Origin of the sequence: Citrobacter sp. Igbk 17, from assembly GCF_028069775.1 — a bacterium.
GTDB lineage: Bacteria > Pseudomonadota > Gammaproteobacteria > Enterobacterales > Enterobacteriaceae > Citrobacter.
The window spans coordinates 1-57,671 of record NZ_JANEWI010000015.1 but is presented as its reverse complement, the minus strand read 5'-3'; the positions used below and the strand labels follow the sequence as shown (position 1 = coordinate 57,671).

The window sequence follows — 57,671 nt, the reverse complement described above, 5'->3', positions numbered from 1 at the left end:
CCGTTTTCAGGCATCGTGGCGTGGAAAAATGCTCGACCTGACGCCCGCTGAATTTCGCTTACTCAAAACGCTGTCGCATGAACCGGGAAAAGTGTTCTCCCGCGAGCAATTGCTCAACCATCTCTACGATGACTACCGCGTCGTTACCGACCGCACCATCGACAGCCATATCAAGAACCTGCGCCGCAAACTGGAATCGCTGGATGCAGAGCAGTCGTTTATCCGCGCGGTCTATGGCGTAGGATATCGCTGGGAAGCCGATGCCTGTCGGATTGCTTAATCTGCCAGACGTCAATCAAGGCCGGGTAAGGCAAAACGCCCACCCGGCACAATAACTTTACCTGCCCGTCACGCAGCGATACAATGCCCGCCCTTAATATGGGGGCACTCCCCCAACCGCTTCATTCAGTGAAGCGAGTCTGACCTGTCATCAGAACGAGAAAATTATGTTTAAACCGGAACTCCTTTCCCCGGCGGGAACGCTGAAAAATATGCGTTACGCTTTCGCCTATGGCGCAGATGCTGTGTATGCGGGTCAACCGCGTTACTCTCTGCGTGTGCGCAACAACGAATTCAATCACGAAAACCTGCAGCTCGGCATTAATGAGGCCCATGAACTGGGTAAAAAATTCTATGTGGTGGTTAACATTGCCCCGCATAACGCCAAGCTCAAAACCTTCATTCGTGACCTGAAACCCGTTGTGGAAATGGGGCCGGATGCACTGATTATGTCCGATCCAGGCCTGATCATGCTGGTACGTGAACACTTCCCTAATATGGATATTCATCTGTCCGTACAGGCTAACGCGGTAAACTGGGCAACGGTGAAGTTCTGGAAACAAATGGGCCTGACCCGCGTTATCCTGTCCCGCGAACTGTCGCTGGAAGAAATTGAAGAGATCCGCACCCAGGTTCCGGATATGGAGATTGAAATCTTCGTTCACGGTGCGCTGTGCATGGCCTACTCCGGCCGCTGCCTGCTCTCCGGCTACATCAACAAGCGCGACCCAAACCAGGGTACCTGTACCAACGCCTGCCGCTGGGAATACAACGTGCAGGAAGGCAAAGAAGACGTGGTGGGCAATATCGTGCACAAATACGAACCCATCCCGGTACAAAACGTGGAACCGACGCTTGGGATCGGCGCGCCTACGGACAAAGTGTTTATGATTGAAGAAGCCCAGCGTCCGGGTGAATACATGACCGCGTTCGAAGACGAACACGGCACTTACATCATGAACTCAAAAGATTTACGTGCAATTGCCCACGTTGAACGCCTGACCCAGATGGGCGTACATTCGCTGAAAATCGAAGGCCGCACCAAGTCTTACTATTACTGCGCCCGTACCGCACAGGTCTATCGTAAAGCCATTGACGATGCTGCCGCCGGTAAACCGTTCGATCCGCAACTGCTGGAAACACTGGAAGGCCTGGCGCACCGTGGTTATACCGAAGGATTCCTGCGCCGCCACACGCATGACGACTATCAGAACTATGAATACGGTTTTTCGGTTTCCGAACGTCAGCAGTTTGTCGGTGAATTCACCGGCGAACGCAAAGGCGATCTGGCCGCTGTGCTGGTGAAAAACAAATTCACCGTCGGTGACAGTCTGGAGTTGATGACGCCGCAGGGTAACGTCAATTTCACCCTTGAGCAGATGGAAAACGCCAAAGGCGAAGCTATGCCAGTTGCGCCTGGTGATGGTTATACCGTATGGATGCCCGTACCGCAGGATATCGATCTGAATTATGCATTACTGATGCGTAATTTTGCCGGTGAGTCCACGCGCAATCCACATGCTAAGTAGTTAATTACGGTTATTTTTCAGCGTTCGGAAGATTCTTAGAAATCGATCACATACCGTTTCGTTCATTAAGGGTATTATCCCACCCGCTGAAAAACATAACCCATAAATGCTAGCTGTACCAGGAACCACCTCCTTAGCCTGCGTAATCTCCCTTACGCAGGCTTATTTTTTGCCTGCCGTTTAAACTCTTTGAGCTCCCCCCATTCAAATCACGACTTTCAGGCAAAAAAAACCGGGCATTACGCCCGGTTTATCATGTAATTAGAAATTAATGTGCAGCTTCTGGCTTGTGCTTTTGCGCACTCTGGAAACCATAGGTCAGCTCATTTTTTTCTTTATCCAGCGCGACGGTAACCTGACCGCCATCCACCAGCGAACCAAACAACAATTCGTTGGCCAATGGTTTTTTCAGGTTGTCCTGAACCACTCGCGTCATCGGGCGTGCGCCCATTGCGCGGTCGTAACCTTTTTCCGCCAGCCAGTTACGTGCTTCCTGACTCACTTCCAGAGAGACACCTTTCTGATCCAGCTGAACCTGCAGCTCGACAATAAATTTATCCACCACCTGATGAATCACCTCAGTAGAGAGATGATCGAACCAGATAATGTTGTCGAGGCGGTTACGGAATTCCGGCGTAAACACTTTTTTGATTTCGCCCATCGCATCAGTACTGTTGTCCTGATGAATAAGCCCAATCGATTTACGCTCAGTTTCACGTACCCCGGCGTTGGTCGTCATCACCAGCACTACGTTGCGGAAATCTGCTTTGCGCCCGTTATTGTCAGTCAGCGTACCGTTATCCATAACCTGCAGCAGCAGGTTAAAGACATCCGGGTGCGCTTTTTCAATTTCATCCAGCAGCAGTACAGCATGCGGATGTTTAATCACCGCATCGGTCAGTAAACCGCCCTGGTCGAAACCGACATATCCTGGAGGCGCACCAATCAAGCGGCTGACAGTATGACGTTCCATATATTCGGACATATCAAAACGCAGCAGTTCGATGCCCAGCGCTTTAGACAACTGCACCGTGACTTCGGTCTTACCAACGCCAGTCGGTCCGGCGAACAGGAACGAACCGACAGGTTTATGCTCATGACCCAGACCGGCACGGCTCATTTTGATCGCTTCGGTCAGTGCTTCAATGGCTTTATCCTGCCCAAATACCAGCATTTTCAGGCGGTTGCCCAGATTTTTCAGCGTATCACGATCGCTCTGCGAAACGCTCTTCTCTGGGATCCGTGCAATGCGGGCCACGACGGACTCGATATCTGCCACGTTGACGGTTTTCTTGCGCTTGCTGACCGGCATCAGGCGCGCACGTGCGCCCGCTTCATCAATCACGTCAATCGCTTTATCCGGCAGATGACGATCGTTAATGTATTTCACCGCCAGTTCGACCGCTGCACGTACCGCTTTGGCGGTGTAGCGAACGTCATGGTGAGCTTCGTACTTCGGTTTCAGACCGTTGATGATCTGCACGGTCTCTTCCACTGACGGCTCAGTGATATCGATCTTCTGGAAGCGACGCGCTAACGCACGGTCTTTCTCAAAGATATTGCTGAACTCCTGATAGGTGGTTGAACCTATCACACGAATTTTCCCGCTGGAGAGCAGCGGCTTGATCAGGTTAGCGGCATCCACCTGGCCGCCCGATGCCGCACCCGCACCGATAATAGTGTGGATCTCATCGATAAACAGGATGCTGTTAGTATCCTGCTCCAGTTGCTTCAGCAGCGCCTTAAAGCGTTTCTCAAAATCACCGCGGTATTTGGTACCCGCCAGCAATGAACCGATATCCAGAGAGTACAGCGTACAATCAGCCATCACTTCCGGCACATCCCCCTGGACAATACGCCAGGCGAGACCTTCGGCAATCGCCGTTTTCCCCACGCCGGATTCCCCCACCAGCAGTGGGTTATTTTTACGGCGACGACACAGTACCTGAATGGCGCGCTCCAGCTCTTTTTCGCGGCCAATAAGCGGATCAATCCCGCCCACGCGAGCCAGCTGGTTAAGGTTAGTCGTGAAGTTCTCCATACGGTCCTCCCCGCCAGCTTGCTCTTCGTTATTTGGCTGATTCCCGGAGTCAGAAGACTGACTCGGTTCGTCTTTACGCGTGCCATGAGAAATGAAATTCACCACGTCCAGGCGACTGACTTCATGCTTACGCAGCAGATAGGCCGCCTGTGATTCCTGCTCGCTGAAGATAGCAACCAGCACATTAGCGCCAGTCACTTCATTGCGCCCGGAGGACTGAACATGAAAGACAGCACGTTGCAAAACACGCTGAAAACTCAGCGTCGGCTGCGTGTCGCGCTCTTCTTCGCTGGCAGGCAATACGGGTGTGGTTTGTTCAATGAAGGCTTCGAGTTCCTGACGGAGCGCCACCAGATCCACAGAACACGCTTCCAGCGCTTCGCGGGCCGATGGGTTACTGAGCAACGCCAGTAACAAGTGCTCGACGGTCATAAACTCATGTCGGTGCTCGCGCGCTCTGGCGAAAGCCATGTTTAAACTGAGTTCCAGTTCTTGATTGAGCATAGGCACCTCCCCCAATATTTATGCCTGCATTCAGGCTTTTTCCAGCGTACACAGCAACGGATGCTCGTTTTCCCTCGCATATTTGTTCACCATCGCCACTTTGGTTTCAGCAACCTCGGCGGTAAATACGCCGCAGATGGCTTTACCTTGATAGTGAACGGCAAGCATCAGTTGCGTTGCACGTTCTACATCATAAGAAAAGAATTTTTGTAACACGTCAATAACAAACTCCATCGGAGTGTAATCATCATTGACTAATATCACTTTATACATAGATGGCGGTTTTAGCGCGTCGCGCAATTTGTCTTCCGCCAGCTGTTCGAAATCCAGCCAGTCGTTCGTCTTACTCATTGTCAGTCGTCATCTTCAGTTACGGTTACCGGCAGAATAACTTGCCGCTGACAAGAGCCTATGCGCACAATCAATCTACCTCAAGTATTAGATAACTATCATCTATCAGTGTCATCCGCGACATCTGTCACATATCCGACAATAGCGTTAACTGCTTCAAATTTTGATGCATTTTTACCCTATTCCACCTGCCTGGCGCTTGACGCCTCGCCTGATTTCTCTAAATTGTAGTTTCGAGAGTTGGCGAGGTTTTGAACAGCCCCCACTCCGCCACCGGTTCATTCCATCTTACTTATATAAGATTTACGAAGGATGTCGAAGTATGGAAACGGGTACTGTTAAGTGGTTCAATAATGCCAAAGGGTTTGGTTTCATCTGCCCCGAAGGCGGCGGTGAAGATATCTTCGCCCATTACTCCACCATTCAGATGGATGGTTACAGAACGCTAAAAGCCGGACAGTCTGTCCAGTTTGATGTCCACCAGGGGCCAAAAGGCAATCATGCCAGTCTTATCGTGCCCGTCATTGAAGCAGAAGCTGTCGCATAGCTCTTCTGTCTCATTGTGTACATCCCGCAGACAAAATGCCAGCCCCTGAGGCTGGCATTTTTATTTCTTATGCAATACAACGCGTTATTCTCGCGCCAAAGCATCCACGGGATCCAGACGCGCTGCATTACGGGCCGGAAGCCAGCCAAACAAAATTCCGGTGGCGGTTGAACACAAGAAAGCCGTTAACAGCGCGACAGGAGAGAAACCAATTTCCCACCCGGGCAGGAACAGTTGTAGCGTAAAGGCAATTAACATCGACAAACTGATACCGAGCGCGCCTCCCACCAGGCACACCAGCACAGCCTCAATTAAGAATTGCTGTAACACATCGCTGGCCCGCGCCCCCACGGCCATCCGAATACCGATTTCACGCGTACGCTCTGTCACCGATACCAGCATAATGTTCATCACGCCGATCCCGCCCACCACCAGTGAAATCACCGCCACCAGCGTCAGAAAGAGCTGTAATGTACGTGTGGTTTTTTCGGCGGTTTTCAAGATGCCATCCATGTTCCAGGTGAAGAAATCTTTTTTGCCATGACGCAGCGATAACAGACGGGTAAGTTGCTGCTCGGCCTGGGCGCTATCAAACCCCTCTTTTACCCGCACGGTAATAGAGTTTAACCACGATTGCCCCATGATCCGTCCTGACATAGTGCTGTAGGGCAGCCAGACGCGCAGGATCTTACTGCTGCCAAACATCGATTGTTTTTCTTCCGCAACGCCAATGACGGTGGCTGGCATATTTCCCACCAGAATAACTTCACCCACCACTTTCGCTTTGCTGGGGAACAACTGACGTCGGGTATTGCTGTCGAGCACCACCACCTGTGCCCGCCCCGCCAGTTGCTCTGCATTAAAGGTGGCGCCTTCACTGAACGTCATGCCATAGACGTTGAAGTAATCACCGCTAACGCCATTCGCGCTGGCGGCGACATCAATATTGCCATAGCGCAGGCGTAGGTTCTTTGATACCGCAGGCGTAACGGAACTGACCCAGGGTTGCTTCTGAATCGCCACTAAATCGTCATACTTCAGCGCCTGCTGATATTGTGGATCGTCATCACCGAAATCCTTGCCTGGATAGATATCGATAGTATTCGTACCAATCGCTCGGATGTCTGCCAGCACCAGTTGTTTTGCCGCATCGCCCACCACCACAATCGATACCACCGACGCGATGCCGATGATAATACCCAGCATGGTGAGCAGTGTACGCATCTTGTTGGCGGCCATGGCCAGCCAGGCCATGGTCAATGCTTCACGAAAACCGCTGACAAACTGGCTCCAGCCAGAAGCCGTCGTCACCGTTGGTTCAGCAATATCACGTCCGGTAGCGGGCTTTTGTGATGGTGGATTACGCACAATCTCGCCATCACGAATTTCAATGACGCGTTCTGCCTGGGCGGCAACCTGGCTGTCGTGCGTGACGATAATGACCGTATGCCCGCGATCGCGTAGCTGATGCAGAATAGCCATCACCTCTTCGCCGGAGCGGCTGTCCAACGCGCCAGTGGGTTCATCGGCCAGAATAACCTGACCACCGTTCATCAACGCACGTGCAATACTGACACGTTGCTGCTGGCCTCCGGAAAGCTGGGAAGGCTGATAATCAACCCGGTCACCCAATCCCAGGCGCTGAAGTAATTCCTGAGCACGAGCCAGACGCTGCTTACGTTCAGTCCCGGCATACACCGCCGGGACTTCAACGTTTTGTGCCGCCGTTAAATGTGACAGCAAATGATAACGCTGGAAGATAAAGCCAAAATGCTCACGCCGCAGTTGTGCTAACGCATCGCTATCCAGTGTAGAAACATCCCGCCCCGCAACCCGATAGGTTCCACTGGTTGGCTTGTCCAGACATCCCAGAATGTTCATCAGCGTCGATTTACCCGAGCCAGACGCCCCGACAATCGCCACCATTTCCCCGGCCTGAATACGCAAGGAAACGTCCTTTAAAACCTCGACCTGTCCCTCGCCTGACGGGTAACTGCGGCGGATATTGCTCAACTCAAGCAACGCCGTCATTGTGCTACTCCCGCTTTACCCTCACCGGTGATCACTTCATCCCCCTCTTCCAACCCTTTCACAATTTCTACGTCGGTATCATTACGGGCACCGATGACCACTTCGCGCTCGCGAGTTTCACCATTGCGCAGCAGCCTGACGTTATAGCGGTTGTTGCCAATAGGATCGCCCAACGCCGACAACGGGATCGTCAGCACATTTTTAACGTCGGTGAGCTGGATGTGCACCTGTGCGGTCATATCAAGGCGCAGGATCCCTTTCGGGTTAGGCACTTCGAAGCGCGCATAGTAGAAAATGGCGTCATTCACCTTCTCAGGCGTCGGAAGGACATCTTTGAGCACGCCTTCGTACCGTGTCTGCGGATCGCCCAGCACAGTGAACCAGGCTTTTTGGCCCGGCTGCAGGTGAATAACATCGGCCTCGGAGACCTGCGCTTTTACCAGCATGGTGCTCATATCTGCCAACGTCAAAATGTTGGGTGCCTGTTGGGCGGCAATCACGGTTTGTCCCTGGAGGGTGGTGATTTGCGTCACTTCACCCGCCATTGGCGCGACGATTCGCGTGTAATCGAGGTTCGTTTTTGCCGTATCAAGGGAAGCCTGATTACGCTTAATTTGCGCATCAATAGTGCCAATCTGTGCCTGCTTGACCGCCATTTCGGTCGCTGCTGTGTCGAGATCCTGCTGCGAAACCGCCTGCGTTTTCGCCAGTTGTTGCTGCCGAGAAAGCGTTACGCGCGCCAGTTTCCACTCAGCTTCAGCCTGCAAACGCTGAGCCCGCAGCTCCATGAGTGTCGCTTCAACTTCTTTGATTTGGTTTTGTGCCTGCTCAGGATCGATAACACCGAGCAACTGATCTTTTTTAACTTTATCGCCAATGGCTACTGACAGCGTTTTTAACTGCCCACTCACCTGTGCACCAACATCAACTTTGCGTAACGCATCCAGTTTCCCGGTGGCCAGCACACTTTGCTGGAGATCGCCTGGACGTACAATTAGCGTTTGATACTGAGGTAGTGGCGCATTAAGCGTTCGCCAAAGTGAAATCATCGCCACAATAATGATGATGGCGAGGAGAAAATAACGTTTTTTAATTTTTCCCTTGAGCTTCATAAAATGTCCCAGTGTCCCCAATACGCCCACCAGAGTGGAGTGATAAACATCAACGATAAATTAACAGGCGTTGAAAAGTGCAAAGAATAACAGAGTTATTGATGAACCGTTAAGGTCCGCTGTGCTGAAATTAGTATCAGAGTATCTATTGGATTGTTATTATGAGCCAGCTAACAGAAAGCACTTTTCATTCTTCCAGACCCGCCACAAGTTTTAGTCTTTTTTGTCGTCTGACAACCGGACAATGGCGGCCAGGTAAATTTTGGCATCAACGAAGCTTTCGCCGTAAGTTTGTATGGCGCTCATTGCTGATGCCACGATTGACACGTGAGTGGATGGCTGAGCTGGCGCAATGGCCGGATCTTGAAGAAATTCTCGCGGTCCAACCCCGTATACCGGTTCGCCTGCATCGCGCGTATCTCGCAGTAAACCTTGACCGTAAAACAAAACTCGATGCCGTGCGTTTTCATTACAATACTTTCCGAAACGCTTTTTCATCGAAAGAGTTTAATGATTATTTAAGTGCAGATGGGTTGCAACTGGCACAAATTGAAGGCAAAGATAACGCAATATACACCATTATAATGTCCTCATTTATCGCCCTGGATAAAGAAGGTGAAAGTACCATTCTTGTCCGTAATAGTGAGGGCGAGACATTAGCAGAAATGACCTTCACCCTGTGCAACTATGAAGGGCGCAGCGCGCTTTTTATTGGCGGCTTGCAGGGGGGTAACCGATTAATGCCGCACGAAGAAATTCAAAAAGCGACAAAATCATGCCATGGTTTGTTCCCTAAACGTATTGTAATGGAAGCTATTTGTCGTTTTGCAGAACAATTGAATATTGAACAAGTACTGGCCGTCAGCAATGACCAGCATATTTTTCGCAGCCAGCGCTACCATGATAAAAACAAGGTTATTCATTCTGACTACAATTCATTTTGGGAGTCAGTGGGCGGCGAATGTGACAGCAATGGCTACTATCATATTCCGCGTACGCTAGCGCGTAAAAGCGAAGCAGATATTGCCAGTAAGAAGCGCGCGGAATATCGCCGCCGCTATCAGTTACTCGACAGTATCCACTCGCAGTTATCAGTCATGTTCCGCCGCTAATCCGCTCGCCCGCGTGCTAACCACAGCACGCGGGAAAACATTTTCCGCAGCAACGTTGGCACCGCTTCAACACCGCGTCGCCCCGCTTCCATTGCCACTTCAATCGCCAAATCCGGTTTTGACGAGCGATGGATCGCCTTCGCTATAATTTTCCGCATATTCATCGGCACATTTTCCGGTATTTGCGCCACCCGATGAAAAACATCCGAGAACCCCTGGCGGTACATAAAGTGTTCCATGTCCAACGCAGGTAACATGGTCAAATGCTCGCGCTCTTCCTCTTTGTCATCGTTCAATAGACTGCGTACCGTGGCCGCATACTTTTTTCCCGCCTCATCGCCATCGACCAGCACATGCCACTCAATTCCCATCCGGCGGGCAAACTTCACCAGGGGTTTAAGCCCAGACTGGGCAAATTCAATGACTTTAATCCCTTCGGCATCAAAGTGATGCCCACACTGACGAGCCAGCTCGTTGATGACCCATGTTTCTGTTTCTCCCTCCACCAACAGCCAGCAACGGGCAAACAGTGAAGACGCCCGATTAAAACGGATATGGAAGGCAATGCGCCGCCCGTCTTCCGCATTGAGTCCTCCCGGTCCCAGTCGCCAGGCGGCGACGCGGGAAGATTCTCGTACCAGTCGGACAACATGTTCTACGGGCGTGAGCGACAACAATTCACCAGAGTTGGTCGTCGTCACGCGCTGGAGGGGAAGCAGGTTCAACAATTGCCAGGCAACGGACAACATAATGGGGTGTAACCGCGTTTCAGGATCTTCTACCAGTAGCAACGGACGAGCGTCTTTATCCAGTCTTAGTGACCCTTTGGCCTGTAATAGCGTGGAAAACAGCCCCAGCAGAATCACACGGTGCGTGCGCCCCCCAGGTTTATCAATCATACGGTTGATAATATCCAGATAACGCCAGCTGCGTTGCTCGTTGTTGGAGCGTCGGCGCATCAGACGATAGCGCGACTGACCTGAACCTTGTTCCGAAAAGTAGTGCTCCAGCAGTTGAACCATCGCTGACAGCCCCTGGCGAATCTGCCCATCCGTCAGATTCTGCGGTCGGGTGGCCAACTCACGCGCCATAAAATCCAGTTGACGCGCAGTCACCTCAACATCCGCGGAATCCGGCACCGTTCCATTACGGATCCGCCGCATAAAACGCGCATCACGTAAACGCAGTACTGGCATCAAACGCACCAGATGACGCGCCTGTTCGTTAATATTGTCGATGGGTAACGGGTGGCCTTCGCCATCAAGAAAACTGCGTAATGTCAGGACGCTGCCGTCATCAGCACACTCGCCTTCCAGACGATAGAAAATACGGTGATAGTTATCGGAGCACGGCGACCAGCACGCTTCTAACGGGCGATATCGGCGCACACGATGGCGACCCGGTTGAGATTCACGAAACGTCAGGACAATATGCAGATGATGTTCCCGGCCCTGGATGTCACCCGGCGGGAACCAGAAATCTTCGCGGTCAAAGTGGTACAAATCCGACTCTGGCGACAACAGCAAGGTTAACGCATCCAGCAGGCTGGACTTACCCCACGCGTTCTCCCCAATCAGCACGTTGTTTTGCTCCAGCATCAACGACAGCCGATTAATACCACGAAACCCAACAATCTCAACGCGTTCGAGAATCATATAGCCTCCGGAAATGCTCACTTTTTCCTTCAAGTTATCAGGAGTATAACGGTAAGCGGGCGCTCAGAACACCCGATCTCATCCGCAGATAAATCGAAAGAGTTAAGAATATTCTCTTTAAAAATTACTTTTGAATATAATTTCAGACGCAATCATCAGATTTCTGATAACTGAACTATGCTTTATTCACCTGAACTCCAAAAAGGATTCGCATCACATTGCCTTAAATCAAATTTTTTTATTAATTTAAGTGGCGAAGGGATGAGATTTTTTTCTAGAATAAGCGCGCTTTAATCATCGTCCCTTTTAGCGATGAAATACCGGGATAGAAAAACTAACCCGGAACTTTTAATTGAGGTGGTTATGTTCAGGAAATTAGCAGCCGAGTTCTTCGGCACGTTTTGGCTTGTTTTTGGCGGGTGTGGTAGTGCCGTTCTGGCCGCGGCTTTCCCAGAGTTAGGTATTGGGTTTGCCGGTGTCGCCCTGGCGTTTGGTCTGACAGTATTAACCATGGCATTCGCTGTGGGTCATATTTCAGGTGGCCATTTTAACCCTGCAGTGACATTCGGTTTATGGGCTGGTGGTCGCTTCCCGGCGAAAGACGTTATTGGTTATGTTATTGCTCAGGTTGTGGGTGGTATTGTAGCAGCAGCGGTACTTTATCTTATTGCCAGCGGCAAAGCCGGTTTTGATGCAGCAGCCAGTGGCTTCGCCTCAAACGGTTACGGTGAGCATTCACCTGGCGGATATTCCATGCTTTCTGCCATCGTAATTGAAATCGTTCTGACCGCAGGTTTCTTATTAGTGATCCACGGTGCGACCGATAAACATGCTCCGGCAGGTTTTGCGCCAATTGCCATCGGTCTTGCATTAACGTTGATTCACCTGATCAGTATCCCGGTCACCAATACATCCGTAAACCCAGCACGTAGTACTGCGGTTGCTATCTTCCAGGGTGGTTGGGCATTACAACAGCTTTGGTTATTCTGGGTTATGCCGATTATCGGCGGGATCGTCGGCGGTCTTATTTACCGTACCCTGCTGGAAAAACGCGATTAATCGCTAACAACAAGGCCTGATGAACTGTCAGGCCTTTTTTTTCCTCGCTATATTTCCTTTTATTTGCAACTTTACTCCCCTCTTTGCTTTCAGTAGTGTGTGCAGGCGCATTTCGTCTTACTTCTCAGCAAGGATCGGGGTTTCATGTTTTCAGGGCTGTTAATCATTCTGGTACCCCTTATTGTGGGTTACCTCATTCCGCTTCGACACAGAGCCGCATTAAAACTTATCAATCGGCTGTTGAGTTGGATCGTCTACCTTATTCTCTTTTTTATGGGGATCAGTCTGGCGTTTCTGGATAATCTCGCCAGTAATCTGTTATCCATTCTTTATTATTCTGCCGTCAGTGTGACGGTCATTCTGCTGTGTAATATCGCAGCGCTGCTGTGGCTTGAGCGCTCACTCCCCTGGCGACACAGCCACCAGCAAGAGAAGCTCCCCTCCCGAATCGCGATGGCGCTTGAGTCGCTACAGCTTTGCGGCGTCGTGGTGCTGGGTTTTCTGTTGGGTCTTACCGGATTGTCGATACTGCAGCACGCGACCGAAGCCAGCGAATATACGCTGATCTTTTTATTATTCCTGGTTGGGATCCAACTGCGAAACAGTGGTATGACATTAAAGCAGATCGTACTGAACCGTCGGGGCATGATTGTTGCCGTCGTCGTCGTGGCCAGTTCTCTGCTGGGCGGCGTCATTAATGCGCTGATCCTCGGCCTGCCGTTGAAAACAGCACTGGCGATGGCATCGGGTTTTGGCTGGTATTCCCTGTCAGGCATTTTGTTGACTGAATCATTCGGTCCAGTAATTGGCAGCGCCGCCTTCTTTAACGACCTGGCACGTGAGTTGATTGCCATTATGCTGATCCCTGGACTGGTGGTCCGCAGCCGTTCAACCGCATTGGGTCTTTGCGGGGCGACATCTATGGATTTCACGCTGCCCGTCTTGCAACGCAGTGGCGGTCTGGAGATGGTGCCCGCAGCCATTGTGCACGGCTTTATTCTTAGCCTGTTAGTACCCCTGTTAATGGCCTTTTTCTCCGCCTGATACACAGACAAATACCTCTCTGGCGGTAGTCAGCTACCGCCAAAATTGCGCTAAATCAATCTCCCTGCAAGTTGTAGCAGAAATCCCTTTAATCCCTTCGCGCGCAGGCATAACCTTAAACATGTATATCAAATATAACTTTAAAAGGTGTGACCATGTTTTGTGTGCAATGTGAACAAACCATCCGTACTCCGGCAGGAAACGGCTGCTCTTACGCGCAGGGTATGTGCGGTAAAACTGCTGAAACCTCCGATCTGCAGGATCTGCTGATTGCTTCCCTACAAGGTCTGTCTGCATGGGCTGTTAAAGCGCGTGAATACAGCATCATCGACCATGAAGTTGATAACTTCGCGCCGCGTGCATTCTTCTCCACGCTGACCAACGTTAACTTCGACTCCCCGCGTATTGTTGGCTATGCTCGTGAAGCTATCGCCATGCGCGATGCACTGAAAGCGCAATGCCTGAACATTGATGCTAACGCAACTGTTGAAAACCCGATGGCCGACCTGCAACTGGTCAGCGACGATCTGGGCGACCTGCAACGTCAGGCCGCTGAATTCACCCCGAATAAAGACAAAGCGACCATCGGCGAGAATATCCTCGGTCTGCGTCTGCTGTGTCTGTACGGTCTGAAAGGTGCGGCAGCTTACATGGAGCACGCACACGTTCTTGGCCAGTACGACAACGATATCTACGCGCAATACCACAAAATCATGGCATGGCTGGGTACCTGGCCTTCCGATATGAACGCTCTGCTGGAGTGTTCAATGGAAATCGGCCAGATGAACTTTAAAGTGATGAGCATTCTGGATGCCGGTGAAACCACAAAATACGGTCACCCAACCCCAACCCAGGTCAACGTGAAAGCAACCGAAGGGAAGTGCATTCTGATCTCCGGTCACGACCTGAAAGATTTGTACAACCTGCTTGAGCAGACTGAAGGCACCGGCGTTAACGTTTATACCCACGGTGAAATGCTGCCAGCACATGGCTACCCGGAACTGCGTAAGTTCAAACACCTGATCGGTAACTACGGCAGCGGCTGGCAGAACCAGCAGGTTGAATTTGCTCGTTTCCCTGGCCCAATCGTCATGACCTCTAACTGCATCATCGACCCAACCGTTGGCGCCTACGACGACCGTATCTGGACCCGTAGCATCGTCGGCTGGCCGGGCGTGAGCCACCTCGAAGGCGACAACTTCGGTCCGGTTATCGCACAGGCGCAGCAGATGGCGGGCTTCCCGTACAGCGAAATTCCGCACCTGATCACCGTCGGTTTCGGTCGTCAGACCCTGCTGGGCGCTGCTGATACCCTGATTGACCTGGTGAGCCGCGAAAAACTACGTCACATCTTCCTGGTTGGCGGTTGTGACGGCGCACGCGGTGAACGTAACTACTTCACCGATTTCGCCACCAGCGTACCAGACGACTGCCTGATCCTGACTCTGGCCTGTGGTAAATACCGTTTCAACAAACTGGAATTCGGCGATATCGAAGGTCTGCCGCGTCTGGTCGATGCCGGTCAGTGTAACGATGCCTACTCTGCCATTATCCTGGCCGTCACTCTGGCTGAGAAACTGGGTTGTGGCGTGAACGATCTGCCACTGTCTCTGGTGCTCTCCTGGTTCGAACAGAAAGCGATTGTCATCCTGCTGACCCTGCTGTCACTGGGTGTGAAAAACATCGTGACTGGCCCAACTGCACCTGGCTTCTTCACACCCGATCTGCTGGCTGTACTCAACGAGAAATTTGGTCTGCGATCCGTGACCACCGTTGAAGAAGACATGAAGCAGCTGCTGAGCGCGTAAGGAGTAAAGAATGACAATGCCAACCCATCAGTGCCCGTGGCGGATGCAGGTTCATCACATCCATCAGGAAACGCCGGATGTGTGGACAATTTCGTTGCTATGCCACGACTATTATCCCTATCGTGCCGGGCAGTATGCACTGGTCAGCGTACGTAACTCAGCGGATACGCTGCGTGCTTACACTATCTCTTCAACGCCGGGTGTTAGCGAGTACATCACGCTGACCATCCGCCGCATTGACGACGGTGCAGGTTCTCAGTGGTTAACCCGCGACGTGAAGCGCGGCGACTACATCTGGCTGTCCGATGCCATGGGTGAATTTACCTGTGAAGATAAAGCAGAAGACAAGTTCCTGATGCTGGCTGCCGGCTGTGGCGTAACGCCAATCATGTCGATGCGTCGCTGGTTGGCGAAGTACCGTCCACAAGCCGACGTGCAGGTGATTTTCAACGTTCGCTCGCCAGAAGATGTCATCTTTGCCGATGAATGGCGTGAGTATCCGGTGACATTAGTCGCTGAAAACAATGCCACTCAGGGTTTTGTTTCCGGCCGACTGACCACCGAACTGCTGAAGAGCGTCCCGGATCTGACCTCACGAACCGTGATGACCTGTGGCCCGGCCCCGTATATGGATCTGGTCGAGAAAGAAGTGAAAGCGCTTGGCGTAACACGCTTCTTTAAAGAGCAGTTCTTCACTCCGGTGGCCGAAGCGGCAACCAGTGGCCTGAAGTTCACCAAGCTGCAACCTGCACAAGAGTTCTATGCGCCGGTTGGCACGACGCTACTGGAAGCACTGGAAAGCAATAAGGTTCCGGTCGTTGCCGCCTGTCGCGCAGGCGTGTGCGGTTGCTGCAAAACCAAAGTGGTTGATGGTAACTACACGGTCAGCAGCACCATGACGCTGACCGATGCGGAAATTGCGGAAGGTTACGTTCTGGCGTGTTCCTGTCATCCGCAGGGCGATCTGGTACTTGCGTAAATAGTCATTGCCGGATGGCATACTTATCCGGCCTACAAGAACCGTTGTAGGCCGGACAAAGTACTAATACCGTCATCCGGTCATTTATCACCGCCAGGCTGAATTGCCACCCAGGGCATATTTACCTGCGCCCAGAAACGCCACCGCCATCGCGCCAACAAAAAAGTACACCAAGCTCTCAATCGCCCAGGCGCCGGTTTTGTCCAGAGACCAGGTTTCTCCCATCCCGACCATCAGCCACGCCACAATCATTGTAAACGCCAGCCCTAATGCCGCCGGGCGTGTCAGGATCCCAAGAATAATCAGGCAAGGCGCAACAACCTCTCCCAGCAAGACACCGTAAGCAATAAAGCCGGGAAACCCTTTGGCTATCAGCATGCCACTGATGCCATCAATACCAGCAAACAGTTTATGCAGCCCATGGAAAAGCATCAGCCCCCCAACAGCGAGGCGTAACAAAAACTTGCCAAAATCTTCGTGCGTCAGCGTCCGGTTAACTGCATTTAATAGTTTTGTAACCATTTGAATTCATTCCTTGTTTTACCATGTCTTCTGCCAAGCTACGCTTTATCTTCGTGAAATGTAAGCTGCCGAAAATAAGGGGGTAATGAGAAGCATAACTATTATCTTCATCTAAACTTGTAACCGGTATCACATTAAAGGAGATGGAAAACCATGAAACAAACGGTTGCCGCTTTTATTGCTAAAACCCTTGAACAAGCTGGCGTTAAACGTATTTGGGGTGTGACGGGCGACTCACTGAATGGCCTCAGTGATAGTCTGAATCGTATGGGAACGATTGACTGGATGCCAACCCGCCATGAAGAGGTTGCCGCTTTTGCCGCAGGCGCAGAAGCCCAACTGACCGGTGAGCTGGCTGTCTGTGCCGGTTCATGCGGACCGGGAAACCTGCACCTGATTAACGGCCTGTTTGATTGCCACCGCAACCATGTCCCGGTGCTGGCAATTGCTGCACATATTCCTTCCAGTGAGATAGGCAGTGGTTATTTTCAGGAGACCCACCCGCAGGAGTTGTTCCGCGAATGTAGCCATTATTGCGAGCTGGTTTCCAGTCCTGAGCAGATCCCCCAGGTACTGGCGATTGCGATGCGAAAAGCCGTATTAAACCGCGGTGTCTCAGTTGTCGTCTTACCTGGCGACGTCGCGCTGAAACCCGCGCCGGAAAGCGCCAGTACGCACTGGTATCACGCACCGCTGCCGATAGTTACGCCAGCAGAAGAAGAAATTAAAAAGCTGGCGCAACTGCTGCGTTATTCCCGCAATATTGCCCTGATGTGCGGCAGCGGTTGTGCCGGGGCACATAAAGAGTTAGTCGAATTTGCCGCTAAAATCAAAGCCCCGATTGTTCACGCCCTGCGTGGTAAAGAGTACGTTGAATACGACAACCCTTACGACGTCGGCATGACCGGATTAATCGGCTTTTCTTCCGGGTTCCATACCATGATGAATGCCGACACGCTGATCTTACTCGGCACTCAGTTCCCTTATCGTCCGTTCTACCCTACCGATGCCAAAATTATCCAGATTGATATCAACCCCGCGAGCATTGGCGCACACAGCAAAGTGGATATGGCGCTGGTGGGCGATATTAAATCCACACTTCTCGCCCTGCTTCCACAGCTAGAAGAAAAAAACGATCGGCAGTTTTTGGACAAAGCGCTGGAGCACTATCGCGATGCACGCAAAGGGCTGGATGATTTAGCCAAGCCCAGCGATAAAGCCATTCATCCACAATATCTGGCACAACAAATCAGCCATTTCGCCGCGGACGACGCAATCTTTACCTGTGATGTAGGCACACCAACAGTGTGGGCCGCACGCTATCTGAAAATGAACGGTAAACGCCGCCTGCTAGGATCGTTTAACCACGGTTCAATGGCAAACGCCATGCCACAAGCGCTGGGTGCGCAGGCGACTGAACCAGGTCGTCAGGTCGTCGCGATGTGCGGCGATGGTGGCTTCAGCATGTTAATGGGCGATTTTCTCTCGGTTGTACAAATGAAGCTCCCGGTGAAGATAATCGTGTTCAACAACAGCGTACTGGGTTTTGTGGCGATGGAGATGAAGGCAGGCGGTTATCTGACAGACGGGACGGAACTACACGATACCAACTTCGCACGTATTGCCGAAGCCTGTGGCATTACCGGCATCCGCGTAGAGAAATCCTCTGAGGTCGATGAGGCCTTGCAACGCGCCATGTCAATCGATGGTCCGGTGCTGGTCGATGTCGTTGTGGCGAAAGAAGAGCTCGCCATTCCACCACAAATAAAACTCGAACAAGCGAAGGGATTTAGCCTGTATATGCTGCGCGCGATCATCAGTGGACGCGGTGATGAAGTGATCGAACTGGCGAAAACGAACTGGCTCAGGTAAAACATCCTTATTAAATCACACACAATATCATTCATGATGCATCAAGGCGGCTCGCCCGAAAATCCCCAGGAGCATAGGTATACTATGTGACTGGGGTTTAAGGGTGCGGCCAACGCCGAGGCAGCTTGAAGGATGAAGTGTAATAAGGAGATACCATGATTGATTTACGCAGTGATACCGTCACCCGACCCAGTCGCGCCATGCTGGAAGAGATGATGGCAGCCCCGGTCGGGGACGACGTTTACGGAGATGACCCTACCGTTAACGCCCTTCAGCAATACGCCGCTGAACTTTCTGGTAAAGAAGCGGCTATTTTCCTGCCTACCGGCACTCAGGCTAATCTGGTTGCGTTACTCAGCCATTGCCAGCGCGGCGAGGAATATATCGCCGGTCAGGGGGCTCATAACTACTTGTATGAAGCTGGCGGCGCTGCAGTGCTCGGGAGTATCCAACCCCAACCTATTGATGCTGCGCCAGATGGTTCTCTGCCACTGGATAAAGTGGCGGCAAAAATCAAAGCGGATGATATCCATTTTGCTCGCACACGCCTGCTCAGTCTGGAAAACACCCACAACGGTAAAGTGTTGCCACGTGAGTACCTGAAGGATGCCTGGGAATTTACCCGTGAGCGAAACCTTGCCCTGCACGTTGATGGCGCACGTATTTTTAACGCCATCGTCGCCTACGGCTGTGCGTTAAAAGACGTTACCCAATACTGCGACTCGTTCACAATTTGTCTCTCCAAAGGTCTGGGAACGCCGGTGGGTTCACTGTTGGTTGGCAGCCATGACTACATCAAACGCGCGATTCGCTGGCGCAAAATGACCGGCGGCGGGATGCGCCAGGCCGGGATTCTGGCGGCAGCCGGACTGTATGCGCTGAAAAATAACGTCGCGCGTTTACAAGACGACCACGACAACGCGGCCTGGATGGCAGAACAGCTGCGTGAAGCGGGAGCGGACGTCATGCGTCACGACACCAACATGCTGTTTATCCGCGTTGGTGAAGAACATGCTGCAGCACTGGGCGAATATATGAAGGCACATGATGTGCTGATTAACGCCTCCCCGATTGTACGTCTGGTGATGCATCTGGACGTGTCACGTGCACAGCTTGCTGAAGTCGTCGCCCACTGGCGCGCTTTTTTAACCCGCTAAGGAGTCAGGCGTGCCGCAACGGATTTTAGTTCTTGGCGCCAGTGGCTACATTGGTCAGCATCTGGTTCAGGCGCTCAGCCAGCAAGGGCATCAGGTGCTGGCTGCGGCACGTCGCATTGAACGGCTGGAAAAGCAGCAACTGGCCAACATTAACTGTCATAAGATCGATTTAAATGTACCGGATACTTTGCCGCCGCTGCTGGCGGGTATTGATACCGTTTACTATCTGGTTCATGGCATGGGTGAAGGGGGCGACTTTATTGCCCATGAGCGCCTGGTCGCAGAAAACGTGCGCGATGCGCTACGTACGACCCCGGTCAAACAACTGATCTTCCTGAGCTCATTGCAGGCTCCCAGACATGAGCAGTCCGATCACCTGCGTGCGCGCCAGATTACCGCAGATACGCTGCGCGAATCCGGTGTACCGGTGACTGAGCTACGTGCAGGCATTATCGTTGGCGCCGGTTCCGCTGCGTTTGAAGTCATGCGCGACATGGTCTATAACCTACCCGTGTTAACCCCGCCACGCTGGGTACGTTCTCGCACCACGCCTATCGCGCTGGAAAACCTGATGTATTACCTGGTGGCGTTGTTGGACCATCCGGCAAGCACACACCGCGTACTCGAAGCAGCAGGCCCGCAGGTATTAAGCTACCAGGAGCAGTTTGAGCACTTTATGACAGTCAGCGGTAAGCATCGGCTGTTGGTCCCTATCCCCTTTCCGACCCGCTGGATCTCCGTCTGGTTTTTAAATGTCATCACTTCGGTTCCGCCGACTACGGCTAAAGCGCTAATCCAGGGGCTTAAGCACGATCTGTTGGCTGATGACACAGAACTACGGACGCTGATCCCACAACCGCTGATTGCCTTCGACGACGCGGTTCGCAGTACGCTGAAAGAAGAGGAAAAGCTGGTTAACTCCAGCGACTGGGGTTATGACGCTCAGGCTTTTGCACGCTGGCGTCCTGAATATGGGTATTTTGCCAAACAAGCCGGCTTTAGTGTGGAGACCTCCGCCAGCCGGAAAGCGTTGTGGCAGGTCGTGAACCGCCTCGGGGGCAAAGAAGGTTATTTCTTTGGCAACATTTTGTGGAAGACTCGTGCAGCGTTGGACCTGTTGGTAGGTCACAAGCTGGCAAAAGGTCGGCCCCAACACCCATTATTGCAGGTTGGTGATACCGTTGATAGCTGGAAAGTCATCATCGTTGAACCGGAAAAACAGCTCACTCTGCTGTTTGGCATGAAGGCCCCTGGTCTCGGTCGCCTGAGCTTTACGCTGGAAGAAAAAGGCGATCACCGACGTATTGATGTCCGGGCATGGTGGCACCCGCACGGGATGCCCGGTCTCTTCTATTGGTTGTTGATGATCCCAGCGCACTTGTTCATTTTCAGAGGGATGGCGAAGCGTATTGCCAAACTTGCAGAACAAATCACAGACTAATGATAAAAAGAGACTGTATTCTTTCATGTTTCCCATTGCATACGAGCGTATTTCACGGAAGAATGCGCACGACGTTTTTTAAACACAGTGGATTGATATGAAGGTACTGGTTACCGGAGCCACCAGCGGCTTGGGCCGAAACGCGGTTGAGTTTTTGTGCAGAAAAGGCATCAGCGTCAGAGCCACCGGTCGCAACGAAGCGATGGGTAAGCTGCTGGAAAAAATGGGGGCAGAATTTGTCCATGCGGATCTGACCGAGCTGGTCTCTTCGCAGGCAAAAGTGATGCTCGCAGGTATCGACACACTATGGCACTGCTCCAGTTTCACCTCACCGTGGGGCACGCAGGAAGCCTTCGATCTGGCCAACGTTCGTGCTACCCGTCGTCTGGGCGAGTGGGCCGTTGCCTGGGGCGTGCGTAACTTTATTCATATCTCCTCTCCCTCACTGTATTTTGACTATCACCACCATCGTGATATCAAAGAGGACTTCCGCCCACATCGCTTTGCCAACGAATTCGCCCGCAGCAAAGCCGCTGGTGAAGAGGTTATTGCACTGTTAGCTCAGGCCAACCCGCAGACCCGTTTTACGGTCTTGCGTCCGCAAAGTCTGTTCGGCCCTCATGATAAAGTGTTTATCCCGCGTCTGGCGCATATGATGCATCACTACGGCAGCATTCTGTTGCCGCACGGCGGAAGTGCGCTGGTAGATATGACCTACTACGAGAACGCGGTGCATGCGATGTGGCTGGCAAGCCAGACAACCTGCGATAAACTGCCGTCAGGTCGTGCCTATAACATTACCAACGGCGAGCATCGCACCCTGCGCAGCATCGTGCAGAAGCTCATTGATGAGCTGAATATTGATTGCCGTATTCGTTCGGTTCCTTATCCGATGCTGGACATGATCGCCCGCAGCATGGAACGTCTTGGTAATAAATCGGCTAAAGAACCCAAGCTCACGCATTACGGTGTGTCGAAGCTTAATTTTGATTTTACGCTGGATACAACGCGCGCTCAGGAAGAGTTAGGCTATCAGCCCGTAGTCACACTGGACGAAGGGATTGAACGTACCGCGGCCTGGTTACGCGACCACGGCAAACTGCCACGTTAAGCGGGTTGCCATTGCCGGATAGCGGCGCAAGCGCCTTATCCGGCCTACATTCCTGCCCGAAATATCCGTTGGCCTGATAAGCGAAGCGCCATCAGGCATCGGTGATCTGCGTTAGCCCTGCCCGTATTTCTCCAGTAACGCCTCGGCAATCGCCAGGGTTTCAGCATCCGCCACGCCGTTCCACAACGCAGGACGGAAGTGCATCTGGAACGCCATAATCACCCGTTGTTGTTCACGTGGCGTCATTTCAGGTTTAACGTCATAGCCATAGCGCGACAACACATCAAGCAACGAGGCGGTATCTACCGGCGTATGAGGCGCACGCCCGGCGAGATAAAACGTGACGCGCTGCGCATCCGGCCACGCGCCAATACCTTGTGCCGCCAGCTCACGCCATGGAAACAGGGGGCCGGGATCGTCTTTACGCTGTGGCGCGATATCCGCATGAGCCACGACGTTTTGTGGCTTGATGTCGTAACGGGCAATAATATCCTTTACCAGCGGGATCAACGCCTGAATCTGTGTTGCTTCAAACGGGGTGAAATATTTCGTTCCCGCCGACTTTTGCCAGCCGCGATTTTCCAGCTCAATACCAATCGATGTGTCATTGATGCGCGTGGCGCCACGCCAGAAGCTAATCCCCGCATGCCAGGCCAAATCTTTTTCCGGGACCAGTTGCCAGATACGCGGCTTACCGTGATACAACGGCGGCACCGCCGGGATCAAATAATGCGAACTGACGTTTTTATCCGTCAGCGTAGCCAGTGATGAATCAAAATCATCTGCGGTGTAATGAATAACCAACACCTTAATGCGGGGATAGGCAGCCTGAGCCTGACGGCGGGTATCTAACTGATACCCGTCTTTATCGATAATCCCTTTCTCGCCGGCACACCCGGCCAACAGCAGCGTGAACACCAGCAACCACAGCAGACGCTTCATCGGCGAGTTTTTACCGCGGTACCGCTGACGCTGACCATCAGCATACTGCTATCTTTCCCGACGGTCTCGTAATCAATATCGATACCGACAACCGCATCAGCGCCCAATGCTTTGGCTTGTTCGCCGAGTTCCTGGAAGGCAATTTCACGCGCTTTACGTAATTCTTTTTCATACGCGCCGGAGCGCCCACCGACGATATCACGGATACCCGCAAAGAAATCGCGGAAGATATTTGCGCCTAAAATAGCTTCGCCGGTTACCACACCGCAGTATTCCACGATGGTCTGCCCTTCAAGCGTAGGGGTAGTCGAAAACTGCATGGTTAATCTCCTTGTTGCGCTAAGAGCACGATCTCAAAAGCATTATCGAACCGATCCACTATCATTGAAAGGATATATTCTATCAACGTAGAACACTAATCGTAGAAAGCTAATAAGGAAATCATTATGCGCTACTCGAAACTCTCTCTGCTGGTTCCCTGTGCACTTCTTCTCAGCGCCTGTACTACCGTGACGCCGGTCTATAAAGATAACGGCACGCGTAGCGGTTCATGCGTAGAAGGCGGGCCAGACAGCGTGGCCCAGCAATTCTATGATTACCGCATTCAGCATCGTAATAATGACATCACCGCCCTGCGCCCGTACTTAAGCGACAACCTGGCGAAACTGCTGAATGATGCCAGCCGAGATAACGCGCATCGCGAACTGTTTAACAGCGATCCGTTCTCCAGTCGCGCCACGTTACCGGACAGCGCCAGCGTCGCCAGCGCATCGACTATTCCGAATAGTGATGCACGCAATATTCCGCTGCGTGTAGAGCTTAAACAGGGCGACCAAAGCTGGCGTGATGAAGTGCTGATGATCCGCGAAGGCCAGTGCTGGGTAGTTGACGATGTGCGTTATCTGGGCGGCAGCGTACACGCGCCAGCCGGGACACTGCGCCAGTCTGTCGAAAACCGCTAATCTCCCCATTCATCTCATCAAATCATAACCCCCATAAATTGTCTGGCATTCTGCATAGAATGCCGACAATTATTCTTGCCCACTGGTGGCCCCGCTATTTTGTGCTATGTTTAGATAAGAATGCGGTTTGCATTTAACTTTTAACGCATAAATATTGCATAACTATTCTGCCAAAGGTAGTATCTGCGGCTTCAATATACACAAAATCATTCATGATGCGTCGAGGCGGCAAGTGAATGAATCTCCAGGAGCGTACGAATAGTACGTGACTGGAGTGAATGAACGCAGCCAACAAAGAGGCAGCTTGAAGGATGAAGTGTATAGCTATCAGACTGCCAGCATACGAGAATCAATGAGTATTCAATTAAACGGCATTAACTGCTTCTACGGCGCACATCAGGCGCTGTTCGATATCACGCTGGATTGCCCTCAGGGTGAAACACTGGTGTTACTTGGCCCAAGTGGAGCCGGGAAAAGCTCGCTACTGCGTGTACTCAATCTGCTTGAGATGCCACGCTCGGGCACGCTTTCTATTGCAGGTAACCGTTTCGACTTCACGAAAACCCCATCAGATAAAGCCATTCGTGAGCTGCGTCAAAACGTGGGCATGGTCTTCCAGCAATACAATCTTTGGCCGCACCTGACGGTACAGCAAAACCTGATTGAAGCGCCCTGCCGCGTACTTGGTCTGACGAAAGAACAAGCACTGGCGCGTGCTGAAAAACTGCTTGAGCGTCTGCGCCTGAAGCCTTACAGCGATCGCTACCCACTGCATTTGTCCGGCGGTCAACAGCAGCGTGTGGCGATTGCCCGTGCGTTGATGATGGAACCGCAGGTACTGCTGTTTGACGAACCTACCGCAGCGCTTGACCCGGAAATCACGGCCCAAATCGTCAGCATCATTCGTGAGCTGGCGGAAACTAAAATTACTCAGGTGATCGTCACCCACGAAGTGGAAGTTGCACGTAAAACAGCCAGTCGTGTGGTGTATATGGAAAACGGTCATATCGTCGAGTTTGGGGATGCGAGCTGCTTTGCCAACCCGCAAACCGAAGCGTTTAAAAACTATCTTTCTCACTAAGATTCGGGACAATACAATGAAAAAAGTTCTGATTGCCGCGCTAATCGCAGGTTTTAGTCTTTCCGCTACCGCAGCCCAAACCATTCGTTTCGCTACCGAAGCGTCCTATCCTCCGTTTGAATCCATCGATGCTAATAACAAGATCGTAGGCTTTGACGTTGATTTGGCGAATGCGCTGTGTAAAGAGATTGACGCTACCTGTACGTTCACCAATCAGGCCTTCGACAGCCTGATCCCCAGCCTGAAGTTCCGCCGCTTTGACGCGGTAATGGCCGGTATGGACATCACACCAGAACGTGAAAAGCAGGTACTGTTCACGACGCCTTACTACGACAACTCGGCACTGTTTGTCGGCCAGCAGGGTAAATACACCAGCATCGACCAGCTGAAAGGCAAAAAAGTCGGCGTACAGAACGGTACCACGCACCAAAAATTCATCATGGATAAACACCCGGAAGTGACTACCGTGCCATATGACAGCTATCAGAATGCCAAACTGGATCTGCAAAACGGTCGTATTGATGGCGTCTTTGGTGATACCGCAGTGGTAACGGAATGGCTGAAAGACAATCCGAAACTGGCTGCCGTTGGCGATAAAGTGACGGATAAAGATTACTTCGGTACTGGTCTGGGCATTGCTGTGCGCCAGGGTAATACCGAGCTGCAGCAGAAATTTAACGCTGCGCTGGAAAAAGTGAAGAAAGATGGGACTTACGAAACCATCTATAACAAATGGTTCCAGAAGTAATATTTGATGAATGAATTTTTTCCTTTAGCAAGCGCCGCCGGGATGACCGTCGGCCTTGCCGTTTGTGCGCTGATTATTGGCCTTGCACTCGCCATGTTCTTTGCCGTCTGGGAGTCTGTAAAATGGCGTCCAGTGGCATGGGCAGGTTCAGGGCTGGTCACTATCCTGCGCGGGTTACCAGAAATTCTGGTCGTTCTGTTTATCTATTTCGGTTCCTCTCAACTGCTGCTGACGCTGGCCGATGGGTTTACGATCAATCTCGGGTTCGTGCAAATTCCCGTTCAGATGCAGATTGAAAACTTCGACGTCAGCCCGTTCCTGTGCGGTGTGATTGCACTGTCATTGCTTTATGCAGCCTATGCCTCACAAACGCTGCGCGGTGCGTTGAAAGCGGTTCCGCTTGGACAATGGGAATCAGGCCAGGCGCTGGGTTTATCTAAAACCGCGATTTTCTTTCGCCTGGTGATGCCGCAAATGTGGCGCCATGCCCTGCCGGGTCTGGGTAACCAGTGGCTGGTGTTGCTGAAAGATACCGCACTGGTTAGCCTCATCAGCGTGAACGATCTGATGCTACAAACCAAGAGCATTGCGACCCGTACTCAGGAACCCTTTACCTGGTACATCGTCGCGGCGGCTATTTACCTGGTGATTACGCTGGTGAGTCAGTACATTCTCAAACGCATTGACCTGCGCGCGACACGTTTTGAGCGGAGACCAGGCTAATGCTTGAGTATTTACCTGAACTAATGAAAGGGCTGCACACCAGCCTGACGCTGACGGTCGCCTCGATTGTGGTGGCACTGGTTCTGGCGCTGGTTTTCACTGTTATCCTGACACTGAAAACGCCGGTACTGGTGTGGCTGGTTCGCGCCTATATCACGTTGTTTACCGGTACACCGCTGCTGGTGCAAATATTCCTGATCTACTACGGGCCTGGGCAGTTCCCTGCGCTGCAGGAATATCCAGTGCTCTGGCATTTGCTGTCCGAACCATGGCTGTGCGCGTTAATCGCACTGTCCTTAAACAGTGCGGCCTATACCACGCAACTGTTTTATGGTGCGATTCGAGCAATCCCGGAAGGCCAGTGGCAGTCCTGTGGTGCGCTGGGGATGAGCAAAAAGGATACGCTGGCCATTCTGCTGCCGTATGCTTTCAAACGCGCCCTCTCCTCGTATTCCAACGAAGTGGTACTGGTCTTTAAAAGTACATCACTGGCGTACACCATCACACTGATGGAAGTCATGGGCTACAGCCAACTGCTGTACGGCCGTACCTATGACGTCATGGTCTTTGGTGCAGCTGGCGTGATTTACCTGATCGTCAATGGCTTGCTGACGTTGATGATGCGCTTGATCGAACGTAAAGCCCTGGCGTTTGAACACCGGAATTAAGTCGATGCCGCTGCGGTTTTTGCGCCGATGTCGGCCGGATAAGGTGCCAGCGCCGTCATCCGAAGAATGTGCATAATGCAAAAACATAAAGACGGACAACATTCTAAATTGTCCGTCTTTTTTTATGCCAATAAAAATATTTAATCATTTTTATTGCATACAAATTCATTAAGTGGCATTGTGAATCCACGCCGCAGACACGGTAAATAATCATAAGATTGACAGACGGGAGTTCCACCATGAAAAAGTTAGTACTGGCCGCATTACTTGCTACTTTCGCCGCTGGCGCCGCAGCTGCTGATAAGATTAGTTTCGGTGTATCAGCAACCTACCCACCATTCGAATCACTGGACGCCAGCAATAAAATTGTCGGTTTTGATATCGATCTGGCAACAGCATTGTGCAAACAAATGCAGGCTGAATGTACTTTTACTAATCATGCTTTCGACAGCCTTATTCCCGCGCTGAAATTCAAAAAATATGATGCGGTGATTTCCGGTATGGACATCACGCCTGAACGTAGCAAGCAGGTTTCCTTCACCCAGCCGTACTATGCCAACTCAGCGCTGGTGATTGCGAAGAAAGACACCTATAAGAGCTTTGATGATCTGAAAGGCAAACGTATCGGGATGGAAAACGGTACCACGCACCAGAAATACCTGCAGGACAAACATCCTGAAGTAAAAACCGTGGCCTACGACAGCTATCAGAATGCAATCATCGACCTGAAAAATGGCCGTATTGATGGCGTATTTGGCGACACTGCCGTCGTCAATGAGTGGCTGAAAACCAATCCACAGTTAGGTACTGCGACGGCAAAAGTCACCGATCCGCAATACTTTGGTACGGGTCTTGGTATTGCTGTTCGCCCGGATAATAAAGCATTGCTGGAAAAACTGAACAATGCGCTGGCCGCCATCAAAGCTGACGGCACGTACCAGAAAATCAGTGACCAGTGGTTCCCACAGTAATCTCTGTCTTGTTTAAAAAGCCGCGACCTGCGGCTTTTTTATTGCTATTTATCCATGCAGGATGCAACGTGAACACCGGACCTCACCTGCAATGTCGGCCACGCCATCAGTCCGTTGTGCTCACAGGGGGACAAAAAACAAAGCCCGGTTTCCCGGGCCTTGAAGACGCAAAACAGATCAGTTGTAAGCATTGAGCGTCCGCTGACACAGTGCCGAACGAACGCAATCATCTTTGTTGAATCGAACGATCCCAACCATGTCATCTTCTTCGAAACGGGCCAGCGCATCGCTTAGCCCTGAACGAACATGAGCGGGGAGATCGCACTGGGTAATGTCCCCATTCACAATCACCGTCACATTCTCTCCGAGGCGAGTCAAAAACATCTTCATTTGCGCAGCGGTCACATTCTGAGCCTCGTCCAGAATAACAACGGCATTTTCAAATGTACGTCCCCGCATATACGCGAACGGCGCGATTTCTACCTTACCAATCTCAGGTCGCAGGCAATATTGCATAAAGGAGGCTCCCAGACGTTTTACCAGCACGTCATAAACCGGACGAAAATAGGGAGCGAACTTCTCAGAGACATCCCCAGGTAAGAAGCCGAGGTCTTCATCAGCTTGCAGAACTGGACGGGTTACAATGATCCTGTCCACATCTTTGTGGATCAGGGCTTCTGCTGCTTTCGCCGCGCTGATCCAGGTTTTACCACACCCGGCTTCACCCGTGGCGAATATCAGCTGCTTACTCTCGATAGCATTCAGGTAGTGCGCCTGAGCTTCATTTCGTGCCGTGATCGGTGTGGCGTCGCGGCTATCACGCGCCATACCAATCGCCTCTACGCCGCCCATCTGCACAAGCGAGGTGACCGATTCATCTTCGCGCTGTTTATGGCTACGCGAATCCCGCCTCAGCACACGTTTTGCTTCGCGACGAGCTTTGATCACTGCTTTTTGTCTTCCCATGGATAGCACCTTGAGTTGTAGGTATACATCACACGCGCCGTTGGCGGCACGATTATGCGCACGAACATCTGAGGGTTGGCTTCCTTGTAAGCCATTGCCTGCCTTCGGATAAGACGCCATACACGGCTACGCGCACCGTACAGGGTGTCAGTTACAAGGATAAGAAGTGAAAGGGAGAGAGATTTAACGGTGACGAGATGGCTACCGGAAGAGAAACGTCCGCGTAAGGGACTGCAATAACTTTGAAAAACGTGTCCAGTACAGGACTTTTCCATTCGCGATCTCCATAGTGAATGACTATCACCGCCGGGAACTACCGCTATTACTTATAATTACATCATAACCTTTCGTTAATGCAACAATATTTTTACTTGTTGTTAACTTAATTTCATCTTATCGCCAGCAACAGTCTCTTGCAGAGAGATGACAGAATTATTTCAGCCGCCGCCGATCATGAAAAATAATTTTTTCATTCATCAGAGTGTCAGGAAATGCCCCGCAGCACTGCGGGGCACAATCATCATGCTTCGAGCAGGGCTTGCCCCAAATAGTGGTCAGCGGTTTTGACACCAGGTAAAGCAAAGAAGTAGCCCCCACCAATAGGTTTGACATACTCCTCAAGCGCTTCACCGTTCAGGCGTTTCTGAACCGTCAAAAACCCTTTTTCCAGGTCGTGCTGATAGCAAACAAACAACAATCCCATATCCAATTGCCCGGAATTGGTCACGCCAAGCGAATAGCTGTACCCACGACGCATCATCAGGCTGGTCTCTGTTTCTTTCGTGCGCGGGTTCGCCAGACGAATATGGCTGTCGAGCGCAATCACCTCGCCTTCGGGATCGTTGGCATAATCCGGAACATCATGCTCGTGCTGCATACCCAGCGGTGCGCCGGTATGTTTATCGCGGCCGAAAATCGTTTGCTGCTCTTTAAGCGGCGTACGGTCCCAGAATTCCACGCGAAACTGGATGAGCCTGACAGCCTGATAGCTACCATCTTGTGCCCATGCCGGTTCCCCCTGCTCCGCAGTGACCCACACCACGTTTTGCATCAGCGTTGTATCGGCAGCGTCGGGATTCGCGGTTCCATCCTTAAATCCCAGCAAATTGACGGGAGTCTCTTTACCTTTACTGCGTGCGGCATGATCAGAGATAAACCCTTCACGTTTCCAGCGTACGCTGAGCAGATCCGGCGTGTGCTTAATGATATCGCGCAACGCATGGATGACGGTATCCTGGGTGTTGGCACAAATCTGCAGCAACACATCGCCATGGCACAGCGCCGCATCCAGCGAATCATTCGGGAAGCGGGTCATTTTTTGCAGCTTTTTCGGCATCTGCGATTTCAGACCATAGCGTTCATCGAACAGCGAGGAGCCGACTGACAACGTCATCGTCAGGTTGTCTGGCGCAATGTAGGCGCCGAGGATACCGGAATCCATAGGGGGTAAACGCGGATTCGGCGTATCCGGCGCCGGTCCACCGGTGGTCAGAAACGCAAATCGGCTAGTCAGCAACCGGAATAACCGCTCAAGATCGGCCTTATCGCTGGCGAGAACATCGAATGCCACCAGCATCATTGATGCCTGCTGCGGCGTCAGGATCCCCGCCTGATGCTGGCCATAAAACGGCTGCGCTTCGCTACGTGCATCCGGAGACAGCGTGCCCGGCGCGCTTTGTGGTTTTTGCGCGTGGGCAACCGGACACCCACCTGCCAGCGCCAGTGCCCCACCCAGCGCCCCCATCCCTTTCAGTAAACGTCGGCGTGACGGTTCGCTCACGCCGTTTTCATTATCTTGCTGCATAGTGCTTAATCCAGGCCCAAAACACCGCGTAATTGCGACAAGTCTTCCGCCAGCGTCGTGATTGGCCCTTTCAGCGCATTACGATCGGCATCGGTCAGTTTGTCATAGGTTTCAAAGCCGTCTTTGGTACGGTACTTGCTCAGAATGGAATCGACTTTTTTGAAGTTCGCATCCACCTTCGCCAACAGATCAGCATTGGATTTTTGTAACTGAGGACGTAGGAGGTCGACGATTTTCTGCGCGCCATCAACGTTAGCCTGGAAGTCCCACAAATCGGTGTGGCTGTAACGATCTTCTTCTCCACTGATTTTGCTGGCTGCGACTTCTTCAATCAGCCCTGCTGCCCCGCCAACCACTTTAGACGGCGGGAAAGCAAGTTCGCTAATACGCGTTTGCAGGTCAAGAACATCGCTGTTTAATTGGTCGGCGTACTTGTCCATACCTTTAGTGGTATTGTCGCCAAACAGCGCTTTCTCCAGGCGGTGGAAGCCGGTGAATTTAGGATCGGCGGCTTTTTGCTCATAATCATCTTCACGCGCATCAATGCTACCATCGAGGTCAGAGAACAATTCGGCAATCGGCTCAATACGTTCATAATGCTGACGCGTTGGCGCATACAGGGATTTGGCTTTCTCCAGATCGCCCGCTTTAATGGCATCCGTAAAGGCTTTCGTGCCTGACACCAGTTGCGCTGTTTCTGCCGTTACATAGGCTTTGTATTCAGTAATTGCACCACTCAGGCTCAGCAGAGCATCGCTGTGCGCGGCATCTGCCGTTGCCGTCCCCTTCACGATCAGCTTGCCTTTCGGGTTGGTCAGCAGACCGCAGGTCATATCATATTCACCCGGCTGCAGGTTAGCCGTCATTTTCTGGCTAAAACCGGGCGCAATGTTCTCACGCTCTTCGACCACCATCACGCCTTTGAGGATCTCCCACTCCAGCGCTTTTTGACTGTGGTTTTGAATGATGAACTGAGTCTTCCCGGCATTCACCGTGATTGTCATCGGTTCACACTGTTTGTCATTTACCGTGACTTTTACCTGCGGGATATCAGCAGCGTGAGCGGTAAAAGCAGAAGCAAACAGCGCGGCAATACCCAACTGCAGCGCACTACGGCGGAAATTAATCGTCATGACCCATCCCTATAAAAAGTATGTTGTAACTAAATGATATTCTTGCATCACGTTTTATCAGGGTGCGGTACGTGATGCCGTAGTGCCTGAACGAGGTGGTAGAGCAAACATAATCAATGCCGGAATCAGATAGATAAACCAGACAGCAACTTCACTAACACTTGGCGCTTCCTGATAGCCGAAGATGCCTTCCATCAATGTGCCAAACAGCGAATGCGTTGACAAAACGCTGCTCATATCAAACGCTACGTCCTGGAAATGATTCCATAACCCGGCTTCGTGGAATGCACGAATGGCTCCCGCAGCAAGACCTGCGGCAACCAACAAAATGAACAGACTGGTCCACTTAAAGAAAGCCCCGAGATTGAGGCGAATCCCACCGAGATAAATCAGGTAACCCAGCACCACCGCGGTAGCCAGTCCCAGCATCGCACCTAGCGGTGGCCAAATACCCACATCCTGCTGAAATGCCGCCAGCAGAAAGAAGACTGACTCCAGCCCTTCACGAGCGACGGCAAAAAAGACCATCATCACCAGCGCCCAGCCATGATGATTGCCTTTCTGTAACGCGTTATCGACAGCCTGTTCCAGTTGAACTTTGACGTTGCGCGATACTTTACGCATCCAGAAGACCATCCAGGTCAGGATCACCACAGCAATAAGTGCCACGATACCTTCAAATAGCTCCTGCTCTTTTTGCGGGAATTCGCCCGTGGTTTCATTGATGAAAATTCCCAGCGAAAGGCACAGCGCCGCCGCCAGCAACACACCAATCCACATCACGCCAATCCAGCGACCACGCTGAGTCCGTTTCAGGTAGCTGGCAATCAGGCTGACAATCAGCGCGGCCTCTAACCCTTCGCGCAACATAATTAGAAATGGAACAAACATGCGAAGTACCCTTTAACGTTATTCTCAGTCAAGTGATGCAAAGAAAAGTAAATTACAGTGATAGTGATTATCATTACAGCAAAGAAAAACTCAAGCAGAATGTTTTGAGAATGATGACTTAATGTAAACAGTTAGGTGGGTAACAGTTATTGCACGCTGGATCGAAGTGAGGGAGACATAAAAAAGCCCGCTCGCGGCGGGCTTTAAAAACAATACAGCGATTATTCTTCCTGCAAACGCGACGGCGGTGCTGAATGATAATGAGCATCAGCCTCGGCAAAACGTTTCTGCATTGCTGCTGATGGCGCTTTACCCCACAGACTGAAGACTACAATCCCGATGCTGCCAAACACGAAGCCCGGGATGATTTCATACAGACCCAACCAGGCAAACTGCTTCCAGACGATAACCGTCACAGCACCAATGACCATCCCAGCCAGCGCGCCGTTACGGGTCATACGCGACCACATTACGGAGAACAGAACAACCGGACCAAAGGCAGCACCAAAGCCAGCCCAGGCGTAGCTCACCAGGCCGAGCACGCGGTTCTCTGGGTTTGCCGCCAGCGCGATGGACACCAGCGCCACGACCAGCACCATGATACGCCCAATCCATACCAGCTCTTTCTGGCTGGCATTTTTACGCAGGAACGCTTTGTACAAATCTTCGGTAATTGCACTGGAGCATACCAGCAGTTGGCAACTCAGCGTCGACATCACCGCTGCGAGGATCGCAGATAACAGAATACCGGCAATCCACGGGTTGAACAGGATTTGCGCCAGTTCAATAAACACGCGCTCGGCGTTCTGGTTCACGGCACCCGCTACCGACGGGTTGTTATTGAAGTAAGCAATACCGAAGAAACCAACGGCAACAGCGCCAGCCAGACACAGAATCATCCAGGTCATACTGATGCGACGTGCATGGACAATACTATGGTGGGAATCGGCAGCCATAAAGCGCGCCAGGATATGCGGTTGACCGAAATAACCCAGCCCCCATCCCATCAGTGAAATGATGGCAACAAAGTTAAGCCCTTTGAACATATCGACGTTTTCAATGCTCTTTTGCTTAATCACTTCCAGCGAGTCTTCAAATCCGCCGACACCAATAATCACCATCACCGGTGTCAGGATCAGTGCGAAGATCATCAGGCTGGCCTGCACGGTATCGGTCCAACTCACCGCAAGGAAGCCACCAATAAAGGTATAAAGAATCGTCGCGGCCGCTCCCGCCCATAGCGCGGTTTCGTAGCTCATACCAAAGGTGCTTTCGAATAAACGCGCCCCTGCCACAATACCTGAAGCACAATAGATGGTGAAAAACAGCAGAATAACCAGTGCAGAGATAATTCGCAGGATACGACTTTTATCTTCAAAACGGCCGGTAAAGTAATCCGGCAACGTCAGCGCGTTGTTATTATATTCGGTGTGTACACGTAAACGCCCGGCCACCAGTTTCCAGTTGACCCACGCCCCTAATACCAGACCGATAGCGATCCAACTTTCTGAAATCCCCGACAGGAAAATCGCACCTGGCAGCCCCATCAGCAGCCAGCCGCTCATGTCGGATGCCCCTGCGGATAACGCCGTTACGAACGGACCCAGACTGCGTCCACCCAGAATATAATCATCAAAGTTTTTGGTCGAACGCCATGCAATAAACCCTATCAATATCATGCCAAAAATATAGACACAGAATGTGACTAACATCGGTGTGCTAATAGCCATCAAAACTCTCCAAAATTATGTATCGGCAATGCCGTGGCTTGCCGTTTTATTACCCTGCCGGAACGTGGCAAAGATATCTATATTGACCAGGGCGACCGTATCCTGCCGGAAGCCATAGCCATTCACAATCGATTTAACACACCATTTACATCAATTTTGATCCAGAGTAGATAGCATTTTTCTGTAGGTTGCACTCTCTCACATTTTTTCTGGTTGCACCTTTAAAAAGTGTTAACTACCGCAGAGAAAAAGATTCTGCGTTTTTTACACCCCTTGTTATAAACATCATCTTTATTAACATTTCATTCATTTTCAAGCTTGCAAACCAAGTCACATTTAACACGGTTGCACAAAGTTGCAACATGATGGATATTTCTCGGTAACTATCAGCCCCGTATTTCAGTACAACAGGAGTAAATGGCATGGGAACCACCACGATGGGGGTTAAACTGGACGACGCCACGCGCGAGCGGATTAAAACAGCAGCATCACGAATCGATCGCACACCGCACTGGCTTATCAAGCAGGCCATCTTTAATTATCTCGAAAGACTGGAAAATGACGATGCGCTTCCGGAGCTGCCTGCCCTGCTGGCGGGTGCAGCAAATGAGAGCGAGGAATCCACTGCGCAACAAAATGAAGCGCACCAGCCTTTCCTTGAATTTGCAGAGCAGATCCTGCCGCAGTCTGTTTCCCGTGCGGCCATTACCGCGGCATATCGCCGTGCTGAAACCGATGCGGTACCCATGTTGATGGAGCAGGCTCGTCTGCCGCAACCTATCGCAGAGCAGGCCCATAAACTGGCCTATCAGTTGGCAGATAAACTGCGCAACCAAAAGACGGCCAGCGGGCGTGCCGGCATGGTCCAGGGACTGTTGCAGGAATTCTCCCTTTCCTCACAGGAAGGCGTCGCGCTGATGTGTCTGGCTGAAGCACTGCTGCGTATTCCCGACAAAGCCACCCGCGATGCGCTGATCCGCGACAAAATCAGCAACGGCAACTGGCAATCACACATCGGACGCAGCCCGTCTCTGTTCGTTAACGCTGCAACGTGGGGATTGTTGTTTACCGGTCGTCTGGTCTCCACCCATAACGAAGCCAGCCTCTCACGCTCGCTGAACCGCATCATCGGCAAGAGCGGTGAACCGCTGGTGCGTAAAGGCGTCGACATGGCGATGCGCTTGATGGGTGAGCAATTCGTCACCGGAGAAACCATTGCAGAAGCACTGGCTAACGCACGTAAACTGGAAGAGAAAGGCTTCCGTTACTCCTATGACATGCTGGGTGAAGCTGCGCTGACCGCCGCCGATGCCCAGGCCTATATGGTCTCCTACCAGCAGGCGATCCATGCCATTGGTAAAGCGTCGAATGGACGCGGTATTTATGAAGGCCCGGGGATCTCCATCAAACTGTCTGCACTGCACCCACGCTACAGCCGTGCGCAGTATGACCGCGTGATGGATGAGCTTTATCCGCGCCTGAAGTCGCTGACCCTGCTGGCACGTCAATATGACATCGGCATTAATATTGATGCCGAAGAAGCCGACCGACTGGAGATCTCCCTCGATCTGCTGGAAAAACTGTGCTTTGAGCCCGAACTGGCAGGCTGGAACGGGATCGGTTTTGTTATTCAGGCCTACCAGAAGCGCTGCCCGTACGTCATCGACTACCTGATCGACCTGGCAACCCGTAGCCGCCGTCGCCTGATGATCCGTCTGGTTAAAGGTGCGTACTGGGATAGTGAAATCAAACGTGCCCAGATGGACGGTCTGGAAGGTTATCCGGTCTACACCCGTAAGGTGTACACCGACGTTTCCTATCTGGCTTGCGCGAAGAAATTGCTTGCGGTACCAAACCTGATCTACCCGCAGTTCGCTACCCACAACGCGCATACGCTGGCGGCAATTTATCAGTTAGCAGGTCAAAACTACTATCCGGGCCAGTACGAATTCCAGTGCCTGCACGGCATGGGTGAACCGTTGTACGAACAGGTCACCGGCAAAGTCGCAGACGGTAAACTCAACCGCCCATGCCGTATTTATGCCCCCGTTGGCACACATGAAACGCTGCTGGCTTACCTGGTTCGTCGTCTGCTGGAAAATGGCGCCAACACCTCGTTCGTCAACCGTATTGCGGATACCACCCTGCCGCTGGATGAACTGGTCGCCGATCCCGTTGAAGCGGTCGAGAAACTGGCACAGCAGGAAGGTCAGGCTGGGCTGCCGCATCCAAAGATTGCACTCCCACGTTCCCTATATGGAAAAGGCCGCGAAAACTCCGCAGGGCTGGATTTAGCAAATGAACACCGCCTGGCTTCGCTGTCCTCTGCCCTGCTCAACAGCGCGCTGCAAAAATGGCACGCCAAACCGATGCTCGAACATCCGGTTGCAGACGGTGAAATGACGCCGGTCGTCAACCCGGCTGAGCCGAAAGACATTGTGGGCTACGTGCGAGAAGCGACTCACGCTGAAGTGGAGCAGGCGCTACAGAACGCCGTCAATAATGCCCCTATCTGGTTTGCTACACCGCCACAAGAACGTGCCGCCATTCTGCATCGCGCCGCTATTTTGATGGAGGGCCAGATGCAGCAACTGATTGGCATTCTGGTGCGTGAAGCGGGGAAAACCTTCAGCAATGCCATTGCGGAAGTACGCGAAGCCGTTGACTTCCTGCACTACTATGCCGGCCAGGTTCGTGATGATTTCGACAACGAAACGCATCGTCCGCTCGGTCCAGTGGTCTGTATCAGCCCGTGGAACTTCCCACTGGCCATTTTCAGCGGACAAATTGCGGCTGCGCTGGCAGCAGGAAACAGCGTGCTGGCAAAACCTGCAGAGCAAACCCCACTGATTGCCGCTCAGGGCATCGCTATTTTGCTGGAAGCCGGTGTACCGCCAGGCGTGGTACAACTGTTGCCAGGCCAAGGGGAAACCGTCGGGGCGCAACTCACCTCCGATGAACGTGTACGCGGAGTCATGTTCACCGGTTCAACGGAAGTCGCCACGCTGTTGCAGCGAAATATTGCTACTCGTCTGGATGCTCAGGGTCGTCCAATTCCGCTCATCGCTGAAACGGGCGGGATGAACACCATGATCGTCGACTCATCTGCGTTAACGGAACAGGTTGTGGTGGACGTGCTGGCCTCTGCGTTTGACAGCGCCGGACAGCGTTGCTCGGCACTGCGCGTCCTGTGCCTACAGGATGATATTGCCGACCACACGCTGAAAATGCTGCGCGGCGCGATGGCAGAATGTCGTATGGGTAACCCAGGCCGTCTGACCACCGATATTGGGCCAGTTATTGATGAAGAAGCCAAAGCCAATATTGAACGTCATATTCAGGCCATGCGTGCCAAAGGACGTCCGGTATTCCAGGCCGTACGTGAGAACAGCGATGATGCGCGTGAATGGCACACCGGTACCTTTATTGCACCAACGTTGATTGAGCTTGAAAGCTTTGATGAGCTACAAAAAGAGGTGTTCGGCCCGGTGTTGCACGTCGTGCGTTACACCCGTAATAACCTCGGCAATTTGATTGAGCAAATCAATGCGTCCGGTTACGGCCTGACGCTTGGCGTACATACTCGTATTGATGAAACCATCGCGCAGGTCACCGGGTCCGCGCACGTTGGTAACTTGTACGTTAACCGTAATATGGTCGGTGCTGTGGTAGGCGTGCAGCCATTTGGTGGCGAAGGATTGTCAGGAACCGGCCCCAAAGCCGGTGGCCCACTGTATCTGTACCGCTTGCTGGCAAACCGTCCGGAAAATGCACTGGCCGTCACGCTGGCCCGCCAGGATGCAGACTACCCTGTCGATGCACAGCTTAAATCAGCGCTGATTCAACCGCTGGAAGCGCTTACCGCATGGGCAAGCGATCGTCCGTCGCTGCATGCGCTCTGCCAGCAGTTTGCCGAACTGGCACAAGCAGGAACCCAGCGTTTGCTGCCAGGGCCAACCGGCGAGCGCAATACCTGGGCGCTGTTGCCGCGTGAACGCGTGCTGTGTATGGCCGATAACGAGCAGGATGCGCTGGTGCAGGTTGCTGCCGTGGCCTCGGTTGGCAGTCTTATCCTGTGGCAAGATGATGCTTTCCATCGCGAACTGGCAAAACGTCTGCCTGCCGCCCTCTGTGGGCGCATTCAGTTTGCCAAAGCAGACACCCTCACCGCGCAGCCGTTCGATGCCGTTATCTTCCACGGCGATTCTGACCAGCTACGCGCACTGTGCGAATCGGTAGCAGCACGGGAAGGTGCGATTGTTTCGGTACAAGGATTTGCCCGCGGCGAGAGCAATATCCTGCTGGAGAGGCTGTATATTGAACGTTCGTTGAGCGTGAATACCGCCGCGGCAGGTGGGAACGCCAGCCTGATGACAATCGGCTAAGGTTATGGTTAATTAAGGCTCCGGTTACGGGGCCTTTTTTTATTAAGCCAGAGGGAAGCATGAAACGAATTGTACTGACCTGTGCAGCACTGCTGCTAAGCAGTCACGCACTGGCGGATGACTGCGCAAACGCAAACAACCAGATTGAAATGAATACCTGCGCCGCTGAGCAGTATAAGACAGCTGATACAAAGCTAAATGAGACTTATCAGAATGCACTGAAGCGCGCCGCCCCCACCCAACGTGATTTACTGAAAAAAGCACAGGTCGCATGGATTACCCTGCGCGATGCAGACTGCGCATTGATCAGTTCAGGCACAGAAGGTGGCAGCATACAGTCGATGATCACCAGCCAGTGTTTAACGGACAAAACCAACGAGCGTGAAGCATTTCTCGCCTCCCTCTTGCAATGTGAAGAGGGCGACTTAAGTTGCCCGTTACCCCCCGCCAATTAGCGCACACGGATCCCTTCAATAATCATTCGCTGTACGCTCTCCACCGTTTGGTTAAAAAAGGCTTCATCACGCAGCGTTGCGCCCGTCACTGCCTCTACCTGTGGGGCAAAGTCAGCGTAATGTTGCGTTGAAGCCCAAATCATAAAAATCAGATGATGCGGGTCAACCGGCGCCAGTTTTCCACTGCTGACCCATCCGGCAATCAATGCGGATTTCTCGTCAATCAACGTTTTGAGATCGCCCGTTAATTCCGTCATCAACAAAGGTGCGCCTGCCAGCATTTCCATACAAAACAGTCGCGATGCCTGAGGATAATCGCGGGACACTTCCAGTTTGAGCCGGATGTACTCTTTAATCGCCACCAGCGGTGCAAAGTCCTCGCGAAAGGCCTTCAGCGGTGCCAGCCAGATATCAAGGATCTGGCGTAATACGGCAATGTAGAGCACCTCTTTAGAAGGGTAGTAATAAAGCAGATTCGTTTTAGACACCCCCGCCAGTTCCGCAACCTGCTCCAGACGCGTGCCATGAATCCCATACTGGGAAAAGATATTTAATGCCGCAGTTAAGATAGCCTGGCGTTTCGCGCTCACGGCCTGCGAGCGTTTACCTGTTTTTTTCTCTGCGCCTTGAGCCATGCGCCCTCTCCTTGTTCTGAGGGCGTCAGCATAACAAATCGCACACTGAAAAGTTAAATTAAAGCGACTCGGGGGGAGCCTCCTGCTGGACGGCTTTCTTCTTTTTGAACTTCAGTTCGCTGACCAGTACGCCAATGATAATGAATGCCGCCCCCAACAGAGCAAGCAGCGGAAGGCGTTCTCCTGCGAGTCGACCAAAAATCCCCGCCCATACAGGCTCACCGGTATAGATTACCGTTGCGCGTGTCGGCGACACGCTGCGCTGCGCCCAGTTCATGGTAACCTGGATAATCGCGCTAAAAATACCCAATCCTAATGCCACGGCCAGCAAGCCCGTCGACATGGGAGGAACCGACTCACCTGCGGGCCCCATCGCAATAAATGCCACTACAGAAGCGGTTGCCAGTTGCACCACCGTGACCCGACGTACATCCACTTTTCCAGCCCATGCGCTGATCAGGATTATTTCAGCCGCTATCGCTACCGCACCCACCAGCGTGATCCACTCCCCTTCACCAAGCGCCAGTAAATTGCCATCCGGTCCGGCAAGAAATATCAGTCCGATAAAGGCCAACACAATACCGACGCACGGCATCACTCCTGGCATTCGTCCCAGACACAACCACTGCAACAGCGGTACCAGTGGTACATACATCGCAGTAATAAATGCCGACTTACTGCTGGGAATAGACTGTAATCCCCAGGTTTGCAGGCTATAGCCCAGCGCAATCGCTACGCCAATCGCCACTCCGGCTTTGACTTCCAACCATGTCAGCCCACGCAATGTAGGCAATGACAGCAACGCCACCGCCAGTGCCGCTGTCGCAAAGCGCACGCCGACAAAGAAAAAGGGACCGCTCAGAGTGACAGCATATTGCACAGCCAAAAACGTTCCACCCCAGAACATGGTGATCACAATGAGGATCGCCTCCTGGGGTTTAACAGAGAAGGAATAACGAGAAAGTAATGACATGAGACACCCGATTAGCTGAATGTCATTAGTCTGCGTTGCGTTTTGTTACAGTTCAACCTTGCAGACAAAAAAAACCGCCGGAACGACCCGGCGGCGGTGGCGACGTAACGTCTGTCTCTGAACACTCAGCCGTCACGATATCTCTAACAGACAGCCCGACAATTACGATTTGTTGTTGCCGTGACTATTCTTGCCCCCTTTTTTGCCTGCTTCTGAAGCGCGTTGCGGGTCATTCTTGAAGTTGCCCCCGCTGTGCTGGCCACCTTTTCGACCTGCTTCTGATGCTCTTTCACGGTCTTCCGCAAAGTTGCCGGAACCGCCCCGATGGTTTGCCATTACTGACCTCCGTCATTGATTAGCCATCATATTGCATAGGTACTGAGGAGTGATACCTCACGCAGCGCATGGGCCGTGCCCTGATGTTTACTGCGTGGGATTAAGCATAGTGAAGAGTAACCGGATAACCGGCGAACTGTAATATTCTGCAACAGGAATGGCCGCAAGATGTTAATAATCGCGGCGTGAAATCAATAAGTCTTTCTTATAGCTACCAAATTCCGCCAGGTTAAAAATGTATCATTTTGCAACAAAAACAGTTGTTATAAAAATTGTTATAAATCAAAGAAGTGATTGTGAAATTTGCACTCCTGGCCGTACGTCATATCTTTAAAGGGAGGTAGCGAATCGCTACGGACACGGTTAACTCGAGGAGTAGTGTAAAATGGCAAAAGTTCTGGTGCTTTATTATTCCATGTACGGACACATTGAAACCATGGCCCATGCAGTCGCAGAAGGCGCAAATAAGGTAGATGGCGCGGAAGTCATTATTAAGCGTGTGCCAGAGACAATGCAGCCTGAGATCTTCCTGAAAGCAGGCGGTAAAACACAAAACGCACCAGTCGCAACCCCGCAGGAACTGGCTGATTACGACGCCATTATTTTTGGTACTCCCACGCGCTTTGGCAACATGTCGGGTCAGATGCGTACCTTCCTGGATCAGACCGGCGGACTGTGGGCATCTGGCGGCCTTTACGGCAAACTCGCCAGCGTATTCAGCTCAACAGGCACTGGCGGCGGTCAGGAACAAACCATTACATCAACCTGGACAACGCTTGCCCACCACGGGATGGTGATTGTTCCCATCGGTTATGCGGCGCAAGAACTGTTTGATGTCTCACAAGTTCGTGGCGGTACGCCGTACGGCGCAACTACCATTGCCGGGGGTGACGGCTCCCGACAGCCAAGTCAGGAAGAGTTATCTATCGCCCGCTATCAGGGTGAATATGTCGCAGGTCTGGCAGTAAAACTCAACGGCTAATCTTCAACAGGAGGATTCGAATGCCAACTCAAGAAGCGAAAGCCCATCGCGTCGGCGAATGGGCAAGTCTGCGCAACACATCGCCAGAAATAGCCGAAGCCATTTTTGAAGTCGCCCACTATGACGAGAAAATGGCGGAAAAAATTTGGGAAGAAGGTAGCGATGAGGTACTGATCAAAGCCTTTGAGAAAACTGACAAAGATTCACTCTTTTGGGGTGAACAGACTATCGAACGCAAAAACGTTTAGCATTCTGACTCCCCCGTTTGCACGGGGGAGTTTTCTTTGCTTACTTCGCCGCCTCATTCAGTACGCTATCGAATTTCTCAACAGGGCAAAAGCCATTAGCATCAATCGGACAGCCTTTCAGTTCCAGCGTTACGCGCTGCGCCGGGGATTTGAGCGTCAGAACGTCTGCATTACGCAACTGCTGCGCACTCTGATACACATACTCAATTTTCATCAGATCGCGATTTGTGTTGCTGTCATGCCAGCGCTGGAAGACAATTTTACCGCCAATAGGCGTACGTTCGTTCTGGTCATGGAGCTGATACGGTTTAAAATCCAGTGCCGTGAGCAATGACGCGATGTTCGAGTCATGTCCCACCAGCAGCGTAATTTTCGGCGCTTTCGCCCGTTCAGTCACCAACGCATTGTCGATATATTTGACCAATGGTTTGGCGACATTTTTCGCCACTTCCGCAGAGGTGAACAGGCTGTCCTGATAACCATTTTTCAGCTTTGACAGTACCTTCCACTGTTGATCAGATTTGATCTCCCCCCAGGCGACCTTGTCCATCGGGAAGCCCTCGTAATATTGCAAGGTGAAGGCATCAACCAGCGAATTCCCCACCTTCAGTGGCCCGGAAACACCAGGCTCTTGCTGGTACTTCGCACTGAATGTGTCTTTCGCATCAGTCAGGGAACACTGCTGTTTTTCTTTGCAGGACGGCGAGTCTTTGTAGTTTGTGATTTGCTCAAGCAGTTGGTAACTTTCGTCGAGCTGCATCTGGCTGCGCTCTTTCTCCATCGCCTGAACAGCCTGCTGACTGAATGTTGCAGAATCATCAGTGATCACCGGGTTAAAAGTGGGGTCCATGGTACCCATTTTTTCCTGATGATGGACCGGAACGTCACACCCCGGGAAAGCCCCCGTGACAAAAAACTGCGCCGTCGCTACTGTCCGCTGCAGGCTGTTAGCATAGGTGTAAACCGTGCCCGGTGCCGGACATTCACCGGATTTCACCATGCCCTGCTCTGCCAACCATTCACGCATGTAATGGCCCATATAAATTTCCAGCACGCCGCCCTTCGTGGTGAGTTGTCCGCCCGGGACATCCCACTCCGGCCACTGTTTGGGGGTAGACTGCTCGAGAACGCTGCCATTATTGGCTAAAGGTGCACGTAAGTTATGCCGGCTCATCATCAATACTTGCTGAAGCTGATAACCTTCCGGTACCGTCTGTGCCTGTGCAGCCGTTGACAGCAATACAGCCCCCGCCACGGCGGCGGCGATTAACGATTTGTTCATCCCTACGACCTCTTGTTGTTATCAATCACCACAGAGTGTGACAGATATATGACATTTTTCCGGGAACGCTTTCGCAAAAATGAGGGATCTACCGTGTCGTTTGGATGCCAAATTCCGTCTGAAGTTTGCGCACTCCTAGTGGGGTAAAGGTGACGTGGCGGCTGCCTGTCTGCGTTTTAATCCACTTCTGTTCGCTAAACCAGCTCAGCAACGTGGCGCCGAGCACGCCGCCCGGATGATAACGTCGCTCACTCCAGTCCAGACAGCCGCAGCTTATCTTTCGTCGGGTCACACCGGCACAAAGGACAATCCCCATTTCTGCCAGTTTTTCCTGCCCCAGAGCGGTCAGCGTTTCGCCATCCGCTGTTAACCATTGCCGGGCAACCAGAGTATCAAAAAGCCTCACGGCCACTTCGCCGGCAAGGTGGTCATAGCAGGTTCGCGCATGCCGCAGGTGTATTGGGGTGGTGATTTTTCGCGACGTTGATGCAGACCATGCCACACCCATCAGGCGTTCCAGGAGGCCGGCTATCTCCGCACTTGCCAGGCGAAAATAACGGTGTCGTCCCTGGGCTAACGCCACAACAAATCGTTGTTCGCACAGACGCGCCAGATGTGCGCTGGCCGTCGAGGCTGACACGTCCGCCACCGCGCTAAGTTCAGTTGCAGTCCAGGCGCGCCCATCCATCAACGCACACAACATACGCGAACGCGATTTATCCGCCATCACTGCCGCAGTAAGCGCCATTTGCAACTCCAGTTCACCCTCTTCTTCGTGCAGTATTACCGATGCCATAGCACCTCCTTTGGCGTTAACCCTCTGAATTAACGATGGAATGAAACAGGCGTAAAGTCACAGCGAGACTTACGCGGCGCGCAGCATCATCTCCACGCCCAACCCCACCAGACAGAACAGAAAACAGCGTTTAAACACCACAGGTGAAATCACTCGTCGCACACGAGTCCCTACCCACTGTCCCAGTAGCGCAGGAAGAATGGCAAAAGCCGATAAACTCAGGGACTGAACAGGTAACGCATTGTGCCACCACAAGCCCAGTGCTAACGCCAGCGTCGAAAACGTGAACGAAATGCCAAGCGCCTGCACCAATTCATCCTTTTCAAAGCCCAAAGACTGGATCCATGGCACGGCGGGCATAACAAATACCCCCGTTCCCCCCGTCAATAAACCGGTCACCAATCCAATGACAAGGGAAAAGGGTTTTTCACGCTGCGGATCCACGGTAATTTTTTTCCCCATCAGCGTCCAGATGGCATAGGCCACCAGTGCCATGCCAAGCGCAAACTGGGTCCGGGTTGTGTCGCCCCCGGTGATCCAGACACTGGCAAGCAAAGTGGCAATCACCACCGCCAGCAGCATAGGCCACAATCGTTGCAGCAATCGGCCGGTATTACCACCACCGCCAAACTGAAACAGATTGCTAATCAGAGAGGGTAACAGCAGCATCGCCGCCGCCGCGACCGGAGAAATAAGCGATCCGAGGATCCCCATCGCCACCGTGGGTAAGCCCATGCCCGTTACGCCCTTCACCATCCCCGCCAGCACAAAGGTTGCGGCAATCATTATCACCAGGGAGGAGTCGAGCGCGAAAGAAGTTGCCATCATGTACGTTCCAGGAAAAAAGAGGATGACCTATTCTGAACGTCAATCGCCAGGTTTGCTTCGTCGGGAAACGAAATATGCCCTCCAGGTGTGCTGCGGCATAAAAAATGCCGGGTTTCCCCGGCATCAGAATCAGACAGTTTTTGCCCACCAGAGGCGTAACTTCATTCCCCAGTAACTGGTCCAGCCGCTGGTTGTCGACACCACGCGCCCCTGCGACATCACGACCAGCGTTGGCGTGACGCTGATGTCCCAACTGCGGGAGATGGCCCCGTCGGCATCGTTGATGACAGGAAAGCCTACGCCTTTACGCGCCAGCCAGCGCGTTACCTCCGCCTCATTACCGGAGCGCAGCGCAATGGTTATCACGTTCTCGCCTTCTGAGTGCAGTCTGGCGACTTCCGGTGTCGTGAACCGACACACGCCGCACCAGCTCGCCCAGAAATAGATCAGCACTGGCTCCTCTTTGCTGAGCGCGGCCAGCGTAACGTTTTCACCATCCAGCGTCTGCAAAGGTGTGCTGTCAAACGCTGCGGGAAGCTGGGGCGCTCGCCAGGCATCCATCAACAACATCGCCCCGGCGAATAACACCAGTAAGATCAGTCCTTCGCGCAGCCAGCGGCGCAGTTTACTGACCATTTGCGGCCGCCAGTTTTTCTTTGACCACCTCTTCCAGTGTTTCCCACGGTACTGCCCCCGGGATCAGCTCATCGCCAATAATCGTTGCAGGTGTGCCCCGCACACCAACCAGACGTGCCAATTGCAGGTTGGTGCTCAGCGTCTCTTCACTTTGTGCATCCAGCGTCACAGGGCTGGCAGCGGCTTTCTCCTGTGCCTGTTTAATACTCACTGCCGTGTGGTAGCCCTTCTTCTGCATCAGTTTCTCATGTAACGCCAGAAACTGCTGCGGGTGCTCACGCCAGGTCGTCAGCGCGGTTCGCGCCGACAGAACTGAACTTTCCCCTTTAAACGGCAGCGGTTTAATCACCACCGCCACATCAGGATATTTCTGTACAATTTTTTCCAGCATCGGATCCAACTGCTTGCAATATGGGCAGTTGTAATCGGTGAAATTTATCAGCGTCAGTTTAGCCTGCCTGGCACCAATACGCGGGCTATTGGGATCGTTAAACAGCGCTTCCTGAATCAGCGCTTCAATTTGCTTCTCCTGCTCAGGTGTAAATGGCGCAGGTTCTTTCGCCACGCTGACGGCAGAAAACAGGGTTAACAGCAGGATAATCATCATTTTCATGGGGTTACTCCTTTGGCACCGGCCAGTGTATTTAGCACCGCATCGCGGGTTAACAACGTCGGCAACGCCTGGCCTTGCGGCAAACCGGGGCCATAAATTTGGTTGAACGGCACAGCGACCTGGCCGCGTTTTTTCAGGAATTCGGTGATCGCTTCAGAGGGCAGCGTCCAGTCACCCCGCAGAGCCACCACATCGGGTTGTTGCAGCGCAACCTGAATATCTTCTTTTTGTAGGGCATAGAATTTATTGACTTTACAGGTAATGCACCAGTCAGCCGTCACATCTACAAATACGCGCTTATGCTGGGCCAGTGCCTCTTCGATGGCCTGCTCGCTCAGCGGTTGCCAGTTCACACTCTCTTTGGCTGTACTTTGGCTTGCGAACCCCAGATGCGGGAGCAGCAATGTTGCCAGCCAGATCGCCGAGCCAAGCATCATCACGCCGAGAAGACGCCGCAAGATATTCATCCAACGCCCCGGACGCGGCAGACGCAGCGCCAGACCCGGACGCAGTGCCACCAGCAACCATGGCAAACTCATCCCCAACCCGAGCGCAAGGAACAGCCCCCATAGCGTCGGCAGCGAAGCAGTCAACGCCACCGCCACAGCCGTCCCCAGGAACGGCGCACTGCACGGTGTGGCAAGCAACGTCGCAAACGCGCCCTGCCAGAAATGTCCTGACAAGCCGTTACCACCGCGAGTTGCCAGTATGGTGGTCATTGCTGAAGGAAGGCGGAATTCAAACAGCCCAAACAGGCTGGCGCTGAACGTCAGCATCACCAGCAGCATAACGCCGATAAACCACGGGCTCTGGAACTGGATCCCCCAACCAAGCGCCTGATTGGTCAGGCGCAGCACCGTCATCAGCAGCGCGAGGGCCATAAAAGAGACCAGGATGCCAGCCACCGATGCCAGAAACTGGCGGCGAACCTGAAGACGGCTTTTCTCCTCAACCAGTAAAATCGAGCCCAGCTTCATGCCCAGCACCGGAAGCACGCAGGGCATTAAGTTAAGGATCAACCCGCCTGACAGCGCCATCAGCACCACCTGCCACAGCGGGATCGCTGCATTCTGCACCACTGGTGCATCGCCAATGGCAAGACGACTTTCCTGTGCAACGCCGTTATCAGCCAGAACCAGTGTCAGTTGCTTACCCCGAAGATTCGGCGCACCTTCCCCCCAGCTGTCATGAACCGGAACCGTTGCCCGTAGTGTTTCGCCCTCGACGCGGATTTGCGGCATACCAAAATCCGCATCATCAACGGTATCCAGGTACAGACCAGGCGCAGACCAGCCACCCGTTCGATGCGCCTCAACCACCAGCTCTCCGGCTCGCGCCCCGGCACTAAGCGCATCGGTCAGGCCGCTGGCCAGCGGTATCTGCCCCATCGCTTGCGCATAGTCATGAGCAAAGGACGGGTCCTGGACGCTCGGCGTCACGGAAAAGGGAAAATCCGTTAACAGGCAGACATTGCTGCAGGTTGATAGGGTCAGCACACCGTTAAGGGTGGTTGGCGTTGTGCCACGTACGACCATCGGGAAGGTGACATTATCGTGATATCCCTGGGTGGTGATATTGGCGACCTCAAAACGCGCGGGTGTCGGCCAGTACCAATCAACAGCAGGCATTTTATCTTTCCAGACGATGGACGGTGCTACACCGCCCTCACCCGGCGATCGCCAGTAGGTTTTCCAGCCATCCTCCAGTTTAACATCGAGCAGCAGTCGGGTTTCACCGCCTGCGGCTGTATCGGCACGTAACCGTACACTGGCGTGATTGTTATCGGGTGAACGCAGCCAGCCGATATCAGCCGCCCAGGATACGGGCAGCCATAGCAATAACAGGCAGAGCAGCGCCTGCCTGAAAACAGTCTTCATATTTTTTCTCCGTGAATAATTATCTAACAGTCAGCAACGGCTGCGCTGTCATTCACGGAAGACACAAAATCGGAGATGAACCCTAAGTGTGGGCGGCGAGATAACGCGCGGAGGGAAAAAAGGCAGGCGAAATGCCCGCACAGGTGCCAACAGCGACATGAGCAAACATAGCACCAGGATCGCGCCTTCGAACAATACTGGCGGTGCAGCCAGCAACGATTTTGCGCTCAGTTCACACGGCGTAACGGGCGAAGCTTCATCGGTATCGGCCTGGGCGCTCGCGACAACAGCAGTGGTCGCGGTGTTCATCTGCAAGGCGTGCAGACCCGCCATGCGCTGCGCGGTGCATACCATCACCACAACACATGCCAGGCAGAGGAACCACCATCCCATCCGTTGACGTTTCGCCATTATACCCTCACTGATTGACGCGAGTTATCTTAGCCACTGGCGAGGTTTTGGCAACCTTTACCCTGTAAAGTTATGTCGGCAGAGGCCGGTCAAATCTCATTCCTCCCACAGCGTTCTGCCCAGAAATGATGGTTAATGTTATTAATCAATTTCACTATTACAAAATAATGGCACTAATAAAACAAAGCCGGAAATATCACAGGGTTTATTATCTGTCATTCCAAAAGCGTCCAACAGATATTTCATCACTGATGATAAAAATGAAAGAGAAGTCCGCCAGCGGATATTCCTACGTAAATGAAAGTAAGAGTCAGCACATTTTCTGATGAATATTGTATTATCACTTGCCGCCATGAACGTTATGTTCATCATCAAAACAATTGTTTGTTAAATGTTATTTAGAGTATATGAAAATGAAAAAAATCTTACTTCCTCTTCTAGGCCTGTTTTTTACTGTGAGCGTTCAGGCAGCAACATTTACCGATGGCAAAGAATATATTTCACTTGAAAAGCCAGTTGCGTCAGCGCCCGCTGCGCTTAAGTTTTTTTCATTTTATTGCCCTTCATGCTACCAGTATGATGAAGTTCTGGAAGTCACTGATAATGTGAAAAAAGCATTACCTACTGATGTCAAACTCACTGAGTATCACGTCGATTTCTTAGGCCCGTTGGGGCCGGAGATGACACACGCCTGGTCTGTCGCTATGCTGTTAAACGTGGAAGATAAAGTAAAACCTTTACTGTTTGATGCCGTGCAGAAAAAACAAACTGTTAAAACAGCAGATGATATCCGCAATGTATTTATCCGCGCTGGTGTCAGTGCAAACGACTATGATGCTGCGTGGAATAGCTTTGCCGTAAAATCATTAACGGCGAAGCAACAGGAGTTGGCTAAAGCGGTAGACCTGAAAGGTGTACCGGCTATCTTTATCAAGGGTAAATATATGATTAACCCGAAAGGATTAAAATCAGATAACGTTAACGCTTTTGTCCAGAACTACGCTGATACCGTTCGTTTTCTTTTTTCCAAGCCTTGATAAGCCGTTAATATTACTGACGCACCATCAACAAGAGCCTGTTCTGGCTCTTGTTCCTACAGGCGGACATTATTGACAGTTAACTGTCATATACGCTGGCAGAAGCTTATTCAGAAGCGTAATCCTTCAAAACAGTGGCAACACGTATTCTGTAGTATGAAAAAATCAACTGCTTACCCTCCTGCTGTGCGGCCTGATGCCTGACGTTGCATTTCCACCTGAGCACTGCATCTTCATCCTCCCACCATGAAAGTGACAGCATTTTCCCGGGCGTATTAATGCTCTGAAATCGTTCGATAGAAATGAACCCAGGGATCTCTACCAACAACGGCTTCAGCTCTGAGGCCAGTTGAAGATATCGCTCTCCTGTCTGAGGATACACATCTGCTTCAAAAATAACGGCGATCATTCAGTATCTCTCCCTTGTTAATTTCAGCCACTCTATTGCCGGATTAAATGCGATGCTTCGCTCAACAACGAACAGTCTGGTGAAAAGGGAAATTTGAGTGTGATAGGTAAATCAACAAGCAGGCTCACCGCGTTAACCGGTGACCCTTTTATGACCTGCGCCCCCCTTTTTCATGGTTGGCATTCGCGCCTATCGGGATTACCCTAAACTTAACGGTGATACCTTTCGAGAGGAATTGCCTTCTTCATGTGTTGATTTACACGAGAGAACGCTATGGAATTAAAGGATTATTACGCCATTATGGGCGTGAAGCCGACAGACGATCTCAAGACAATCAAGACCGCCTACCGTCGTCTCGCGCGAAAATACCATCCCGATGTCAGCAAAGAACCCGACGCTGAAGCCCGTTTTAAAGAAGTTGCCGAAGCCTGGGAAGTACTGAGCGATGAACAGCGACGCGCCGAATACGACCAGCTGTGGCAGCATCGCAACGACCCGCAGTTTAATCGTCAGTTCCAGCAAGGAGAAGGTCAAAGCTACAGCGCTGAAGATTTCAACGATATCTTCTCTTCAATTTTTGGCCAGCACGCACATCAGTCACGGCAGCGCCACGCCAGTCGCGGACATGATATTGAAATCGAGGTCGCCGTTTTCCTCGAAGAAACCCTTGCTGAGCATAGCCGCACCATCAGTTACAACCTGCCGGTATACAATGCGTTTGGCATGATCGAGCGGGAAATCCCCAAAACCCTCAACGTTAAGATCCCGGCCGGTGTCGGCAATGGGCAGCGCATTCGCCTGAAAGGTCAGGGAACCCCTGGTGAAAACGGTGGCCCGAACGGTGATTTGTGGCTGGTGATTCATATCGCGCCGCATCCGCTGTTTGATATTGTTAATCAGGATCTGGAAGTTGTCGTTCCGCTTGCCCCATGGGAAGCCGCATTGGGCGCAAAAGTGACTGTACCAACACTCAAAGAGAGTATTTTGCTGACCATCCCCGCAGGAAGCCAGGCTGGACAGCGATTACGTATCAAAGGCAAAGGTCTGGTCGGTAAAAAACATACTGGCGACCTATACGCGGTCATCAAAATCGTGATGCCGCCGAAACCTGACGACAACAGCGCCGCCTTGTGGCAACAGCTGGCGGATGCGCAGAAGTCCTTTGATCCGCGTAAAGAGTGGGGGAAAGCATAATGGCTAACGTGACCGTTACCTTTACCATTACCGAGTTTTGTCTGCATACCGGTGTTTCTGCAGAGGAACTGAATGAAATTGTCGGTTTAGGGGTAATCGAACCCCGTGAAGATGAGACCTTTGATGACCATGCGCTGACCGTGGTGCAACGCGCACTGCGTCTGCGCCATGAACTGGCGCTTGACTGGCCTGGGATTGCTGTCGCACTGACGTTGCTCGAGGAAAATGCGCAGCTACGACAGGAAAACCGCCTTTTGCGTCAACGCCTGTCCCGATTTATTAGCCATCCGTGAATATATTAAGGGTGCGGCGTTGAGCCGCACCTACAGATTTGCAGGGCGTATTTTTTATAAAGAACCCAACTCATCAGATTCGATTTCTCAGCCACGGATTGTTGAGCTCAATACCCGCCCGGCAAATATTCAGAAAAACTGCGGATATCAGCCCCCCCTTCACGCCCTGACCGTACAAAAATTCCGGCAGAAATTTTACAGCCCGGTTTTCGTAACCAGAACGAAACCGGGGTGCGTCTGTCTGGCCTGCAGTTTTTTCAGAAAGTGTGATTTTGCTGACATGATGTTATCTGGCCTTTCACGCTGGAGAGAAAAAAGAAGAGTCATATCCTGGAGGTATTCCCGAGATACTGCTGTTGCTTAAGATGTCGGAGCAAAACACGCCCTTCAGGCATAAACTCCGTACCATAACGCACCAGGCCAATACCGTTGAGTTCAGCATCAATAGCATAGAGAAGCTCTCCCGGAACAATCTGTTCGAGCAGTACCACCTTAATGCTTTTCAGGCGCGGTTCATATTTGAGCAGCACCGCCGACAGCACGCCCATCAGTTCATGGGCGGTACCGGGCATCCCCTGCAGGGTTTTGGTCATATCCGGCAAGCCATAGTCCGGCAGATGCGCCAGCGTCCCGGCGCGACAGTTGAGGATGCGCTGCATGTTATCCAGTACCGAGAGAATAACCTGATTTTGTTCACTGACCTGATGGAGAATGAGGCCACCAGTGAAGTTGCCGTAGAGCGTTTCATACAGCGAAGGAGATTTGTGATTCTGAGGCATTATTTATCCTCTTCCATTACCAGCGCCAGATGGTTATTCCCGGCCTCAATCACCCGGGCCTTGTCCGGATCGAGTTCCTCACGATTAACCATTAATTTCCATGTGTTTTTCACGACATCGGGTTGCCGAAATAACCCCACCACGGCCACATATTTCGCATCGTCTTCCATCGGCATATCAAGCAGTGCGTCACCACCTGGTTTCACGACCACATCACGGGTGGACAGCATGTCAGCCCCAAGAACGGCTTCACCATCGTTCAATAACTGTTGGTACACACTTCTGTTGAAAGTTTTAGTGTCTTTCAATTGATAGACGCGTACCACGACGGGCTCCGACAACGCGTTGTTTTCACGTTCATCCGTATTCAGTGCTTCACGTGCCGTGAAATCCAGGTGGAGCACCTTAATTTTTTTGTAGAACACAGAGTTAAATGCTGATTTGCTGCCATCGGTGATGCTCTGCGTCACCCCGCACCCCACCAGACTGAACCCACCAAGCACTATCGCGGGTACACCCACGGCCAGCAATACATTATTTTTGCCCGTCACCAGACGGGAAATGACGATACTGAATCCAATCAGGATCATCAGCACCACCATCCAGCGGGCAAATTTAGGGGGCGCATGCCTGACGCTGACATCAGGCATGTTTTTTAGATCGACAGACATAGTGCAATTCTTGTTTTGAGGTAGCGGCAATCGATAGCTGGTTGCATCCTATGAGTGAACTCACCAGATGCCAGTCAGGGGTTATTTTGCAGATTCTGTTAACACTTTTGGTGCGGGACCGAGCATTGTTCGCCGTCTGGGGCCGTCGTAGATTCCCGCTCCATTGCCTCAGGCCATTTATCCGCTTTACGCGGGCACCAGAAATCAGGTCGACCTTTATTTACTGCCTCATCCGGCACGGGCTCACCTTTCATATACAGGCACAGGTAGCTCCAGAGCTGCTGCAACTGAGCAGGAGAGCCACTGGCAATCTGGAAGCGTTCCACCACGTTCAGCGTTCCTGGCTGACAGACGGAAGCAAACAGCTGAAAACCTCCGGTATAGCGATCGCTGGAAAAACGCATCTCGCCGTGAATATCTGCCCAGTGATAGGCTTTGACTGTGGTTGGCCATTTGGACCAGGGATTCCACCATTTTCTTTTATAATCGAAGGTATAGATTTTTTTACGTTTTCTGTTTAAGCGAGTAGGTTGATCTCTCGCAGCAAAGAAATAACATTTAAAAAACATCACCGTAAGGGATATAAGTATAAAGTCACCGATGATGGATGTAATAATAATATTTAAATCCTGTTCATATCCAATCATAAACAGAGTCAACAAAAAATAAAACAATAAAACCAACAAAGACAATATAGCACCAAATAGTCCCCCCCCCCAAACAACCCCTTCGTAGCGTGGAATTTCCATCCAGATAGTATTTTTTGTATTTAGCCAAATCAGTTGGGGAGGCACTAGCTGAGACTGGTTGTTCTCCGGCATATCCTCCTGCCAGCGATATATCGGAGGATTAAGCTTTGGCTGAGCCTCACCCTGGCCCTGAAAAAATGTGTCCTGTGACATTATCTTGTCCTTAGCGCTGCCGATTAGTTCGTCTTATCCGATAGTTCGTTATAGGCGCGGGGAGCAGAAAGTTCAGCATCCGGCTCGGTGGTGGATTCACGTTCCATTTCTGCAGGCCATTTATCCGCTTTACGCGGGCACCAGAAATCAGGGCGACCTTTATTTACCGCCTCATCTGGTACCCACCTCACCCAACAGACGGGTAATAAAGTGCAGGTCATCCTCGCCGTACTGCATTACCTGCTCGCGGCGCGGGTACGCTTTTGAGAGCGAGAACAGAAAATCCTGACCGCGCATGTTGTGGCGCTCGCGCAGGATTTTTTCCACAATCTGAGGAACGGACATATCCTGGTAGATGGTATTCTGGTGCGAACGACTGAGTAGCGCCAGGCGTGGTTGCAACGTCAGGGCATAATGGGTTTCATCCTTTGAGGTGTTGAGGCGTTCAAAGCCTGTGACCACGCCCTGAATCACCCGCACAGCCTGCTGCATTTTGATGCCGTAACCCAGATCTTCCGGGGCCTGCAGCGTCAGGGAGGCGGCTTTCATCAGCATCATTTCTTTGCTGATGGCATGGTCAGAACTTGTGAATTCAATACGGTAGCTGAACGATTTACTTAAGGCCTCATCGCCTTCAAAGGCCAGCACATCAAGTTCCGACGCACAGCCTTTGACCATCAGCAGGTGATGATTGTGGCTGAATCTGATTAGGGGATTGTTTTTCATCCGTGCACTCCTTGTGGCTGGTCAAATGTCAGTCCGATACCCTCTTCCTCACCCCAGCTAAGGCATAACGACTGTGGTTACTGTTTCGCTGCCATGTGAGTCAGCCTCAGCAGAATTTGTTGATTGAGAAAGTTGTCGACGTTACGCGCGCTGATGGCTGGATTTTCCATGAATCGCTCTCTTTGCCGGCTCCCGGGCACGCTACCGCCCCTCGCGGTTTCCCGTGAAGGGGACCAAAGCGCATACGGTCAGGCTGGCAGTTTGTGGTTTTCTTTGCTGAAAGCCCGTTTCAGACAGGCACTCAGCAAAAAAGCGGACAGAGAAACTCTGCCCGCTCGTGACTTACGCGGTGGCGCGTTCGTTCCAGGAGTCGGAATGAATGATGTTGCCGTCTTTGTAGGTCCAGGTGATTTTTTCGTAGCGCAGTTCAACGCGTTCCAGGTGGTTATGCTTCTCTTTGGAAGGATCCTTGATGTCGTACATTTCAGGATTCACTTTCACCACTTTCACGTTCTCAAGCCTGGTGTTGAAGTACTCCACTTCCTGGCCCGCGTCGTTGATTTTGTACCACTTGAATTCCGCAGATTTGAGGGTCTGACCGGTGGTCACCGCCTTGTACAGGTACGGACTGGACGAATCGATTTCCTTGGTGAACAGGAACGGGGTGTGGATACGGGTACCGGTCAGCTTGCCGGTGTTGTTGTCGGTCGGGATGTACAGGTTATGTTCCTGAGCCACCACTTCGATGCTGCCTTCACGATCCTGAACGTCAACAGACCCTTTGATGTCCGCACCACCGTCGTCTTTCAGCCACAGATAAACAGGAATTGCCATCGGATTTACTCCATTAATGTTGAGAAACGTCATCATCCTGCGATAACGCTGAGGGGGTGCCCGGTATCTGACAGGCATTCGCCTGCGGTACCAGACTGATTTCGACACGGCGGTTGAGCGCACGACCCTCCGGGGTATCATTGGTTGCGATTGGGCGGCTTGCGCCATAGCCCTGCACCGCAAAACAGCTTTCCGGCACGTCACCGGTGTCCCGCATCCAGTCGCGCACCGCTTCAGCACGTTTCTGTGACAGCGCCTGGTTCAGCTGCGCATCCCCGGTGTTATCCGTGTGGCCTGCGACCACAATCAGCCAGCCCGGCTTCGCCTTAATACCGATCAGTGAGTTCAACAGCATTTTGGTGGAGCCGGTTTTGAGGTCGTATTTACCCGAATCGAACAGCGACATGCTGTCGAGGCGAATGGTTTTCGGTACCGGTTTGGGTTTCGGCTGCGGCTCAGGCGGCGGTACCCGGCCTGCTGCTGGAAATGCTGGGGAGAAATCATCTGGCCCCTGCCCCATAACGGTTGTTCCGTTTTCATCGGCTTCCTGCCTTACGTTACGCTTACGATTTGGCCTTCGGCATCTGGGAAACCAGTGACAGGTTGACGTCCATGCCTTCCACCTGGAAGTGCGGGATCGCGTACAACTTCACGCGGAAGAACCCCGGGTTATCCTCGATATCCTCCACAACGACCTTCGCGTCACGCAGTGGATGAGAGGCCTGCAGCTCATCGCCCGGATCGGTCATTTCAGTGACCAGGCTTTTCACCCAGGTATTCAGCTCAAGCTCCAGCAGACGTCGGTCCTTGGTGGTCCCGATGTTTTCGCGCTGAATAATCTTCAGGTAGTGCGCAATACGCGACAGCAGGAAGATATAGGGCAGACGGGCGTTGATGCGGCTGTTAGCCGTTGCATCTGCGGTATCGTACTGTGCCGGCTTCTGGGTGGAGTTCGCGCTGAAGAAACACGCATAATCGCGGTTCTTGTAGTAGCTAAGCGGGATAAACCCAAGGTTCGCAAACTCAAACTCGCGGGTTTCGGGGATCATCACTTCAGACGGGATTTTTACCTGGTTGCCGGTGCCGAGATCGTACAGATGGATCGGCAGGTCCTGGACCGCGCCGCCGGCCTGTGGGCCGCGGATCTGTACACACCAGCCATTACTGATAAAACTGCGCACCATGTTGGCCGCAAAAGCAAAGGAGGCATTGGTCCACAGGTATTTGTTGTGATCCGGACCTTTAACTTCTTCCACATAGTTGAAACTACGAACCGGTACGGTGTCCGGACCATACGGCAGACGGCCCAGTACACGCGGCATCACCAGACCGATATAGCGGGCATCATCCGTCTCACGAAAGGATTTCCACTTGATGTATTCAGCACGATCAAAGTAGTTGCCGATGTCTTTAATCGCCGCCACGTCCTCCATCGAGTCCTTGAGGAAGAACGCCGGTCCCGCAGAACCGATAAACGGCATATGTGCCGCAGCGGATACTTTCGAAATATTACGCAGTAATGCGACATCCTGCGCTGAGGCATCGAACTCATACGAAGAAATCAGTGCGGCAACAGGCTCTCCGCCAGGGGTATCG

Annotated in this window: 54 protein-coding genes and 3 pseudogenes (1 of these 57 running past the window's edge); 25 read left to right on the top strand and 32 right to left on the bottom strand. The window is 52.1% G+C overall.

Annotation, left to right across the window (positions count from 1 at the left end):
* Together baeR and trhP are read left to right on the top strand one after the other, a co-directional pair.
* Window positions 1-280 carry the final stretch of a two-component system response regulator BaeR gene (gene baeR / locus NNO08_RS11105; protein WP_271456720.1) on the top strand. 443 nt of this gene lie to the left of the window's left edge, so only the last 280 of its 723 coding nucleotides appear in the window; its start codon lies off the left edge, out of view; it ends in the stop codon at window positions 278-280.
* A 166-nt stretch (window positions 281-446) separates the two neighbouring features.
* Window positions 447-1,808, top strand: a complete 1,362-nt coding sequence (gene trhP, locus NNO08_RS11100; RefSeq protein WP_271456719.1) for a prephenate-dependent tRNA uridine(34) hydroxylase TrhP — start codon at window positions 447-449, stop codon at window positions 1,806-1,808.
* Window positions 1,809-2,076: 268 nt separating this feature from the next.
* On the opposite strand, the gene clpA is transcribed toward trhP, so the two are convergent.
* Together clpA and clpS are read right to left on the bottom strand one after the other, a co-directional pair.
* Window positions 2,077-4,353, bottom strand: a complete 2,277-nt coding sequence (gene clpA / locus NNO08_RS11095; protein ID WP_040231864.1) for an ATP-dependent Clp protease ATP-binding subunit ClpA — start codon at window positions 4,351-4,353, stop codon at window positions 2,077-2,079.
* Window positions 4,354-4,383: 30 nt separating this feature from the next.
* Window positions 4,384-4,704, bottom strand: coding sequence for an ATP-dependent Clp protease adapter ClpS (clpS, locus tag NNO08_RS11090; protein ID WP_271441351.1), 321 nt, complete (start codon window positions 4,702-4,704; stop codon window positions 4,384-4,386).
* Window positions 4,705-5,026: 322 nt separating this feature from the next.
* Between clpS and cspD the strand changes: the two genes are divergently transcribed.
* A complete protein-coding gene (gene cspD / locus NNO08_RS11085) occupies window positions 5,027-5,251 on the top strand; it encodes a cold shock-like protein CspD (RefSeq protein ID WP_005128369.1) in 225 nt (74 codons plus the stop codon).
* A gap of 84 nt (window positions 5,252-5,335) precedes the next feature.
* Here the strand turns inward: cspD and macB are convergent, their stop codons facing one another.
* Entirely contained in the window at window positions 5,336-7,282 is a 1,947-nt protein-coding gene (gene macB / locus NNO08_RS11080) for a macrolide ABC transporter ATP-binding protein/permease MacB (protein ID WP_271449357.1), read from the bottom strand.
* The gene (macA, locus tag NNO08_RS11075) at window positions 7,279-8,394 is read right to left on the bottom strand and encodes a macrolide transporter subunit MacA (protein ID WP_040231863.1); all 1,116 of its coding nucleotides are present in this window, start codon (window positions 8,392-8,394) and stop codon (window positions 7,279-7,281) included. The genes macB and macA overlap by 4 nt, the downstream gene beginning before the upstream one ends.
* Before the next feature lie 161 nt (window positions 8,395-8,555).
* On the opposite strand from macA, the gene NNO08_RS11070 reads away from it, so the two are divergent.
* Window positions 8,556-9,506 (top strand): VirK/YbjX family protein, encoded by a 951-nt coding sequence (locus NNO08_RS11070; RefSeq protein WP_271456718.1) that lies wholly within the window; start codon window positions 8,556-8,558, stop codon window positions 9,504-9,506.
* On the opposite strand, the gene NNO08_RS11065 is transcribed toward NNO08_RS11070, so the two are convergent.
* Entirely contained in the window at window positions 9,503-11,161 is a 1,659-nt protein-coding gene (locus NNO08_RS11065) for an ATP-dependent endonuclease (protein ID WP_271441347.1), read from the bottom strand. The two genes, NNO08_RS11070 and NNO08_RS11065, sit on opposite strands and share 4 nt — an antisense overlap.
* A 363-nt stretch (window positions 11,162-11,524) precedes the next feature.
* On the opposite strand from NNO08_RS11065, the gene aqpZ reads away from it, so the two are divergent.
* The 4 genes from aqpZ to hcr all read left to right on the top strand — a co-directional run bounded on the left by aqpZ (window position 11,525) and on the right by hcr (window position 16,051).
* A complete protein-coding gene (gene aqpZ / locus NNO08_RS11060) occupies window positions 11,525-12,220 on the top strand; it encodes an aquaporin Z (RefSeq protein ID WP_048212061.1) in 696 nt (231 codons plus the stop codon).
* A 144-nt stretch (window positions 12,221-12,364) separates the two neighbouring features.
* Complete coding sequence (locus NNO08_RS11055; protein ID WP_137382231.1) at window positions 12,365-13,264, top strand: lysine exporter LysO family protein; 900 nt, start codon at window positions 12,365-12,367, stop codon at window positions 13,262-13,264.
* Window positions 13,265-13,419: 155 nt separating this feature from the next.
* Window positions 13,420-15,072 (top strand): hydroxylamine reductase, encoded by a 1,653-nt coding sequence (gene hcp, locus NNO08_RS11050; RefSeq protein WP_271456717.1) that lies wholly within the window; start codon window positions 13,420-13,422, stop codon window positions 15,070-15,072.
* Window positions 15,073-15,082: 10 nt separating this feature from the next.
* On the top strand, window positions 15,083-16,051 hold the full coding sequence (hcr, locus tag NNO08_RS11045) for an NADH oxidoreductase (RefSeq protein ID WP_202038973.1): 969 nt from the start codon (window positions 15,083-15,085) through the stop codon (window positions 16,049-16,051).
* Between the two features lie 87 nt (window positions 16,052-16,138).
* Here the strand turns inward: hcr and NNO08_RS11040 are convergent, their stop codons facing one another.
* The gene (locus NNO08_RS11040; RefSeq protein WP_040231860.1) at window positions 16,139-16,573 is read right to left on the bottom strand and encodes a DoxX family protein; all 435 of its coding nucleotides are present in this window, start codon (window positions 16,571-16,573) and stop codon (window positions 16,139-16,141) included.
* A 153-nt stretch (window positions 16,574-16,726) separates the two neighbouring features.
* Between NNO08_RS11040 and poxB the strand changes: the two genes are divergently transcribed.
* The 4 genes from poxB (at window position 16,727) to NNO08_RS11020 (ending at window position 22,154) form a co-directional block, all read left to right on the top strand.
* Complete coding sequence (gene poxB / locus NNO08_RS11035) at window positions 16,727-18,445, top strand: ubiquinone-dependent pyruvate dehydrogenase (protein ID WP_271441345.1); 1,719 nt, start codon at window positions 16,727-16,729, stop codon at window positions 18,443-18,445.
* Window positions 18,446-18,600: 155 nt separating this feature from the next.
* Window positions 18,601-19,602 carry a low-specificity L-threonine aldolase gene (gene ltaE / locus NNO08_RS11030; RefSeq protein WP_271456716.1) on the top strand — a complete coding sequence of 334 codons (1,002 nt, stop codon included), beginning with the start codon at window positions 18,601-18,603 and terminating at the stop codon, window positions 19,600-19,602.
* A gap of 10 nt (window positions 19,603-19,612) precedes the next feature.
* Window positions 19,613-21,043 carry an SDR family oxidoreductase gene (locus NNO08_RS11025; RefSeq protein ID WP_271456715.1) on the top strand — a complete coding sequence of 477 codons (1,431 nt, stop codon included), beginning with the start codon at window positions 19,613-19,615 and terminating at the stop codon, window positions 21,041-21,043.
* Window positions 21,044-21,140: 97 nt separating this feature from the next.
* Window positions 21,141-22,154 carry an NAD-dependent epimerase/dehydratase family protein gene (locus tag NNO08_RS11020; protein ID WP_137382225.1) on the top strand — a complete coding sequence of 338 codons (1,014 nt, stop codon included), beginning with the start codon at window positions 21,141-21,143 and terminating at the stop codon, window positions 22,152-22,154.
* A 111-nt stretch (window positions 22,155-22,265) separates the two neighbouring features.
* Here the strand turns inward: NNO08_RS11020 and NNO08_RS11015 are convergent, their stop codons facing one another.
* Complete coding sequence (locus NNO08_RS11015) at window positions 22,266-23,096, bottom strand: N-acetylmuramoyl-L-alanine amidase (protein WP_271456714.1); 831 nt, start codon at window positions 23,094-23,096, stop codon at window positions 22,266-22,268.
* Window positions 23,093-23,416 carry a heavy metal-binding domain-containing protein gene (locus tag NNO08_RS11010; protein ID WP_108474624.1) on the bottom strand — a complete coding sequence of 108 codons (324 nt, stop codon included), beginning with the start codon at window positions 23,414-23,416 and terminating at the stop codon, window positions 23,093-23,095. The genes NNO08_RS11015 and NNO08_RS11010 overlap by 4 nt, the downstream gene beginning before the upstream one ends.
* Window positions 23,417-23,542: 126 nt before the next feature.
* Between NNO08_RS11010 and NNO08_RS11005 the strand changes: the two genes are divergently transcribed.
* The 6 genes from NNO08_RS11005 to artJ all read left to right on the top strand — a co-directional run bounded on the left by NNO08_RS11005 (window position 23,543) and on the right by artJ (window position 28,249).
* Complete coding sequence (locus NNO08_RS11005; protein WP_200000890.1) at window positions 23,543-24,058, top strand: lipoprotein; 516 nt, start codon at window positions 23,543-23,545, stop codon at window positions 24,056-24,058.
* Between the two features lie 352 nt (window positions 24,059-24,410).
* Window positions 24,411-25,139, top strand: a complete 729-nt coding sequence (gene artP, locus NNO08_RS11000; protein WP_137382222.1) for an arginine ABC transporter ATP-binding protein ArtP — start codon at window positions 24,411-24,413, stop codon at window positions 25,137-25,139.
* Window positions 25,140-25,155: 16 nt separating this feature from the next.
* Window positions 25,156-25,887 carry an arginine ABC transporter substrate-binding protein ArtI gene (artI, locus tag NNO08_RS10995; protein WP_003027298.1) on the top strand — a complete coding sequence of 244 codons (732 nt, stop codon included), beginning with the start codon at window positions 25,156-25,158 and terminating at the stop codon, window positions 25,885-25,887.
* 6 nt (window positions 25,888-25,893) lie between these two features.
* Window positions 25,894-26,610, top strand: a complete 717-nt coding sequence (gene artQ, locus NNO08_RS10990; RefSeq protein ID WP_271441341.1) for an arginine ABC transporter permease ArtQ — start codon at window positions 25,894-25,896, stop codon at window positions 26,608-26,610.
* Complete coding sequence (gene artM / locus NNO08_RS10985) at window positions 26,610-27,278, top strand: arginine ABC transporter permease ArtM (protein ID WP_271456713.1); 669 nt, start codon at window positions 26,610-26,612, stop codon at window positions 27,276-27,278. Before artQ ends, artM begins: the two co-directional genes overlap by 1 nt.
* Before the next feature lie 239 nt (window positions 27,279-27,517).
* On the top strand, window positions 27,518-28,249 hold the full coding sequence (gene artJ / locus NNO08_RS10980) for an arginine ABC transporter substrate-binding protein ArtJ (protein ID WP_271441340.1): 732 nt from the start codon (window positions 27,518-27,520) through the stop codon (window positions 28,247-28,249).
* Window positions 28,250-28,426: 177 nt separating this feature from the next.
* Here artJ and phoH read toward each other — a convergent pair whose 3' ends face one another.
* From phoH to putP, 5 genes are all read right to left on the bottom strand, one after another.
* Complete coding sequence (gene phoH, locus NNO08_RS10975; protein WP_199954506.1) at window positions 28,427-29,215, bottom strand: phosphate starvation-inducible protein PhoH; 789 nt, start codon at window positions 29,213-29,215, stop codon at window positions 28,427-28,429.
* A 520-nt stretch (window positions 29,216-29,735) separates the two neighbouring features.
* A complete protein-coding gene (gene efeB / locus NNO08_RS10970) occupies window positions 29,736-31,019 on the bottom strand; it encodes an iron uptake transporter deferrochelatase/peroxidase subunit (RefSeq protein WP_271456712.1) in 1,284 nt (427 codons plus the stop codon).
* A 5-nt stretch (window positions 31,020-31,024) separates the two neighbouring features.
* A complete protein-coding gene (efeO, locus tag NNO08_RS10965) occupies window positions 31,025-32,152 on the bottom strand; it encodes an iron uptake system protein EfeO (RefSeq protein ID WP_271441338.1) in 1,128 nt (375 codons plus the stop codon).
* 57 nt (window positions 32,153-32,209) lie between these two features.
* Window positions 32,210-33,043, bottom strand: a complete 834-nt coding sequence (gene efeU, locus NNO08_RS10960; RefSeq protein ID WP_271441337.1) for an iron uptake transporter permease EfeU — start codon at window positions 33,041-33,043, stop codon at window positions 32,210-32,212.
* A 221-nt stretch (window positions 33,044-33,264) separates the two neighbouring features.
* The gene (gene putP / locus NNO08_RS10955) at window positions 33,265-34,773 is read right to left on the bottom strand and encodes a sodium/proline symporter PutP (protein ID WP_271449350.1); all 1,509 of its coding nucleotides are present in this window, start codon (window positions 34,771-34,773) and stop codon (window positions 33,265-33,267) included.
* Window positions 34,774-35,195: 422 nt separating this feature from the next.
* Here putP and putA point away from each other — a divergent pair, with 422 nt between their 5' ends.
* Window positions 35,196-39,158 (top strand): trifunctional transcriptional regulator/proline dehydrogenase/L-glutamate gamma-semialdehyde dehydrogenase, encoded by a 3,963-nt coding sequence (gene putA / locus NNO08_RS10950; RefSeq protein ID WP_271449349.1) that lies wholly within the window; start codon window positions 35,196-35,198, stop codon window positions 39,156-39,158.
* A 59-nt stretch (window positions 39,159-39,217) separates the two neighbouring features.
* On the top strand, window positions 39,218-39,613 hold the full coding sequence (locus NNO08_RS10945) for a lysozyme inhibitor LprI family protein (RefSeq protein WP_137382210.1): 396 nt from the start codon (window positions 39,218-39,220) through the stop codon (window positions 39,611-39,613).
* Here the strand turns inward: NNO08_RS10945 and rutR are convergent.
* From rutR to NNO08_RS10930, 3 genes are all read right to left on the bottom strand, one after another.
* Entirely contained in the window at window positions 39,610-40,248 is a 639-nt protein-coding gene (gene rutR, locus NNO08_RS10940) for an HTH-type transcriptional regulator RutR (protein ID WP_271441333.1), read from the bottom strand. The genes NNO08_RS10945 and rutR overlap by 4 nt on opposite strands.
* A gap of 58 nt (window positions 40,249-40,306) precedes the next feature.
* Window positions 40,307-41,221, bottom strand: coding sequence for a DMT family transporter (locus NNO08_RS10935; RefSeq protein WP_271441332.1), 915 nt, complete (start codon window positions 41,219-41,221; stop codon window positions 40,307-40,309).
* 162 nt (window positions 41,222-41,383) lie between these two features.
* On the bottom strand, window positions 41,384-41,557 hold the full coding sequence (locus NNO08_RS10930; protein WP_003036022.1) for a general stress protein: 174 nt from the start codon (window positions 41,555-41,557) through the stop codon (window positions 41,384-41,386).
* A 385-nt stretch (window positions 41,558-41,942) separates the two neighbouring features.
* Here NNO08_RS10930 and wrbA point away from each other — a divergent pair, with 385 nt between their 5' ends.
* Both wrbA and NNO08_RS10920 read left to right on the top strand, forming a co-directional pair.
* Window positions 41,943-42,539: an NAD(P)H:quinone oxidoreductase gene (gene wrbA, locus NNO08_RS10925; protein ID WP_003832057.1), complete on the top strand. Its 597-nt coding sequence runs from the start codon at window positions 41,943-41,945 to the stop codon at window positions 42,537-42,539.
* A 20-nt stretch (window positions 42,540-42,559) separates the two neighbouring features.
* Entirely contained in the window at window positions 42,560-42,787 is a 228-nt protein-coding gene (locus NNO08_RS10920) for a YccJ family protein (RefSeq protein ID WP_271441331.1), read from the top strand.
* 40 nt (window positions 42,788-42,827) lie between these two features.
* Here the strand turns inward: NNO08_RS10920 and agp are convergent, their stop codons facing one another.
* The 7 genes from agp to NNO08_RS10885 form a co-directional block, all read right to left on the bottom strand.
* Window positions 42,828-44,069, bottom strand: coding sequence for a bifunctional glucose-1-phosphatase/inositol phosphatase (gene agp, locus NNO08_RS10915; RefSeq protein WP_271456711.1), 1,242 nt, complete (start codon window positions 44,067-44,069; stop codon window positions 42,828-42,830).
* A gap of 88 nt (window positions 44,070-44,157) precedes the next feature.
* Window positions 44,158-44,865, bottom strand: coding sequence for an ArsR/SmtB family transcription factor (locus NNO08_RS10910; protein ID WP_271441329.1), 708 nt, complete (start codon window positions 44,863-44,865; stop codon window positions 44,158-44,160).
* A gap of 69 nt (window positions 44,866-44,934) precedes the next feature.
* Window positions 44,935-45,690 carry a sulfite exporter TauE/SafE family protein gene (locus NNO08_RS10905; RefSeq protein WP_271456742.1) on the bottom strand — a complete coding sequence of 252 codons (756 nt, stop codon included), beginning with the start codon at window positions 45,688-45,690 and terminating at the stop codon, window positions 44,935-44,937.
* A 132-nt stretch (window positions 45,691-45,822) separates the two neighbouring features.
* Complete coding sequence (locus NNO08_RS10900; protein WP_271456710.1) at window positions 45,823-46,329, bottom strand: protein disulfide oxidoreductase; 507 nt, start codon at window positions 46,327-46,329, stop codon at window positions 45,823-45,825.
* A complete protein-coding gene (locus NNO08_RS10895) occupies window positions 46,319-46,942 on the bottom strand; it encodes a DsbA family protein (protein ID WP_271441327.1) in 624 nt (207 codons plus the stop codon). Before NNO08_RS10895 ends, NNO08_RS10900 begins: the two co-directional genes overlap by 11 nt.
* A complete protein-coding gene (locus tag NNO08_RS10890; RefSeq protein WP_271456709.1) occupies window positions 46,939-48,819 on the bottom strand; it encodes a cytochrome c biogenesis protein CcdA in 1,881 nt (626 codons plus the stop codon). The genes NNO08_RS10895 and NNO08_RS10890 overlap by 4 nt, the downstream gene beginning before the upstream one ends.
* 48 nt (window positions 48,820-48,867) lie before the next feature.
* Window positions 48,868-49,230 (bottom strand): copper resistance protein, encoded by a 363-nt coding sequence (locus tag NNO08_RS10885; protein WP_271441325.1) that lies wholly within the window; start codon window positions 49,228-49,230, stop codon window positions 48,868-48,870.
* 413 nt (window positions 49,231-49,643) lie between these two features.
* On the opposite strand from NNO08_RS10885, the gene dsbA reads away from it, so the two are divergent.
* A complete protein-coding gene (dsbA, locus tag NNO08_RS10880; protein ID WP_271456708.1) occupies window positions 49,644-50,267 on the top strand; it encodes a thiol:disulfide interchange protein DsbA in 624 nt (207 codons plus the stop codon).
* Between the two features lie 106 nt (window positions 50,268-50,373).
* Here dsbA and NNO08_RS10875 read toward each other — a convergent pair whose 3' ends face one another.
* Entirely contained in the window at window positions 50,374-50,676 is a 303-nt protein-coding gene (locus NNO08_RS10875; RefSeq protein WP_271456707.1) for an antibiotic biosynthesis monooxygenase family protein, read from the bottom strand.
* A 273-nt stretch (window positions 50,677-50,949) separates the two neighbouring features.
* On the opposite strand from NNO08_RS10875, the gene cbpA reads away from it, so the two are divergent.
* Together cbpA and cbpM are read left to right on the top strand one after the other, a co-directional pair.
* Entirely contained in the window at window positions 50,950-51,870 is a 921-nt protein-coding gene (gene cbpA / locus NNO08_RS10870; protein WP_202038995.1) for a curved DNA-binding protein, read from the top strand.
* Entirely contained in the window at window positions 51,870-52,163 is a 294-nt protein-coding gene (gene cbpM, locus NNO08_RS10865; RefSeq protein WP_137382861.1) for a chaperone modulator CbpM, read from the top strand. The genes cbpA and cbpM overlap by 1 nt, the downstream gene beginning before the upstream one ends.
* Before the next feature lie 323 nt (window positions 52,164-52,486).
* Here the strand turns inward: cbpM and tssE are convergent, their stop codons facing one another.
* From tssE to tssC, 8 genes and pseudogenes are all read right to left on the bottom strand, one after another.
* A complete protein-coding gene (gene tssE / locus NNO08_RS10860) occupies window positions 52,487-52,942 on the bottom strand; it encodes a type VI secretion system baseplate subunit TssE (RefSeq protein ID WP_271456706.1) in 456 nt (151 codons plus the stop codon).
* A complete protein-coding gene (gene tssJ / locus NNO08_RS10855; protein WP_442870780.1) occupies window positions 52,942-53,613 on the bottom strand; it encodes a type VI secretion system lipoprotein TssJ in 672 nt (223 codons plus the stop codon). Before tssJ ends, tssE begins: the two co-directional genes overlap by 1 nt.
* A 98-nt stretch (window positions 53,614-53,711) precedes the next feature.
* Complete coding sequence (locus NNO08_RS10850) at window positions 53,712-54,434, bottom strand: DUF6708 domain-containing protein (RefSeq protein ID WP_271456740.1); 723 nt, start codon at window positions 54,432-54,434, stop codon at window positions 53,712-53,714.
* A 261-nt stretch (window positions 54,435-54,695) separates the two neighbouring features.
* A pseudogene (gene vgrG, locus NNO08_RS10845) lies at window positions 54,696-55,241 on the bottom strand (type VI secretion system tip protein VgrG); the annotation flags it as partial.
* Between the two features lie 342 nt (window positions 55,242-55,583).
* Window positions 55,584-56,075, bottom strand: coding sequence for a type VI secretion system effector Hcp (gene hcp, locus NNO08_RS10840; protein ID WP_271456705.1), 492 nt, complete (start codon window positions 56,073-56,075; stop codon window positions 55,584-55,586).
* A 13-nt stretch (window positions 56,076-56,088) separates the two neighbouring features.
* Window positions 56,089-56,541 (bottom strand): annotated as a pseudogene (locus tag NNO08_RS10835) (OmpA family protein); the annotation flags it as partial.
* Window positions 56,541-56,615: pseudogene (locus tag NNO08_RS10830) on the bottom strand (hypothetical protein); the annotation flags it as partial. The pseudogenes NNO08_RS10835 and NNO08_RS10830, both read right to left, overlap by 1 nt.
* Before the next feature lie 23 nt (window positions 56,616-56,638).
* Window positions 56,639-57,671, bottom strand: a 1,033-nt coding sequence (tssC, locus tag NNO08_RS10825; RefSeq protein WP_271456704.1) for a type VI secretion system contractile sheath large subunit, incomplete at its 5' end; no start/stop codon positions are given.

Excerpts from the sequence above, each read along its gene's own strand:
- NNO08_RS11070 (WP_271456718.1), top strand. The coding sequence starts at position 8,556 with ATGAGCCAGCTAACAGAAAGCACTTTTCATTCTTCCAGACCCGCCACA.
- dsbA (WP_271456708.1), top strand. The coding sequence starts at position 49,644 with ATGAAAAAAATCTTACTTCCTCTTCTAGGCCTGTTTTTTACTGTGAGC.
- hcr (WP_202038973.1), top strand. The coding sequence starts at position 15,083 with ATGACAATGCCAACCCATCAGTGCCCGTGGCGGATGCAGGTTCATCAC.
- NNO08_RS10935 (WP_271441332.1), bottom strand. The coding sequence starts at position 41,221 with ATGTCATTACTTTCTCGTTATTCCTTCTCTGTTAAACCCCAGGAGGCG.
- wrbA (WP_003832057.1), top strand. The coding sequence starts at position 41,943 with ATGGCAAAAGTTCTGGTGCTTTATTATTCCATGTACGGACACATTGAA.
- ltaE (WP_271456716.1), top strand. The coding sequence starts at position 18,601 with ATGATTGATTTACGCAGTGATACCGTCACCCGACCCAGTCGCGCCATG.
- phoH (WP_199954506.1), bottom strand. The coding sequence starts at position 29,215 with ATGGGAAGACAAAAAGCAGTGATCAAAGCTCGTCGCGAAGCAAAACGT.
- artM (WP_271456713.1), top strand. The coding sequence starts at position 26,610 with ATGCTTGAGTATTTACCTGAACTAATGAAAGGGCTGCACACCAGCCTG.
- NNO08_RS10905 (WP_271456742.1), bottom strand. The coding sequence starts at position 45,690 with ATGGCAACTTCTTTCGCGCTCGACTCCTCCCTGGTGATAATGATTGCC.
- artJ (WP_271441340.1), top strand. The coding sequence starts at position 27,518 with ATGAAAAAGTTAGTACTGGCCGCATTACTTGCTACTTTCGCCGCTGGC.
- NNO08_RS11065 (WP_271441347.1), bottom strand. The coding sequence starts at position 11,161 with ATGATTCTCGAACGCGTTGAGATTGTTGGGTTTCGTGGTATTAATCGG.
- NNO08_RS10930 (WP_003036022.1), bottom strand. The coding sequence starts at position 41,557 with ATGGCAAACCATCGGGGCGGTTCCGGCAACTTTGCGGAAGACCGTGAA.
- NNO08_RS10895 (WP_271441327.1), bottom strand. The coding sequence starts at position 46,942 with ATGAAAATGATGATTATCCTGCTGTTAACCCTGTTTTCTGCCGTCAGC.
- tssJ (WP_442870780.1), bottom strand. The coding sequence starts at position 53,613 with ATGTCTGTCGATCTAAAAAACATGCCTGATGTCAGCGTCAGGCATGCG.
- hcp (WP_271456717.1), top strand. The coding sequence starts at position 13,420 with ATGTTTTGTGTGCAATGTGAACAAACCATCCGTACTCCGGCAGGAAAC.
- clpS (WP_271441351.1), bottom strand. The coding sequence starts at position 4,704 with ATGAGTAAGACGAACGACTGGCTGGATTTCGAACAGCTGGCGGAAGAC.
- artI (WP_003027298.1), top strand. The coding sequence starts at position 25,156 with ATGAAAAAAGTTCTGATTGCCGCGCTAATCGCAGGTTTTAGTCTTTCC.
- NNO08_RS10900 (WP_271456710.1), bottom strand. The coding sequence starts at position 46,329 with ATGGTCAGTAAACTGCGCCGCTGGCTGCGCGAAGGACTGATCTTACTG.
- NNO08_RS11040 (WP_040231860.1), bottom strand. The coding sequence starts at position 16,573 with ATGGTTACAAAACTATTAAATGCAGTTAACCGGACGCTGACGCACGAA.
- efeU (WP_271441337.1), bottom strand. The coding sequence starts at position 33,043 with ATGTTTGTTCCATTTCTAATTATGTTGCGCGAAGGGTTAGAGGCCGCG.
- artP (WP_137382222.1), top strand. The coding sequence starts at position 24,411 with ATGAGTATTCAATTAAACGGCATTAACTGCTTCTACGGCGCACATCAG.
- agp (WP_271456711.1), bottom strand. The coding sequence starts at position 44,069 with ATGAACAAATCGTTAATCGCCGCCGCCGTGGCGGGGGCTGTATTGCTG.
- putP (WP_271449350.1), bottom strand. The coding sequence starts at position 34,773 with ATGGCTATTAGCACACCGATGTTAGTCACATTCTGTGTCTATATTTTT.
- cspD (WP_005128369.1), top strand. The coding sequence starts at position 5,027 with ATGGAAACGGGTACTGTTAAGTGGTTCAATAATGCCAAAGGGTTTGGT.
- NNO08_RS11010 (WP_108474624.1), bottom strand. The coding sequence starts at position 23,416 with ATGCAGTTTTCGACTACCCCTACGCTTGAAGGGCAGACCATCGTGGAA.
- efeB (WP_271456712.1), bottom strand. The coding sequence starts at position 31,019 with ATGCAGCAAGATAATGAAAACGGCGTGAGCGAACCGTCACGCCGACGT.
- poxB (WP_271441345.1), top strand. The coding sequence starts at position 16,727 with ATGAAACAAACGGTTGCCGCTTTTATTGCTAAAACCCTTGAACAAGCT.
- cbpA (WP_202038995.1), top strand. The coding sequence starts at position 50,950 with ATGGAATTAAAGGATTATTACGCCATTATGGGCGTGAAGCCGACAGAC.
- rutR (WP_271441333.1), bottom strand. The coding sequence starts at position 40,248 with ATGGCTCAAGGCGCAGAGAAAAAAACAGGTAAACGCTCGCAGGCCGTG.
- NNO08_RS10850 (WP_271456740.1), bottom strand. The coding sequence starts at position 54,434 with ATGCCGGAGAACAACCAGTCTCAGCTAGTGCCTCCCCAACTGATTTGG.
- NNO08_RS11020 (WP_137382225.1), top strand. The coding sequence starts at position 21,141 with ATGAAGGTACTGGTTACCGGAGCCACCAGCGGCTTGGGCCGAAACGCG.
- macB (WP_271449357.1), bottom strand. The coding sequence starts at position 7,282 with ATGACGGCGTTGCTTGAGTTGAGCAATATCCGCCGCAGTTACCCGTCA.
- macA (WP_040231863.1), bottom strand. The coding sequence starts at position 8,394 with ATGAAGCTCAAGGGAAAAATTAAAAAACGTTATTTTCTCCTCGCCATC.
- NNO08_RS10920 (WP_271441331.1), top strand. The coding sequence starts at position 42,560 with ATGCCAACTCAAGAAGCGAAAGCCCATCGCGTCGGCGAATGGGCAAGT.
- artQ (WP_271441341.1), top strand. The coding sequence starts at position 25,894 with ATGAATGAATTTTTTCCTTTAGCAAGCGCCGCCGGGATGACCGTCGGC.
- efeO (WP_271441338.1), bottom strand. The coding sequence starts at position 32,152 with ATGACGATTAATTTCCGCCGTAGTGCGCTGCAGTTGGGTATTGCCGCG.
- trhP (WP_271456719.1), top strand. The coding sequence starts at position 447 with ATGTTTAAACCGGAACTCCTTTCCCCGGCGGGAACGCTGAAAAATATG.
- NNO08_RS11005 (WP_200000890.1), top strand. The coding sequence starts at position 23,543 with ATGCGCTACTCGAAACTCTCTCTGCTGGTTCCCTGTGCACTTCTTCTC.
- tssE (WP_271456706.1), bottom strand. The coding sequence starts at position 52,942 with ATGCCTCAGAATCACAAATCTCCTTCGCTGTATGAAACGCTCTACGGC.
- aqpZ (WP_048212061.1), top strand. The coding sequence starts at position 11,525 with ATGTTCAGGAAATTAGCAGCCGAGTTCTTCGGCACGTTTTGGCTTGTT.
- NNO08_RS11015 (WP_271456714.1), bottom strand. The coding sequence starts at position 23,096 with ATGAAGCGTCTGCTGTGGTTGCTGGTGTTCACGCTGCTGTTGGCCGGG.
- NNO08_RS10890 (WP_271456709.1), bottom strand. The coding sequence starts at position 48,819 with ATGAAGACTGTTTTCAGGCAGGCGCTGCTCTGCCTGTTATTGCTATGG.
- NNO08_RS10910 (WP_271441329.1), bottom strand. The coding sequence starts at position 44,865 with ATGGCATCGGTAATACTGCACGAAGAAGAGGGTGAACTGGAGTTGCAA.
- cbpM (WP_137382861.1), top strand. The coding sequence starts at position 51,870 with ATGGCTAACGTGACCGTTACCTTTACCATTACCGAGTTTTGTCTGCAT.
- NNO08_RS11055 (WP_137382231.1), top strand. The coding sequence starts at position 12,365 with ATGTTTTCAGGGCTGTTAATCATTCTGGTACCCCTTATTGTGGGTTAC.
- NNO08_RS10885 (WP_271441325.1), bottom strand. The coding sequence starts at position 49,230 with ATGGCGAAACGTCAACGGATGGGATGGTGGTTCCTCTGCCTGGCATGT.
- clpA (WP_040231864.1), bottom strand. The coding sequence starts at position 4,353 with ATGCTCAATCAAGAACTGGAACTCAGTTTAAACATGGCTTTCGCCAGA.
- NNO08_RS10875 (WP_271456707.1), bottom strand. The coding sequence starts at position 50,676 with ATGATCGCCGTTATTTTTGAAGCAGATGTGTATCCTCAGACAGGAGAG.
- NNO08_RS10945 (WP_137382210.1), top strand. The coding sequence starts at position 39,218 with ATGAAACGAATTGTACTGACCTGTGCAGCACTGCTGCTAAGCAGTCAC.
- putA (WP_271449349.1), top strand. The coding sequence starts at position 35,196 with ATGGGAACCACCACGATGGGGGTTAAACTGGACGACGCCACGCGCGAG.
- hcp (WP_271456705.1), bottom strand. The coding sequence starts at position 56,075 with ATGGCAATTCCTGTTTATCTGTGGCTGAAAGACGACGGTGGTGCGGAC.